The sequence below is a fragment of the Cellulomonas gelida genome (assembly GCF_006538725.1).
Lineage (GTDB): Bacteria > Actinomycetota > Actinomycetes > Actinomycetales > Cellulomonadaceae > Cellulomonas > Cellulomonas gelida.
In genome coordinates this window covers 1-55,354 of record NZ_BJLQ01000001.1, presented here as the reverse complement: position 1 = coordinate 55,354, position 55,354 = coordinate 1, and the positions used below count along the sequence as shown (strand labels likewise).

Annotated in this window: 56 protein-coding genes, 1 tRNA gene and 1 riboswitch (1 of these 58 cut by a window edge); of the genes, 23 read left to right on the top strand and 34 right to left on the bottom strand. The window is 73.2% G+C overall.

Annotated features, from left to right (window positions below; genetic code table 11):
- From ligD (CGE01nite_RS00285) to CGE01nite_RS00270, 4 genes are all read left to right on the top strand, one after another.
- On the top strand, nt 1-802 hold the 3' portion of the coding sequence (gene ligD / locus CGE01nite_RS00285; protein ID WP_082156177.1) for a non-homologous end-joining DNA ligase. Its footprint begins 122 nt before the window's first position; only the last 802 of its 924 coding nucleotides appear in the window; the start codon falls outside the window, past its left edge; it ends in the stop codon at nt 800-802.
- Nucleotides 799-1,713 (top strand): non-homologous end-joining DNA ligase, encoded by a 915-nt coding sequence (gene ligD / locus CGE01nite_RS00280; RefSeq protein WP_141368297.1) that lies wholly within the window; start codon nt 799-801, stop codon nt 1,711-1,713. The genes ligD (CGE01nite_RS00285) and ligD (CGE01nite_RS00280) overlap by 4 nt, the downstream gene beginning before the upstream one ends.
- A 168-nt stretch (nt 1,714-1,881) precedes the next feature.
- Nucleotides 1,882-2,466: a Dps family protein gene (locus CGE01nite_RS00275; RefSeq protein ID WP_048341764.1), complete on the top strand. Its 585-nt coding sequence runs from the start codon at nt 1,882-1,884 to the stop codon at nt 2,464-2,466.
- Between the two features lie 56 nt (nt 2,467-2,522).
- Nucleotides 2,523-3,701, top strand: a complete 1,179-nt coding sequence (locus CGE01nite_RS00270; RefSeq protein ID WP_053071516.1) for an App1 family protein phosphatidate phosphatase — start codon at nt 2,523-2,525, stop codon at nt 3,699-3,701.
- Nucleotides 3,702-3,756: 55 nt separating this feature from the next.
- Here CGE01nite_RS00270 and CGE01nite_RS00265 read toward each other — a convergent pair whose 3' ends face one another.
- Nucleotides 3,757-3,963: a hypothetical protein gene (locus CGE01nite_RS00265; protein ID WP_048341765.1), complete on the bottom strand. Its 207-nt coding sequence runs from the start codon at nt 3,961-3,963 to the stop codon at nt 3,757-3,759.
- Between the two features lie 176 nt (nt 3,964-4,139).
- Between CGE01nite_RS00265 and mqo the strand changes: the two genes are divergently transcribed.
- Together mqo and CGE01nite_RS00255 are read left to right on the top strand one after the other, a co-directional pair.
- Nucleotides 4,140-5,642 carry a malate dehydrogenase (quinone) gene (mqo, locus tag CGE01nite_RS00260; RefSeq protein WP_255318460.1) on the top strand — a complete coding sequence of 501 codons (1,503 nt, stop codon included), beginning with the start codon at nt 4,140-4,142 and terminating at the stop codon, nt 5,640-5,642.
- On the top strand, nt 5,639-5,935 hold the full coding sequence (locus tag CGE01nite_RS00255) for a hypothetical protein (protein ID WP_082156167.1): 297 nt from the start codon (nt 5,639-5,641) through the stop codon (nt 5,933-5,935). The genes mqo and CGE01nite_RS00255 overlap by 4 nt, the downstream gene beginning before the upstream one ends.
- Before the next feature lie 24 nt (nt 5,936-5,959).
- Here the strand turns inward: CGE01nite_RS00255 and CGE01nite_RS00250 are convergent, their stop codons facing one another.
- The 3 genes from CGE01nite_RS00250 to CGE01nite_RS00240 are packed head-to-tail and all read right to left on the bottom strand — an operon-like array spanning nt 5,960 to nt 7,500.
- Complete coding sequence (locus CGE01nite_RS00250) at nt 5,960-6,316, bottom strand: DUF2277 domain-containing protein (RefSeq protein ID WP_141368295.1); 357 nt, start codon at nt 6,314-6,316, stop codon at nt 5,960-5,962.
- Between the two features lie 9 nt (nt 6,317-6,325).
- Nucleotides 6,326-7,018: a methylated-DNA--[protein]-cysteine S-methyltransferase gene (locus tag CGE01nite_RS00245; RefSeq protein WP_141368293.1), complete on the bottom strand. Its 693-nt coding sequence runs from the start codon at nt 7,016-7,018 to the stop codon at nt 6,326-6,328.
- The gene (locus CGE01nite_RS00240) at nt 7,015-7,500 is read right to left on the bottom strand and encodes an RNA polymerase sigma factor (RefSeq protein ID WP_048341767.1); all 486 of its coding nucleotides are present in this window, start codon (nt 7,498-7,500) and stop codon (nt 7,015-7,017) included. The genes CGE01nite_RS00245 and CGE01nite_RS00240 overlap by 4 nt, the downstream gene beginning before the upstream one ends.
- Nucleotides 7,501-7,613: 113 nt before the next feature.
- Between CGE01nite_RS00240 and CGE01nite_RS00235 the strand changes: the two genes are divergently transcribed.
- The 4 genes from CGE01nite_RS00235 to CGE01nite_RS00220 all read left to right on the top strand — a co-directional run bounded on the left by CGE01nite_RS00235 (nt 7,614) and on the right by CGE01nite_RS00220 (nt 11,730).
- On the top strand, nt 7,614-8,612 hold the full coding sequence (locus CGE01nite_RS00235) for a pirin family protein (protein WP_141368291.1): 999 nt from the start codon (nt 7,614-7,616) through the stop codon (nt 8,610-8,612).
- Between the two features lie 35 nt (nt 8,613-8,647).
- Complete coding sequence (locus CGE01nite_RS00230; RefSeq protein WP_048341768.1) at nt 8,648-9,133, top strand: YbaK/EbsC family protein; 486 nt, start codon at nt 8,648-8,650, stop codon at nt 9,131-9,133.
- Between the two features lie 111 nt (nt 9,134-9,244).
- On the top strand, nt 9,245-10,039 hold the full coding sequence (locus CGE01nite_RS00225; protein ID WP_053071514.1) for a universal stress protein: 795 nt from the start codon (nt 9,245-9,247) through the stop codon (nt 10,037-10,039).
- A 107-nt stretch (nt 10,040-10,146) separates the two neighbouring features.
- On the top strand, nt 10,147-11,730 hold the full coding sequence (locus CGE01nite_RS00220) for an esterase/lipase family protein (protein ID WP_141368289.1): 1,584 nt from the start codon (nt 10,147-10,149) through the stop codon (nt 11,728-11,730).
- An 857-nt stretch (nt 11,731-12,587) separates the two neighbouring features.
- Here CGE01nite_RS00220 and CGE01nite_RS00215 read toward each other — a convergent pair.
- Nucleotides 12,588-12,992, bottom strand: a complete 405-nt coding sequence (locus CGE01nite_RS00215; RefSeq protein WP_141368287.1) for a hypothetical protein — start codon at nt 12,990-12,992, stop codon at nt 12,588-12,590.
- A gap of 354 nt (nt 12,993-13,346) precedes the next feature.
- A riboswitch (guanidine-III (ykkC-III) riboswitch) is annotated at nt 13,347-13,412 on the top strand.
- A 9-nt stretch (nt 13,413-13,421) separates the two neighbouring features.
- On the opposite strand from CGE01nite_RS00215, the gene CGE01nite_RS00210 reads away from it, so the two are divergent.
- Nucleotides 13,422-13,736, top strand: a complete 315-nt coding sequence (locus CGE01nite_RS00210) for a DMT family transporter (protein WP_048341833.1) — start codon at nt 13,422-13,424, stop codon at nt 13,734-13,736.
- 25 nt (nt 13,737-13,761) lie between these two features.
- Here the strand turns inward: CGE01nite_RS00210 and CGE01nite_RS00205 are convergent, their stop codons facing one another.
- The gene (locus CGE01nite_RS00205; protein WP_229747518.1) at nt 13,762-14,118 is read right to left on the bottom strand and encodes a hypothetical protein; all 357 of its coding nucleotides are present in this window, start codon (nt 14,116-14,118) and stop codon (nt 13,762-13,764) included.
- Between the two features lie 114 nt (nt 14,119-14,232).
- On the opposite strand from CGE01nite_RS00205, the gene CGE01nite_RS00200 reads away from it, so the two are divergent.
- Nucleotides 14,233-14,853 (top strand): TetR/AcrR family transcriptional regulator, encoded by a 621-nt coding sequence (locus tag CGE01nite_RS00200; RefSeq protein ID WP_141368285.1) that lies wholly within the window; start codon nt 14,233-14,235, stop codon nt 14,851-14,853.
- 21 nt (nt 14,854-14,874) lie between these two features.
- Here the strand turns inward: CGE01nite_RS00200 and CGE01nite_RS00195 are convergent, their stop codons facing one another.
- Both CGE01nite_RS00195 and CGE01nite_RS00190 read right to left on the bottom strand, forming a co-directional pair.
- On the bottom strand, nt 14,875-17,133 hold the full coding sequence (locus CGE01nite_RS00195; RefSeq protein ID WP_141368283.1) for an aryl-beta-d-glycosidase: 2,259 nt from the start codon (nt 17,131-17,133) through the stop codon (nt 14,875-14,877).
- Between the two features lie 70 nt (nt 17,134-17,203).
- Nucleotides 17,204-17,884 carry a MarR family winged helix-turn-helix transcriptional regulator gene (locus CGE01nite_RS00190; protein ID WP_082156169.1) on the bottom strand — a complete coding sequence of 227 codons (681 nt, stop codon included), beginning with the start codon at nt 17,882-17,884 and terminating at the stop codon, nt 17,204-17,206.
- A 113-nt stretch (nt 17,885-17,997) separates the two neighbouring features.
- Here CGE01nite_RS00190 and CGE01nite_RS00185 point away from each other — a divergent pair, with 113 nt between their 5' ends.
- The 3 genes from CGE01nite_RS00185 to CGE01nite_RS00175 all read left to right on the top strand — a co-directional run bounded on the left by CGE01nite_RS00185 (nt 17,998) and on the right by CGE01nite_RS00175 (nt 20,052).
- On the top strand, nt 17,998-18,576 hold the full coding sequence (locus CGE01nite_RS00185; protein ID WP_141368281.1) for an NADPH-dependent F420 reductase: 579 nt from the start codon (nt 17,998-18,000) through the stop codon (nt 18,574-18,576).
- Nucleotides 18,577-18,641: 65 nt separating this feature from the next.
- On the top strand, nt 18,642-19,577 hold the full coding sequence (locus tag CGE01nite_RS00180; RefSeq protein ID WP_141368279.1) for a VOC family protein: 936 nt from the start codon (nt 18,642-18,644) through the stop codon (nt 19,575-19,577).
- A 97-nt stretch (nt 19,578-19,674) separates the two neighbouring features.
- Complete coding sequence (locus tag CGE01nite_RS00175; protein ID WP_141368277.1) at nt 19,675-20,052, top strand: TraR/DksA family transcriptional regulator; 378 nt, start codon at nt 19,675-19,677, stop codon at nt 20,050-20,052.
- A gap of 30 nt (nt 20,053-20,082) precedes the next feature.
- Here CGE01nite_RS00175 and CGE01nite_RS00170 read toward each other — a convergent pair whose 3' ends face one another.
- Nucleotides 20,083-20,487 (bottom strand): type II toxin-antitoxin system VapC family toxin, encoded by a 405-nt coding sequence (locus tag CGE01nite_RS00170; RefSeq protein WP_048341837.1) that lies wholly within the window; start codon nt 20,485-20,487, stop codon nt 20,083-20,085.
- Between the two features lie 58 nt (nt 20,488-20,545).
- Nucleotides 20,546-21,673 (bottom strand): peptidoglycan-binding domain-containing protein, encoded by a 1,128-nt coding sequence (locus tag CGE01nite_RS00165; RefSeq protein WP_229747517.1) that lies wholly within the window; start codon nt 21,671-21,673, stop codon nt 20,546-20,548.
- A gap of 267 nt (nt 21,674-21,940) precedes the next feature.
- On the opposite strand from CGE01nite_RS00165, the gene CGE01nite_RS00160 reads away from it, so the two are divergent.
- Nucleotides 21,941-23,344: an SLC13 family permease gene (locus tag CGE01nite_RS00160; protein ID WP_197080747.1), complete on the top strand. Its 1,404-nt coding sequence runs from the start codon at nt 21,941-21,943 to the stop codon at nt 23,342-23,344.
- Between the two features lie 24 nt (nt 23,345-23,368).
- Here the strand turns inward: CGE01nite_RS00160 and CGE01nite_RS00155 are convergent, their stop codons facing one another.
- The 4 genes from CGE01nite_RS00155 to CGE01nite_RS00140 form a co-directional block, all read right to left on the bottom strand.
- Nucleotides 23,369-24,736, bottom strand: a complete 1,368-nt coding sequence (locus CGE01nite_RS00155) for a permease prefix domain 1-containing protein (protein WP_141368273.1) — start codon at nt 24,734-24,736, stop codon at nt 23,369-23,371.
- Complete coding sequence (locus CGE01nite_RS00150; RefSeq protein ID WP_048341777.1) at nt 24,733-25,092, bottom strand: PadR family transcriptional regulator; 360 nt, start codon at nt 25,090-25,092, stop codon at nt 24,733-24,735. The genes CGE01nite_RS00155 and CGE01nite_RS00150 overlap by 4 nt, the downstream gene beginning before the upstream one ends.
- A gap of 69 nt (nt 25,093-25,161) precedes the next feature.
- The gene (locus CGE01nite_RS00145) at nt 25,162-25,749 is read right to left on the bottom strand and encodes a DUF488 domain-containing protein (protein ID WP_229747516.1); all 588 of its coding nucleotides are present in this window, start codon (nt 25,747-25,749) and stop codon (nt 25,162-25,164) included.
- 220 nt (nt 25,750-25,969) lie between these two features.
- Nucleotides 25,970-27,070 (bottom strand): alpha/beta hydrolase, encoded by a 1,101-nt coding sequence (locus CGE01nite_RS00140; RefSeq protein WP_141368271.1) that lies wholly within the window; start codon nt 27,068-27,070, stop codon nt 25,970-25,972.
- Between the two features lie 166 nt (nt 27,071-27,236).
- Here CGE01nite_RS00140 and CGE01nite_RS00135 point away from each other — a divergent pair.
- Nucleotides 27,237-27,310: transfer RNA gene (locus CGE01nite_RS00135), tRNA-Pro, on the top strand.
- A gap of 27 nt (nt 27,311-27,337) precedes the next feature.
- Here the strand turns inward: CGE01nite_RS00135 and CGE01nite_RS00130 are convergent.
- The 11 genes from CGE01nite_RS00130 to CGE01nite_RS00080 all read right to left on the bottom strand — a co-directional run bounded on the left by CGE01nite_RS00130 (nt 27,338) and on the right by CGE01nite_RS00080 (nt 37,946).
- Nucleotides 27,338-28,435, bottom strand: coding sequence for a hypothetical protein (locus tag CGE01nite_RS00130; protein ID WP_229747515.1), 1,098 nt, complete (start codon nt 28,433-28,435; stop codon nt 27,338-27,340).
- Nucleotides 28,432-29,907, bottom strand: a complete 1,476-nt coding sequence (gene der, locus CGE01nite_RS00125) for a ribosome biogenesis GTPase Der (protein WP_048341840.1) — start codon at nt 29,905-29,907, stop codon at nt 28,432-28,434. Before der ends, CGE01nite_RS00130 begins: the two co-directional genes overlap by 4 nt.
- Nucleotides 29,908-30,019: 112 nt before the next feature.
- Nucleotides 30,020-30,700 carry a lysophospholipid acyltransferase family protein gene (locus CGE01nite_RS00120; protein ID WP_048341779.1) on the bottom strand — a complete coding sequence of 227 codons (681 nt, stop codon included), beginning with the start codon at nt 30,698-30,700 and terminating at the stop codon, nt 30,020-30,022.
- On the bottom strand, nt 30,697-31,419 hold the full coding sequence (gene cmk / locus CGE01nite_RS00115) for a (d)CMP kinase (protein WP_141368269.1): 723 nt from the start codon (nt 31,417-31,419) through the stop codon (nt 30,697-30,699). Before cmk ends, CGE01nite_RS00120 begins: the two co-directional genes overlap by 4 nt.
- A complete protein-coding gene (locus CGE01nite_RS00110) occupies nt 31,401-32,510 on the bottom strand; it encodes a prephenate dehydrogenase (RefSeq protein ID WP_141368267.1) in 1,110 nt (369 codons plus the stop codon). The genes cmk and CGE01nite_RS00110 overlap by 19 nt, the downstream gene beginning before the upstream one ends.
- Nucleotides 32,507-33,475: a pseudouridine synthase gene (locus tag CGE01nite_RS00105; RefSeq protein WP_048341782.1), complete on the bottom strand. Its 969-nt coding sequence runs from the start codon at nt 33,473-33,475 to the stop codon at nt 32,507-32,509. The genes CGE01nite_RS00110 and CGE01nite_RS00105 overlap by 4 nt, the downstream gene beginning before the upstream one ends.
- Nucleotides 33,472-34,206 carry an SMC-Scp complex subunit ScpB gene (gene scpB / locus CGE01nite_RS00100; protein ID WP_141368265.1) on the bottom strand — a complete coding sequence of 245 codons (735 nt, stop codon included), beginning with the start codon at nt 34,204-34,206 and terminating at the stop codon, nt 33,472-33,474. The genes CGE01nite_RS00105 and scpB overlap by 4 nt, the downstream gene beginning before the upstream one ends.
- The gene (locus tag CGE01nite_RS00095; RefSeq protein WP_048341783.1) at nt 34,203-35,177 is read right to left on the bottom strand and encodes a segregation and condensation protein A; all 975 of its coding nucleotides are present in this window, start codon (nt 35,175-35,177) and stop codon (nt 34,203-34,205) included. Before CGE01nite_RS00095 ends, scpB begins: the two co-directional genes overlap by 4 nt.
- Nucleotides 35,161-36,024, bottom strand: coding sequence for a ParA family protein (locus tag CGE01nite_RS00090; protein ID WP_048341784.1), 864 nt, complete (start codon nt 36,022-36,024; stop codon nt 35,161-35,163). The genes CGE01nite_RS00095 and CGE01nite_RS00090 overlap by 17 nt, the downstream gene beginning before the upstream one ends.
- 37 nt (nt 36,025-36,061) lie before the next feature.
- A complete protein-coding gene (locus tag CGE01nite_RS00085; RefSeq protein ID WP_369796464.1) occupies nt 36,062-37,024 on the bottom strand; it encodes a site-specific tyrosine recombinase XerD in 963 nt (320 codons plus the stop codon).
- 16 nt (nt 37,025-37,040) lie between these two features.
- Nucleotides 37,041-37,946 (bottom strand): heme o synthase, encoded by a 906-nt coding sequence (locus tag CGE01nite_RS00080; RefSeq protein WP_048341843.1) that lies wholly within the window; start codon nt 37,944-37,946, stop codon nt 37,041-37,043.
- A 655-nt stretch (nt 37,947-38,601) separates the two neighbouring features.
- On the opposite strand from CGE01nite_RS00080, the gene tkt reads away from it, so the two are divergent.
- The 6 genes from tkt (at nt 38,602) to CGE01nite_RS00050 (ending at nt 45,963) form a co-directional block, all read left to right on the top strand.
- Nucleotides 38,602-40,770: a transketolase gene (tkt, locus tag CGE01nite_RS00075; protein WP_141368263.1), complete on the top strand. Its 2,169-nt coding sequence runs from the start codon at nt 38,602-38,604 to the stop codon at nt 40,768-40,770.
- A gap of 124 nt (nt 40,771-40,894) precedes the next feature.
- On the top strand, nt 40,895-42,025 hold the full coding sequence (gene tal, locus CGE01nite_RS00070; RefSeq protein WP_048341786.1) for a transaldolase: 1,131 nt from the start codon (nt 40,895-40,897) through the stop codon (nt 42,023-42,025).
- The gene (gene zwf, locus CGE01nite_RS00065) at nt 42,022-43,563 is read left to right on the top strand and encodes a glucose-6-phosphate dehydrogenase (protein WP_141368261.1); all 1,542 of its coding nucleotides are present in this window, start codon (nt 42,022-42,024) and stop codon (nt 43,561-43,563) included. Before tal ends, zwf begins: the two co-directional genes overlap by 4 nt.
- On the top strand, nt 43,560-44,483 hold the full coding sequence (locus CGE01nite_RS00060) for a glucose-6-phosphate dehydrogenase assembly protein OpcA (RefSeq protein WP_048341788.1): 924 nt from the start codon (nt 43,560-43,562) through the stop codon (nt 44,481-44,483). Before zwf ends, CGE01nite_RS00060 begins: the two co-directional genes overlap by 4 nt.
- Nucleotides 44,480-45,259, top strand: a complete 780-nt coding sequence (gene pgl / locus CGE01nite_RS00055) for a 6-phosphogluconolactonase (RefSeq protein ID WP_141368259.1) — start codon at nt 44,480-44,482, stop codon at nt 45,257-45,259. The genes CGE01nite_RS00060 and pgl overlap by 4 nt, the downstream gene beginning before the upstream one ends.
- Before the next feature lie 23 nt (nt 45,260-45,282).
- Nucleotides 45,283-45,963 (top strand): O-methyltransferase, encoded by a 681-nt coding sequence (locus tag CGE01nite_RS00050; RefSeq protein WP_307722622.1) that lies wholly within the window; start codon nt 45,283-45,285, stop codon nt 45,961-45,963.
- 96 nt (nt 45,964-46,059) lie between these two features.
- Here CGE01nite_RS00050 and CGE01nite_RS00045 read toward each other — a convergent pair whose 3' ends face one another.
- The 9 genes from CGE01nite_RS00045 to uvrC form a co-directional block, all read right to left on the bottom strand.
- Entirely contained in the window at nt 46,060-46,407 is a 348-nt protein-coding gene (locus CGE01nite_RS00045; protein ID WP_048341791.1) for an RNA polymerase-binding protein RbpA, read from the bottom strand.
- An 11-nt stretch (nt 46,408-46,418) separates the two neighbouring features.
- Nucleotides 46,419-46,664: a preprotein translocase subunit SecG gene (secG, locus tag CGE01nite_RS00040; RefSeq protein WP_048341844.1), complete on the bottom strand. Its 246-nt coding sequence runs from the start codon at nt 46,662-46,664 to the stop codon at nt 46,419-46,421.
- A gap of 155 nt (nt 46,665-46,819) precedes the next feature.
- Nucleotides 46,820-47,614 carry a triose-phosphate isomerase gene (tpiA, locus tag CGE01nite_RS00035; protein WP_048341792.1) on the bottom strand — a complete coding sequence of 265 codons (795 nt, stop codon included), beginning with the start codon at nt 47,612-47,614 and terminating at the stop codon, nt 46,820-46,822.
- Between the two features lie 3 nt (nt 47,615-47,617).
- The gene (locus tag CGE01nite_RS00030) at nt 47,618-48,817 is read right to left on the bottom strand and encodes a phosphoglycerate kinase (RefSeq protein WP_141368257.1); all 1,200 of its coding nucleotides are present in this window, start codon (nt 48,815-48,817) and stop codon (nt 47,618-47,620) included.
- 117 nt (nt 48,818-48,934) lie between these two features.
- A complete protein-coding gene (gene gap / locus CGE01nite_RS00025; RefSeq protein WP_048341794.1) occupies nt 48,935-49,939 on the bottom strand; it encodes a type I glyceraldehyde-3-phosphate dehydrogenase in 1,005 nt (334 codons plus the stop codon).
- Between the two features lie 306 nt (nt 49,940-50,245).
- Entirely contained in the window at nt 50,246-51,226 is a 981-nt protein-coding gene (gene whiA, locus CGE01nite_RS00020) for a DNA-binding protein WhiA (protein ID WP_048341795.1), read from the bottom strand.
- Between the two features lie 46 nt (nt 51,227-51,272).
- Nucleotides 51,273-52,310 carry a gluconeogenesis factor YvcK family protein gene (locus CGE01nite_RS00015; protein WP_141368255.1) on the bottom strand — a complete coding sequence of 346 codons (1,038 nt, stop codon included), beginning with the start codon at nt 52,308-52,310 and terminating at the stop codon, nt 51,273-51,275.
- Between the two features lie 26 nt (nt 52,311-52,336).
- Nucleotides 52,337-53,281, bottom strand: a complete 945-nt coding sequence (gene rapZ, locus CGE01nite_RS00010; RefSeq protein ID WP_141368253.1) for an RNase adapter RapZ — start codon at nt 53,279-53,281, stop codon at nt 52,337-52,339.
- Entirely contained in the window at nt 53,278-55,344 is a 2,067-nt protein-coding gene (uvrC, locus tag CGE01nite_RS00005; protein WP_141368251.1) for an excinuclease ABC subunit UvrC, read from the bottom strand. Before uvrC ends, rapZ begins: the two co-directional genes overlap by 4 nt.
- Nucleotides 55,345-55,354: the final 10 nt, after the last annotated feature.

Sequence of the window (55,354 nt, the reverse complement as noted above, 5' to 3'; positions counted from 1 at the left end):
CCGGGCCGAGCGGGAGATCACCCCCGCCTACCCCGAGCTGGCCGGGCTGGCGGCGCTGGACGACGTGCTGCTCGACGGCGAGGTGGTCGCGCTCGACCAGGGCGTGCCCTCGTTCGCGGCGATCGCCGAGCGGATGCACGTGCGTGACCCGCGCCGCGCGGCCGAGCTCGCACGGTCGCGCCCCGTGACCTTCCTCGCGTTCGACGCGCTGCGGGTGGCCGGCGTCGACCTGACCGCGCGGCCGTACGACGAGCGGCGCGCGGCGCTCGACGCGCTGACGCTGCCCGAGCACGTGTCGTCCTCGCCCGTGTACGACGACGGGGAGGAGCTGTGGGCCGTGACCCGCGAGCACGGGCTCGAGGGGGTCGTCGCGAAGCGGCGTGGCTCGACCTACCGCCCGGGCGTGCGCTCGCCCGACTGGGTCAAGGTCGCGCACCGGCGCACGCGGGCCGCTCTCGTCGGCGGCTGGCGCGACGAGACGAACGGCACGGGGCGCCTGGGGGCGGTGCTCCTGGGCGCGCCGGACGCGCAGGGCGCGCTGCGCTACCTGGGTCGCGCCGGCAGCGGGCTGACGGGCGTGTCGGCCCGCGCCGTGCAGGAGGTCCTGACCTCGGTCGCGCTGCCCACGAGCCCGTTCGCCGACGAGGTCCCCGCACCGGACGCGCGCGGGACGCACTGGTGCGAGCCGACCCTCGTCGTGCAGGTCCGGTACCTGACGCGATCGCCGCAGGGCCGGTTGCGCCAGCCGGTCGTCCGCGGTGTGCGCGACGACACCACCCCCGACCCGTGGGAGGCGCCATGAGCCCCGAGAAGCAGACCGTCGACGTGGGCGGCGTGGCGGTGCGCGTCTCGCACCTGGACAAGGTGCTGTACCCGTCCACGGGCACGACGAAGGCCGAGCTCATCGACTACGTCGTACGCGTCGCGCCGGCGCTGCTGCGCCAGCTCCAGGACCGCCCGGTCACGAGGATCAGGTTCCCCGACGGCGTGGACGGCCAGCCGTTCTTCGAGAAGAACGTGCCGCGGGGCGCGCCGGCCTGGCTGCGGCACCGCGTGCTCCCGGCAGCGCCGGGCAACGACGACGAGGGCACGGAGCTCGACCTGCCGTTCCTCGACGACCTCGCGGGCCTCGTGTGGGCGACCAACGCGGGCGCGCTCGAGCTGCACACACCGCAGTGGTCGGTCTCACGGCGCGGGGTGGTGCGCGGCGCGGACCGCCTCGTCGTCGACCTCGACCCGGGGACGGGTGCGGGCCTGGCCGAGTGCGCACTGGTGGCCCACCTCGTCGCGCGACGGCTCGCGGCGGACGGTCTGCGCCAGACCGTGCCGGTGACGTCGGGCAGCAAGGGGATGCAGCTCTACGCGCCGCTGCCCCGGCGCCGTCCCGCGGTCGAGGTGCGGCAGTACGCCCGGGACCTCGCGCACGCTCTCGCCCAGGAGCACCCGCGGCTCGTGGTCGCGGTCATGCGCAAGGACGTCCGCGCCGGCAAGGTTCTGCTCGACTGGTCGCAGAACCACCCCGCGAAGACGACGATCACGCCCTACTCGCTGCGCGGACGGCACGAGCCCCGGGTCGCGGCGCCCCGGTGGTGGGAGGAGATCGGGCCGGACCTGGAGCAGCTCTCCCCCGACGACGTCGCGCGGCGCCTCGACGAACGCGGCGACCCGTTCACGGACGGTGCGGGCGATCCGGCCGCCGACTTGGCAGGATGACCTCGCGGCCCGCAGGTCAGGGGTCGTGTGATGGTCGTGTGTGAGCTCGGTCCGGGGTCCATGCATCCGCTGCCCCAGCGTTGGCGCACCGCGCGGGCGTGAGGCAGCGTGGACACCCCGGCACGGACCGGGACGGACGTCCACTGGTGACGACACGAGGAGATCGACATGGCACGCAAGGACCTGCCGAAGTACACCGTCCCATCGCTCACCGCTGAAGAAGGTGCCCAGGTCGCCGCGGTCCTCCAGGAGCGGCTCGACTCGCTCAACGACCTCGCGCTGACGCTCAAGCACATCCACTGGAACGTCGTCGGACCGCACTTCATCGCGGTGCACGAGATGATCGACCCGCAGGTCGACGCGGTGCGCGCGATGGTCGACGCCATCGCGGAGCGCATCGCGACGCTCGGCGTGGCGCCCGTGGGCACCCCGGGCGCGCTGGTGAAGAACCGCACGTGGGACGACTACAGCATCGGCCGCGCGTCCACCGACGAGCACCTCGGTGCGCTCGACGAGGTGTACATCGGCGTCATCACCGCGCACCGCAAGGCCGCCGACGACGTCGAGGACCTGGACACCGTCACGAACGACCTGCTGGTGGGCCACCTGCACGAGCTGGAGCTGTTCCACTGGTTCGTGCGCGCCCACCTGGAGTCCTCGGGCGGCGCCCTGAGCACCGCTTCCGCCAGCACGGAGAAGCAGGCTGCCCGCGCGGCCTCCGGTGCGGCACGCAAGGCGTCGGCGGCCAGGTGAGCACAGGCACGACCGGCGGCGGGCGTCGCAGCGAGGCGGAGCACGAGTCCGGGGCCATGGCGCCGGACCGGCCCTTCGTCCCCGACCCGACGCCCGACGCCCGGGAGCAGGACGACCTGCGGGCGGTCCGGCCCGGCGCGCAGCGACCCGGGTCGACCAACCCGGCGTCGCGGCTGCACCCCGCCGCCCGGCTCGAGGACGCGTTCGACCGACGCGTCGCGGCCGTGCTGCGTCGCCGCGGCTGGACGCTGCGGCTCGAGCCGTACGCGGGCTACGGCGCGCCGGGGTGGGTGCGGGTGTTCGCCCGCACCCTCCTGGCCGCGCCCGTGGTCCAAGAACGCGACCTGCCGGGTGCGGGCGCTGCGGCGCAGGCGGGTGCGAGCACCGCACCGGCCGTGCGTGGTTGGCGCTCGTTCGCGACCGCGCAGGTCGCGGGCGCGCACGTCGAGGTCCGGGTCGGCGACCGCACGCACGTGGTGACGACCGACCGCGGCGGCTACCTCGACGTGCGGCTCGAGAGCGACCTGGCGCCCGGGTGGCACGACGTCGAGCTGCGCGCGGCCGACGGCGCGTTCGCGGTCGCCCCCGTGCACGTCGTCGGGCCGGAGGTCCGCTCCGGGATCGTCAGCGACATCGACGACACCGTCGTGGTGACCCGCCTGCCGCGCATCTTCGTCGCGGCGTGGAACACGCTCGTCAGGCACGAGAACGCGCGCGAGCCCGTGCCCGGCATGGCGGGCCTGTACGCGCGGCTCATCGCCGGCCGGCCCGAGATCCCGGTGGTGTACCTCTCGACGGGCGCCTGGAACGCGGCCCCGGCGGTGGGCCGGTTCCTGCGTCGGTTCGGCTACCCGCGCGGCCCGATGCTCCTGACGGACTGGGGTCCGACGAACACCGGGTGGTTCCGCAGCGGCCGCGCGCACAAGCTCGGCCAGCTCCGTCGGCTCACCGAGGACTTCCCGCAGATCGCCTGGGTGCTCGTGGGCGACGACGGTCAGCACGACCCGCAGATCTTCGCGGCAGCCGCGGCCAACAGCCCGCAGCACGTGCGCGCCGTCCTCATCCGCCAGCTCACGTTCACGGAGCACGTGCTCGCGCACGGGCTGCCCGCTCCCGCGCAGGAGTCGGTGCGCGCCGAGCAGCGCGCCGCGCACGAGGGCATCCCCGTCCTGCAGGGCGCGGACGGCTACGCGCTGCTGCGCGCCGTGCAGGCGGCGGGCGTCACGCTCGACTGACCGGGTCGCGCGCGGGATCCGTCGTCGGGCGCGGGACCGTCAGGGGCCGGGTGCGTCAGAGCCTGTCGGGGTCGTCCCACTCGTCGTTGCTCGAGATGGGCTCGTCGTCGGCCACCAGCTCGGTCGCGGTGAGCGAGCGCGGCGCCCGGGCTGCGTCCCCGCCGGAGCGGGCGTCGGCGGCGGCGAGCAGGGCGTCGTCGGGCGTCCGCTCGGCGATGCGTTCCGCCGATGGGTCGGACACCAGGTCTCGGTCGCGCGTCATGGGTCTCGTTCTACCCTCCCGGCTCGCCGCGCGCACGCCCCCCGTGGCAACGCACCAGGCCGACGAGCGCCCCCGCTCGCGTCGAACGCCCGGCGACAGAGACCAAAGTCACAGTGTCGGCAACGTCACAAGTGCCTCGTGATGGAGATTCTCGACGTCAACTTACGATCTCTGACGTGCCTTCAGTGGACCGGAACCTTCAGGCCGGAACCGACGTGGACGTGCTCCTCATCGGCGGCGGCGTCATGAGCGCGACGCTCGCGAGCCTCCTCAGCACGCTCGAGCCGACGTGGCGCATCGAGATCCACGAGCGCCGCGACGGGCTCGCCCAGGAGAGCTCGAACCCCTGGAACAACGCCGGCACCGGCCACGCCGCCCTGTGCGAGCTCAACTACACGCCGCAGCGGGCCGACGGCTCGGTCGACATCACCAAGGCCGTGACGATCAACGAGCAGTTCGAGCTCTCGCGCGAGCTGTGGCACCACCTCGCGGGCCAGGGCCGACTGACCGGGGGCACCGGGTTCGTCTCCCCCACGCCGCACATGACCTTCGTGCGAGGCGCCGAGGGCGTCGAGTACCTGCGCCGCCGCTACGAGGCGCTGAGCCGGCACCCGCTGTTCTCCGACCTCGAGTTCAGCACCGACCCCGAGCAGATCCGCGCCTGGGCGCCGCTGCTCGTCGAGGACCGCGACACCGACGAGCCGATCGCGGCGACGCGCGCGGCCGCCGGCACGGACGTCGACTTCGGCGCCCTCACGCACTCGATGATCCATGACGTCGTGCGTCGCGGCGCCGCGCTGCACCTCGAGTCCGAGGTCACGCGGCTGCGTCGCCGCAAGGACGGCACGTGGCGCGTGACGGTCCGCGACCGCCGCTGGAACGGCCACACGCGCTCCCGCACGCTCACCGCACGGTTCGTCTTCATCGGCGCGGGCGGCGGCGCGCTCGGCCTGCTGCAGAAGTCCGGCATCCCGGAGGCCAAGGGCTACGGCGGCTTCCCGATCAGCGGACAGTTCCTGCGCACGACGAACCCCGCGGTGGTGCGTGAGCACCACGCCAAGGTCTACGGCCGCGCCGAGATCGGTGCCCCGCCGATGTCGGTCCCGCACCTCGACATGCGCGTGGTCGACGGCGAGACCGCGCTCATGTTCGGTCCGTACGCGGGCTGGAGCATGAAGTTCCTCAAGCACGGCTCGTGGCTCGACCTCGTCAGGTCCATCCGCCCGGGCAACGTCGTGCCGATGATTGCCGTCGGCGTGCGCAACCTCGACCTGCTCAGGTACCTCATCAGCGAGGTCACGGCGTCGCGCACCGCGCGCTTGCGCACCCTGCGGCAGTTCGTGCCGACCGCGCGCGAGCGCGACTGGGAGCTGATCACCGCGGGTCAGCGCGTGCAGGTCATCAAGAAGGGCAAGGGCGGCGGGGTGCTCGAGTTCGGCACCGAGCTCGTCACGTCGGCCGACGGCTCGATCGCGGGCCTGCTCGGCGCCTCCCCGGGCGCGTCGACGGCGGTCGCCACGATGGTCGACCTGCTCGAACGGTGCTTCGCCGACCGCGTCGAGCAGTGGCGTCCTGCGCTGCGCCAGATGATGCCGAGCCTCGGCGGGGGTACGTGGGACGAGTCGTTCGAGCTCGACCGCTTGGTCGACGAGGCGTTCTCGGCCGATCATTCAGCGTGACATCTGACGAGCACAGCGCGCCCGAGGCGGTCAGCGCCCAGATGCGGCGCGCGAAGGTACAGGCCTTCACCGACCACACCACCGTCGGCGTGGTGCACAGCGACCCCGACGGGCGCGTGACGATCGCGTGCGCGTGCGGCATGCGCCTGACGAACGGCCCGACGTGGTCGCTCGACGAGCACATCCGCCTGCACCGTGCCGAGGCACGCTTTCTGGCGCTCGCGGCGGTCGCCCCTGACGGCATCCCGCGCCTGGTCTCCTGGCCGCTCTCCGCCGGCTCCGACGAGGACTGACCCCGCCGGACCCCGGGCGCGCGATCAGTCGTCCGCGGTGACCATGCGCCCGTGCTCGTCGTGCGCGTGCGCGTGACCGAGCTCGTGGGCGCGCTCGTGCGCCTCGCGCTCCGCCATGCGGGCCGCGATCCTCGCCTGTACCTCGGGGCGCCGCAGCGGCGGCACCGTCGTCGGGACGACGCGGCGCTCGGGCAGGTCCGCGAGCACGGCGGCGGTCGCGGCGACCACGGCCCGCACGGCGGCCTCGAACGGCTCACGCGTCGCGGGTGACAACGTGCGCACCCCGGTCACCTTGCGTACGTACTGGACGGCGGCGGCCTCGATCTCGGCGTCGCTCGCGGGCGGCTCGAGGCCGCGCAACGTGGTGATGTTCCGGCACATGCCTCGACGCTACGCCGGTCGTCCGGCCCGGTCTGCCCCGTCGTGGGCCGGGCCGGCCTCGAGCGCCAGGAGCGCCGCCTTCGCCGCAGCACCGCCCGCGTACTGGCCGGGTGTGCCGTCCGAGCGCACGACGCGGTGGCACGGCAGCACGATCGGCACGGGGTTGAGCGCGCACGCCGTGCCGACCGCCCGCACGGCGCGCGGGCTGCCCGCCGCCGCCGCGACCTGCGCGTAGCTCGCCGTGCGGCCGTAGCCGATGTCCGTCAGGTGCTCCACGACCGCACGCCGGAACCCGCGCGCGAGGCGGAGGTCCAGCGCCAGGTCGAACCGGTGGCGTCGACCCGTGAGGTACTCGTCGACCTCGCGCGCCACCTCGTCCAGGCGGCGTGGCGCGGCCAGCACGCGCGGGCTCACGCGGACGGCGAGGTCGGCCAGCACCGCCTCGTGGTCCTGGACCTCGAACGCGATGCGGACGAGCCCGACCGGCGTCGCCGCCAGCAGCAGCGTGCCGAGCGGGCCGTCGAGCGTCCGGTACGCGACGTCCAGCAGGTCGGCGTGCTCCGCCCGCTCGGCGAGCAGGGCCCGCAGTCGGCCGAGCGTGTCGTCGGGCACGGGCGCGAAGGCCTCGGCCAGCGCGGGGTCCGTCCCGATCCCGACGCCGGTGCCGGTGCCCACGGTGGCGCCGTTGTCGTTCCTCGTCATGACAACCCTCCCTCGTCGGCGGCCCAGCGCGCGGACGATCGCCGCAGCGCGGAGACTCCGTCGGCCGCAGCCCGCCGCGCCGCGACGGCTGTGCCGCCCATCACCTCGGCCACATCGGCGTACGGAAGGCCGCCCAGGTGGTGCAGCGCGACGGCGTGGCGCTGCCGGTCCGGGAGCTGCGCGAGCGCACCCCAGAGGTCGAGGTCGCGCGCGCCGTCCCCGACCGCGACCTGCGGCAGCTCGCCGACGGGGACCGCCCGGCGACGCGTCGCGCGCCAGGAGTCGATCGCCTTGCGGTGCGCGATCGTCACCAGCCACGCCTCGACGTTCGCGCCCTCGTCCAGTGCGGGCCACGCACGCAGCGCTGCCACGAACGTCTCCGCCCAGGCGTCGTCCGCGTCGTGCGGGCCGACGACCGCACGACAGACCCGCAGCACGGTCGCGCCGTGCTCGCGGACCACGTCGTCGAACGGTCGCTGCATCCTCACAGTGTGCAGACGCCGCACGTCCCGCAGACGTGAGGTCCACGTCGACCGTCCCCGCACGAGGTGCGGGGGTGGGGTGATCAGGCGCGCGGGGTGCCACAGTGGGGGTCATGACCAACCTGGAGACGCGCCCCACTCCCGAGCTGTGCGTCGGCCACGGCAGGAGCGGCCCGCTCCTGGAGCGCCACGAGGCGCGCGACGTGCCACTGGGCGGCATCCGGAACATGAACGTCCGGCGGACCCTGCCGCAACGCGCTCTTCCGACGGTCGGCGCGTGGTGCTTCCTCGACGAGTTCGGCCCGCAGGACGTGCAGATGCGCGTGCTCCCCCACCCCCACACGGGGCTGCAGACGGTCACCTGGCCGATCGAGGGCGAGATCCACCACCGGGACAGCGTCGGCTCGGACGTGCTCGTGCGGCCCGGTCAGCTCAACCTCATGACCGCCGGCCGGGGCGTCGCCCACTCCGAGCTCTCGATCGGCCAGAGCCCCCGGGTGCACGCCGTGCAGCTGTGGGTCGCGCTGCCCGACGGCCCCGCGACCGGGGCTCCCGCGTTCCAGCAGGTGGTCGACCTGCCGGTCTGGACCGCGCCCGGCGTCGCGGCGACGGTGATGGTCGGGCAGATCGACGGGGTCCGATCGCCTGCGGTCGTGCACACCCCGCTCGTCGGCGCCGACGTCGCGCTCGAGGCCGGTGCAGCGGTCGACCTGCCGCTCGACGCCACGTTCGAGCACGCGGTGCTCGTCCTGCGCGGCGCGGCGCGGGTCGCGGGCGAGCCGTGCGGGCCGGGGCCGCTGCTCTTCCTGGGTGACGGCCGCCCGGACGTCAGGCTCGAGTCCGACGACGGTGCGCGCGTCCTCGTGATCGGCGGCGAGCCGTTCGCGCACGACCTCGTCATGTGGTGGAACTTCGTCGGCCGCGACCACGCGCAGGTCGCCGAGGCTCGCGCGGACTGGGAGTCGCCGTCGCGGGCCAAGCGGTTCGGCGTGGTCGCAGGTCACGGCGACGAGCGGATCCCCGCGCCCGACCTCCCCCACGTGCGGCTCAAGCCTCGCCGGCGCCCCTCGGAGCCGTCCGCCGCGCCGCCGACACCACGAGAGGACGGGTGACACGTCGTACGCACGACGTGCGGCAGGATGACGCCGTGACGTCGACACCTTCGCTGCCCGCCCGGTCCCAGGTCGTCGCCCGGGCGCTCGAGGACGCCGGGGTGGTGGGCGACGTCGTCGAGCTGCCCGACTCGGCGCGCACGGCCGCGGAGGCCGCTGCGGCGCTCGGTTGCCTCGTCGGGCAGATCGCGAACAGCCTGGTGTTCTGGGCGGACGGGCGCGCCCTGCTGGTGCTGACGAGCGGTCGGCACCGGGTCGACACCGCGGCGCTCGCGCGGCGGCTCGGACGCTCGTCGCTCGAGCGCGCCACGCCCGAGCAGGTGCGGTCCGCCACGGGTCAGGCGATCGGCGGCGTCGCTCCGCTCGGTCACCCCGCGCCGCTGGAGACCGTCGTCGACGAGTCGCTCGCGCAGTACGCGCAGATCTGGGCCGCGGGCGGGACGCCGCACACGGTGTTCCCGACGACGTTCGAGGAGCTCGTGCGGGTCACGGGCGGCGCGGTGCACCCGGTCACGAGCTGACCCGGCGCCCCCGACCCGCGTCCGGCCTGCGGGACCTTCGTGCCGCTCGACGGCCTCTCGCGCGGGTCATGCTGGTGGTGTCAGGACGGGCGATCAGGACGAGGTGACGCGATGCGGACCGACGGACCCGTGGTCGTCGCACTCGACGGCAGCGACCGCAGCGCCGCGACACTGCGCTGGGGCGTCGACGCAGCCGTGACGCGGCGTGCGCGGCTCGTCGTGGCGCACGTGGTGGCACCCACCGTCGGCCCGTGGACGTGGGCGGGTGCGCCTGCCGTCGCGCCCGACGTCGCGTCGGCCGCCGACGACCTGCGGGTGGTGTGCCGCGAGGTCTCGCGCGCGCACCCTGACCTCGACGTGGCCGCCGTGCTGCTCCAGGGATCGACGGTGCCGACGCTCACGGAGTACAGCCGGGACGCGCAGCTGCTCGTCGCCGGGACGAGCACCGACCAGTCGCCGGCGCTCACGGTTAGCACGGCGCTGTCGTGGCGTGCTCGCTGCCCGGTGGCCCTGGTCCGCGGCGACCTCGGCCGAAGCGGTGCCGTCGTCGTGGGGGTCGACGAGACGCCGGGCTCGTGGTTCGCGGCGGGACTCGCCGCCCGCGAGGCGCTGCGCCGTTCGGCGCCGCTGCACGTGCTGCACGCCCGCCGCGCCGGCCACGGCACCGACGGGCGGGCGACCGCCCTGGACGTCGCCGCCGACCTCGCCGAGACGTATCCCTCGATCACGGTCCGCACGATCCTCGCCGACGGCGACCCCGTGCGGGCACTGGTCGACGCGTCGCGGGCCGCCGGGCTCGTCGTCGTCGGCGCCCGTCGCCTGCGCGGGCGGCGCCACCTCGTCGGCAGGCGTGTCGCGCGCCTCGCCGCCTGTCCCGTGCTCGTGGTGCGCGACGACGTGGTCTGAGCGACCCCCACCGGACGTCCGGGATCTGCGCTTCATCCTGGTATCACGTGGGTCTGCACGACATCCTTCGAGGTGACGCCGAACGGCGTCCCGACGAGGAGGCGGCGATGAGCTACCCCGGGGACGGGCGGCTGCCCGTCATCTACGTGCGCGGTTACGCGGGCGGCCCCTCAGGGATCGACAAGGCGGTCGACGACCCGTTCTACGGCTTCAACGAGGGGTCCGTCCAGGCTCGCGTCGACGGGGACAACCGGCCGCTGTTCCACCAGTTCGAGAGCCCTCTGCTGCGCCTGATGATCGACCACGAGTACCAGCTGCTGGTGCAGGGCGACCAGGAGGCGTACCTGCGGCGTCAGCAGCACGGCACCGTGCCCGCGGCGACGATCTGGGTGCACCGCTTCTACGACGAGTTCGCACCCCACCTGACGCAGGACCCCGCGACGTTCAGCATCGAACGCGCGGCACAGAGCCTGTTCGACCTCGTCAGGCTCGTGCGCGAGCAGACCGGCGCGCCGCGCGTGTTCCTCGTCGCGCACTCGATGGGCGGGCTCGTCGTGCGCAGCATGCTGCAGCGCGTCATCCCCGACGCGGAGCGGGTCGGCGGGTCGCTCGACGCCGCAGCGGCGTTCGTCGACCGCGTGTTCACGTACGCGACGCCGCACGGCGGCATCGAGTTCGCGGTCGGCTTCGGGCTGCTCGAGAAGGTGCGCGACACGCTCGGGATCCAGGGCGCGGACATGTTCGGTCCGCGGCGGATGCGCGAGTTCCTCACGCCCACCGGCGTCGCCCTGACCGACGAGTTCTCCGCGACCCGCCTCCCGGCGGGTGGCTTCCCCTCCGAACGGTTCTTCTGCCTCGTCGGCACCAACTCGACGGACTACGCCGCCGCGCTCGGCTTGTCCTCGCGCGCGGTCGGGCCGCGCAGCGACGGTCTGGTGCAGATCGAGAACGCGTTCCTCGAGGGTGCGCCGTGCTCGTACGTGCACCGCAGCCACTCGGGCCGGTTCGGCATCGTCAACTCCGAGGAGGGCTACCAGAACCTACGCCGGTTCCTCTTCGGCGACCTCCAGGTCTCGGCCGACCTCACCGGCCTGAACCCGTGGGGCAGCCCGGACGACGAGACCGTGTGGCAGCTCGAGACGCAGATGTCGATCCGCGGCCTGCCCGTGGTGCTGCACGAGCGCAGCACCGCGCACCTGTGCCCGATCCAGATCGAGCGCCCTGCCGGCGGGACGGACGTACGGCCGGTGCCCATCGTCCGCACCTACCTGTCGTCGAAGGCAACGCGTCCCCCCGACCCGAACAACGACGCGGCTCCGATGGAGACGATGCGGCACGTCCTGCGCCTGCGCCTGCTGTCGCTGCGCGCCAAGGGTGGCCTGCTGTCCTTCCTCGACCACCTCGAGCAGGCCGAGGACTGGGCCGACGTGCTCGTGGTCGACATCCAGCTGAGCGAGGGCGCCCCACCTCGCACCTGGGCCCGCTGGGGCTCGGAGCTCAAGGTCCCGCTGCGCGACTGGACTCCCGACCCTGCCACGGACGCACCCCTGAAGGACGAGGAGGTGGCCGAGGGCATCTGGCGGGCATGCGTGCGCCTGCCGGAGAACGCCCGGCGGCTGCTCGGCGACGCCGCGGCCGTGACCATCGAGGTCCAGGGCCGCTCGACCCTGCCTGCCGGCGTACCCCACTGATGATCGCTCCGCTCCTTCGCGCGGGCCGCTCGCTAGTTGTCGACCACGCTGGTGCCGCGCATGTCGATGCCGCTGTCTGCTCCGCGGTTGGTTCGGTATGCATCTGCGGAGCCCGCCCTGCAGGGAGCATCCAGATGTCCGCCCGTACGACGTCCCGCCCCCACGCGCCCATGATCCGCGCTTCCACCAGCTCGTCGTCGTGCAGCACCTTGGCTGCTCCGGCTGCTTCTTCGAGGGTCAGGGTGTGCCCGTCGATCCATGCGTCGTCGCTGCGTAGGAACTGGTGGATGTTCCCACCGCCGGTGTTGTCCGCCCAGACGAGAAGGCGCTGTTGCGAGCCCGGCTTGGTCCAGCACGGTGAGTGCGTTCGCCCCGGCGGAGGCGTCGTACAGCGCTTCCAGGCAGGTGAGGTCTCGGCGGCTCGGGGTCATACTCGGACGTTAGCGGAGGGTGGCGGGCTGTCCCCGTTGTGCACCTGCGGCGCAGCTCGGCCAACGCAGCATTCACATCGTCGGGCTACCACTGCTCGCCGACGACATCCGTGACGCATCGCGTTCGCGCACGCTCCGCCGAGTCGACCCCGGCTGCTACGAGACGACCGACGGTTCCGTCCGGGTCGTGCGCGTCGCCAACCGAGACCCCGAGGCCCCGGAACGCGTCGGCGCGCTCTGGTCCTGGATAGCGACCCGCGTCACCAAGCGCGAAGCCCTCGCCCACCTGAACTACCGGTCGCCCGCTGCCACGAGCCCGCACTCACGCTGGCTCGTCCCGTGACGGCACACGCCCGGTGCTCGCGGACAGGCCCGCGGGGCGGGCCCGAGTGACGTAGAGGCCGTTCGAGCCGTCCGGTGGCGGGCTCACCTGCACGGCGGTCCGTGCCCTTCGACGCCGACCTGGGTGGTGTTCTGCGCGACCCGTTCGGACCCGTCTTCGGTGTACGTGATCTTCAGCGCTTTGACGTGCGCGTCGTCCAGCGACGTGATCCGCATGCTCTGGATGATCTGCCAGGTCTCACCTGGCGCGATGACGACGTCTTCTACGTCGACCCGACGGTCCCACGCGAGCTGTGACGTGGCGTCGTCGTCCGCTGGTGGGATCGCGCCACCGACGGCGTACCAGTTGCCGCTGCTGTTCTCGAGGATCGCGTACGCGGGCCCGACGTCGAATCCTGCAACGTCTACCGGCTCAACCGCTGTGATGGTGATGTCGTGCGACCCGGTGTTGGTTGCGAACGCTGACCCGAGCGCCCGCGGCCCGTCCATGACAGGGGCGGAGCACACGGTGAACTCCCCGTCGCCTCCTACTCGTGCAGCAGCCCCGAACGCTACCGCTGACAGGTGTGCAATGGGCAGACGCATACCAGTTCCCCCTGTGTGCTGGTCTGTGTGACGACGACGAAGTAGACCGCAACCCGCACCCCAGATGACCAGTTTGTCCACAACTGACACTCGCCGGGACGCGCGTCCCGTCACCGCTCCGCCCCTGATCGAGCACGACCGCACACCCGCCCACACGAAGACCACAGGCCGGCCGCCCTACACCGACGAGCAACGACCGACTGGGGCGACGAGCGCACCGACGCGCCGCCGGCACCGCGCTCGTGTGAGACCCTGATCGCAGAGCCCGACGCCGGGCTCCCGGACGAGGGTGCCGTACCCGGACAGCGACAAGACGGCCACATGGAGCACATGATGGCCTGGCTCGTCCTCATCCTGTCCGGAGTCCTCGAGGCCGTCTGGGCGACCGCACTCGGTCGCTCGGAGGGCCTGCACCGCCTCGTGCCTTCCCTCGTGTTCGTGGTCGCGCTCGCGGCCAGCATGGGCGGGCTCGGGTATGCGATGCGCACGCTGCCCGTCGGGACGGCCTACGCCGTGTGGGTCGGGGTGGGTGCGTCCCTGACCGTCGGCTGGGCGATGCTGAGCGGCGCCGAGCCGGTGAGCGCCGTGCGTCTGCTGCTGGTCCTCGGCATCGTCGCGTGCGTCGTCGGGCTCAAGCTCGTCCACTGACCGCCCAACCGACGAGCCGACCGCGTCAGGCCGTCGCCGCGCGTGGGACCTGCCGGGGAGCCTGAGGCGGGCCGACGAACCAGCTCACAGACCGCGCCACGTCGCCCGCGCGCAACCACTCGTGCCGCTCGGACCGCGGGTCGCCGGGCTCGTCCCGCCACGCGACCATGACGTGCTCCGCCGTCCAGCGGACTGCGCGAGCCGGCCGCCACTCCTCGGTGCCGTCGAGCCAGACCACACGGACGATCACGGGGATGTCCCCCTGCGGCCGCACGGGGATCCGCGCGGGCGCCTCACGGTTCGCGACCTCGCGGCGCGGTGCGCGCGGCGCCGAGCGCGGTCCCAGGGTCTCCGGCCGGCCCGCCGGCGTGCTCTCGTCCACGCCCTCACTGTACTCGCACACGTGTTCGAGTCGCTCCCCCGGACGAGCGACGTCCGTGCGACAGGAGGCGGCCCATGGTCGGCGGGGCGCCACCTCGGTGCGATCCTTGGGGCCATGACCCTCCAGGACGGTGGCCCCGCCGACCCGCGCCGCGGCTACGCGCGAGGCCGCGCCACGCGCGAGGACATCCTGGAGACCGCGCTCGTGCTGTTCGGAGAGGTCGGGTACCACACCGCGTCTCTGCGCGAGATCGCGGCACGCGTCGGCATCTCGCACCCGGGTCTCCTGCACCACTTCCCGAGCAAGGCCGCCCTGCTGGAGGCGGTGCTGCAGCGTCGGGACGACGTCGACGACGCCGCGATGCAGGTCGACCTCGCGCAGGGGGTCGACTACCTCGAGGCGCTCGTGCGGGTCGTCGAGCGCAACGCGGCACGTCCCGGGATCGTGGAGCTCTTCGCGACGCTCTCGGCCGAGGCGACGGCGCCGACCCACCCCGCGCACGCGTACTTCGAGCGTCGCTACGCCGAGGTGCTCACGACCACGACGGCTGTGTTCGAGCAGCACCGGGCGGCCGGGACCCTGCGCGCCGGGGTCGACCCGGCCTCGGCGGCGCGTCGGCTCGTCGCCGTCATGGACGGTCTGCAGGTGCAGTGGCTCCTGGGTGCCGACTCCCCCGCCGACCGCGTGGACATGGCCGCCGAGGTGCGCGCGGAGTACCTGGCGTTCCTCGCCTGACCCGAGCGCTCCGGACGGCGCTCAGGCGTTCGCGCGCGCGACGAGCGCGGCGAGCCCCTCGAGGTCGACGGGCGCGAACCCGAAGTCGACGATCGCGCGCGCCGGCATCTGCAGCATCATCGCGAGCGTCGTCGCATCCAGCTCGTCCAACCCCGGCTCGCCCGGCGGCGGCTCGAGCAGCGGCGCGAGGAGCACCGACCCGACCGGGTGCTCGAGCCACTCGGCGATCGTGGACATCTCGGTGAGCTCGCCCCACAGCGGCTCACCCTCGACCTCGACCTCGACGGCGCCCCGCACGTCGCGCGACGACGCCCCGACCTCGACGACGAACGACCCGCCCTCGACGACCCACCGCCGCTGCCCGGCGTGCCAGTACGCCAGGTCGCGCGCCGCGAGCTCGAAGGTGAGCGTCCGCGACCGGCCGGGCTCGAGGGCCACCTTGGCGAACGCCTTGAGCTCACGCACGGGACGCACCACGCTCGCCTGCGGGTCGCGCACGTAGACCTGGACGACCTCCGCGCCGGCGCGGTCGCCGAGGTTCGTGACACGCACCCGCACACCGACCGTGACGTCCGGCCCCACGCCCGAGACCTCCGCTGCGATCTCGTCGTAGCCGAACGTGGTGTAGCCCAGCCCGTGCCCGAACGGGTAAGCGACCTCGAGCAGCCGCGTGTCGTACCACCGGTAGCCGACCAGGATCCCCTCGCCGTACCGGACGTGTCCGTGCTCGCCGGGGAAGCTCCCGAACGCGGGGGTGTCCTCGAGGCGCAGCGGGATCGTCTCGGTGAGCCGACCGGAGGGTTCCGCCGCTCCGGTCAGCAGGTCCGCCACCGCCGAACCGCCGGCCTGGCCCGCGAGCCACGTCTCGAGGATCGCGGCCGCGTCGTCGCGCCACGGCATGTCGACGGCCGATCCGTTCGCGAGCACGACGACGACGCGCGGGGTGACCGCGGCGAGCGCGTGCAGCAGCGCGACCTGGTTGTCCGGGAGCCCGAGCCGGGGCCGGTCGTAGCCCTCGGACTCGTCCTGCGCGGGCAGACCGAGGAAGGCGACGACCGTGGACGCGCTCCGGGCAGCCGTGACGGCCGCGTCGAGCAGTGCCGGGTCGTCGCCCTCGTCCTCGAGCGTGAACCCCGGCTGGAACGCCACGTCCCCCAGGCGGTCGCGCAGGGACGTCAGCGCGTCGTCGAGCCGGGTCGGGTTCACGAGCGACGACCCCGCACCTTGGTACCGCGGCCTCCGGGCGAGCTCGCCGACGACCAGCACGTCGCCGCCCGTGAGCGGCAGCAGCGCGGCGCCGTCGACGGAGTCGTTCTTGAGCAGCACCGAGCCCGCAGCGGCGGCCTCGCGGGCGAGCGCGTGGTGCGCGTCGACGTCGACGTCGACCGGCTCGGCGAGCGCCGGGAGGGAGCGCGCCACCAGGCGGAGCACGCGGCGCACCGCCTGGTCGAGCACGTCGGGTGCGAGCCGACCCTCGCGCACGGCGTCCGCGACCTCCTCGTCGGGACGCGGACCGGACGCCGGCATCTGCAGGTCGAGCCCTGCGGCGAGCGACGCGACGCGGTCGTGCACGGCACCCCAGTCCGAGACGACGAGGCCCTCGAAGCCCCACTCGTCGCGCAGCACGTGCGTGAGGAGCCAGTCGTGCTCGGACGCGAACGTGCCGTTGACCTTGTTGTAGGCGCACATCACGGTCCAGGGCTGAGACTGCGTGACCACGCGCTCGAACGCCGGAAGGTAGATCTCGCGCAGCGTGCGCTCGTCGACGTCGGCCGAGACGCGCATGCGGTCGGTCTCCTGGTTGTTGGCCGCGTAGTGCTTGAGCGACGTTCCGACGCCCTGCGACTGGATGCCGTCGACGAGGGCCGCGCCGATCTCGCCCGAGACGACAGGGTCCTCGGAGACGTACTCGAAGTTGCGACCGCACAACGGGGTGCGCTTGATGTTGACGCCCGGGCCGAGCAGGACCGCGACCTCGTGGGCCCGCGTCTCGCGGCCGAGCGCCTGGCCGACGCGTCGGACGAGGTCGACGTCCCAGGACGAGCCGAGTGCCGCCGCGGTCGGGAAGCACGTGGCGGGCGCTGCCTCGCCGAGGCCGAGGTGATCCGAGGACGCCACTTGCTTGCGGACCCCGTGGGGGCCGTCGGTGACCATGATCTGCGGCACGGCGAGGCGGTCGACGCCCTTCAGGTGCCAGAAGTCCGCGCCCGACGTCAGCGACGCCTTCTCCTCGAGCGTGAGCTCGGCCAGGACTCGTTCGACGTCGAACACCTCGGTCATCCCCGGGCCTCCTCCAGCGGCAGCGTCCCTCGACCCTAGCCGCATCCCTACCACGCGGTAGGGATATGCGTCAGGACACGGGGTCGGCGGCACACTCCGCGCGTGCGGGCTCCGGAGCCGGGTCCGCGGCGCACTCGGCGCTCCCCGGGCCGGTCGCCGGGTCGGCGGCGCACGTGGAGCCCTCGGGACCGGGGACAGGGTCGGCGGCGCAGTCCGACGACGCGGTCACGGCGAGCCGCCCGTCCGGGTCGAGCCGCCGCAGGATCGCGAGCATCAGGTCGGCGAGGCTCGCGACTCCCTCGTCGTCCAGCCCGTCCAGGATCATCGTGCGCACCGCGTCGGCGTACAGCGGTCGGGCGGCGAGGTAGGCGTGCTCCCCCGCGGCGGTGAGGACCGCGTTCGTCGCACGCGCGTCCTGCTCGCACGGCGCGCGGTCGACGAGGCCCTTGCGCTCGAGCCCGGTCACCACGCGGGACAACCGCGGCAGCGTCGCGTTCGTCCGGCCGGCGAGGGCTGACAGGCGCATGCGGTACGCCTCCGCCTCGTGCAGCGCCTCGAGCAGGCTGAACTCGAAGGACGTCAGGCCGACCGGTCCGAGCTGCTTGTCGAGCGCGGTGGGCAGGAGCTCGAGGAGCGCGTGCAGACGCGCGACGGCGACCCGCTCGTGCCGGAGCAGGTCGGCGCTCCCCTCCGCCTGGCGCTCGGGGTGCACGTCGGAACGCTCGGCGCGGCGCAGGTCGGCGATGCTCATGCAGCCAGCGTACCAACAACTTGCACCTACAACCATCGTGGTCTACTGTCTCAGTTGTAGATACAACCAACCGGCGTCCGTGATCCGGGGCCGAGCAGAGAAGGAGCATGACGGTGACCACGTTCTCCATCATCGGGACCGGCAACATGGGCAAGTCGATCGGCGGCGTCCTCGCCGACGGCGGCAGCTCCGTCACGTACGTCACCCACGACGAGGTCGGCACCACGCCGCTCACCGGCGACGTCGTCGTCCTCGCGGTGCCCTACCCTGCCGTCGACTCCCTCCTGGACGCCTACGGCGACCAGCTCGCGGGCAAGGTGGTCGTCGACATCACCAACCCTCTGAACTTCGAGACGTTCGACTCGCTCGTCGTGCCCGCCGGCTCGTCGGCCGCGGCGCAGATCCAGGCCAAGCTGCCCTCGAGCACCGTGCTCAAGGCCTTCAACACCAACTTCGCCGCGACGCTCGCCGCCAAGACCCTCGGCGGTGTGCCGACGACCGTGCTCGTCGCGGGTGACGGCGACGCGGCCAAGGCCTCCCTGGTCGACGCGCTCGTCGCGGGCGGCGTGCAGGCCATCGACGCCGGCTCGCTCGCGCGGGCCCACGAGCTCGAGGCGATCGGCTTCCTGCAGCTCACGCTCGCCGTGGGCGAGAAGCTGCCGTGGACCGGCGGCTTCGCCGTCGCCCGCTGACCCCTCCCCACCCGTCCGGCCGGGCCCCACGGCCCGGCCGGCCCCGTCACCAGGAGTCCCGCACCATGACCACGCCCCTCGACCAGCCCGCCGCCACGAGCGACGACTCGGTCATCAACCCCGACACGTCGATGGACGCGGTCACGCTGCACGTCGGTGACCTCGAGCGGATGTCGACCTACTACTCCGACGCGCTCGCGATGGAGCCCATCGAGGAGCGCAGCCGCGGGCGCCAGGTGCACCGGGTGCTGGGCCGCGGGACCACGCCGATGATGCGGCTCGTGCACACGCCGGACCTGCCGGGTGTCGACCCGCAGGCGTCGGGGCTGTTCCACACCGCATTCCTCTTCGACGACCAGGCGAGCCTCGCCGCGACGGTCTACCGCGCCGCACAGGACCCGCTGAGCCGGTTCGTCGGCTCGAGCGACCACTCGGTCAGCGAGGCGTTCTACTTCACGGACCCCGAGGGCAACGGGATCGAGCTGTACACCGACCGGGACCGCAGCCTGTGGCTGCACGCGCGCGGCCAGATCATCATGGACACGACGTTCCTCGACCCGAACGACTTCCTGCGTCGTCACCTGACGCAGGAAGCGCTCGACGCCGGGCCGGAGCTCGCCGGTCGGGTCGGGCACGTGCACCTGCAGGTCGGCGACATCGCCCGCGCAGAGTCCTTCTACGTCGACGCGCTCGGCTTCGAGGCGACCATGAAGGAGTACCCGGGTGCGCTCTTCGCCTCGGCGGGCGGGTACCACCACCACGTCGCGATGAACGTCTGGAACAGCCGGGGTGCGGGGCCACGGGCGTCGACGCTCGGCCTCGGCGACGTCGCGGTGACGGTGCCGGGCCGGGACGACCTCGACGCGCTCGCGGCGCGCCTGCGCTCGCGTGGCGTCGCCTTCGCCGACGACGGTCGCTCGATCACCGCGCACGACCCGTGGGACACGCAGGTCACGGTCTCGCTGCCCGGCTCGACGACCGAGGACGTCCTCGCGCGCTGAGCCCGTCCGCTGCCTCGATCGTCCCGGGCGCGTTCGTCGGCGGCGGGCGTCAGAGCGATGCCTGCGCCGGGCACATGCCCGTGCGAAGGTGGCGGGCATGGACCAGGGTGTCGAGGACGTGCGGGCCCGGTTGCTCGCGCTCCGCGCCGAAGCCGTCGAGCGAGCGGCCGGGCTCGGCGCGGCCAAGTCCGACCTCGTCGCGGCGTCCTGGGGCACCAACATCGACGACGAGCACGACCCTGAGGGCCAGACCATCGCGTTCGAACGCGCCCAGGTCGACGCACTCGCCACGGATGCGCGCCTCCGGCTCGCGGAGGTCGACGCGGCGCTCGACCGTCTCGCCGCGGGCACGTACGGCACCTGCGCCGTCGGCGGAGAGCCCATCGACCCCGCCCGGCTGCTGGCACGTCCGACCGCGACGACGTGCGTCGAGCACGCGCAGCCGCCGTCCACCACGCGACGCAGGGACCGCTGAGCCGCCGCGTCGTCTGGTCCGCTCGGCCGGTCAGGGCGAGGCGACGAGCGCGTCGAGCCCGACCACCGGGACGACCGACTCGGCGGCTCGTACGAGCTCGGGGTCGGTGGTCACGAGCGCGTCGGCCTGCAGTCGGGCGACCGCGAGGTACTCGGCGCGGTACGTCTGCGCCCACCCGAGCCGCGCCGCGATCTGCCACGCGGTCGCACGCGACACCCGGTCACCGAGGAGCCGGATGCGCAGGCTCGCGATCCCTTCCAGCAGCCGTCGCCCCTCCGGTTCGGTCAGGACGCCCCGCCGGACCTCGTCGTAGAGCAGCGCCAGGGCGTCCGAACGCAGGAGGTTCGGTCCGACGAGCTGGTGCTCGGGTGCGACGGTCAGCGCGTCGCGGACGACCGTGATCGCCACGGCCGCGTCGATCGCGTAGCGGGTCATGCCACGCAGCGTGCCACGGACGTCCGACTCACGACGATCGTCGGCCCGACGGGCGAGCTCAGCCCGTCGGTTCGTCGCCCGGCACACCGACCGTCGGCGCCGCAGTCGGCGCCTGCTCCTGAGCGCGCACGATCCGGTCCTGGAACGCGGAGACCGTCGCCGCGTCGACGACTCCCGTCACCGGCACGCCCAGGTCCTCCTGGGCGCTGCCGAGCGCGGCTGTCAGGGCATCGGACCACTGACCGTCCACCGGCCCGTCCCAGTACCCCGCGAGCATGAGCGTCTGCTGGAGGGCGGCCGTGCTGACCATCGTCTGCTCGGCGTCGGCGCTCCCGAGCGAGTCGACCGTCGCCTGGAGCGCAGCGGCCGTCGCCTTGTCCACCGTGCCGGTCTGTGGGAGACCGTTCGCCGCCTGGAGCGACTCGACGGCCGCGACGGTCGCGGGCCCGTAGACCCCGTCCACGTCCTGCGTGTAGTACCCGGTGGTCGCGAGCGCCTCCTGCAGCGCCGTCGTGTAGGCGCCGGCCGCAGCGAGCGCGTCGGCCTGGACGTCCTCGGGGAGGCACCCCGACTGCACCAGGAGCTCGAGCCAGGCGGTCTCGAGAGCCACCGCCGCCGCGTTGAACTGCTCCGCCGCGTCAGTCATGGGTGTCTCGTCCGTGATCCCCGCCTGCATCTGCGCGAACTCGTCCTCTGCCTGCTCCACGCGGGCGACCGTCGCCTGCGGGACTGCCGTCGGTGCGGTGGTCGCAGGCGCGCTCGGAGTCGGTGGCGGCGTGCTGGAGGCCGTCGCCAGCGCACTCGCGAGCGCGTCCCACGCGTCGGCCAGCTCCGCCTGGGCCACACCGACAGCCTCGCGCGCATCGACCGCCGCCCTCCCGGCGTCGACCGCCGCGGCGGAGGGCTCGGCCAGGTCCCGACCCGCGTCAGTGACGTCCCCGACCGTCGGCACCGTGTCGTGCAGGACGTCGCCGTACCGGTCGAGCGCGGCGACGTAGTCGGCGCTGGCCGAGCAGAACGCGTCGGCGGTGTCCGTGGCGGCCGCCTCGGCGTCCGCCAGCGCCCGCTCCTTCGCCCGGACCTCCTGCTCGGCCCGGGCGACCGGCGACTGCGCGCTGCAGCCCCAGACGCCCGCCACGGCGGAGGCGACGACGACGGCGACGACAAGTCCGCGGACAGCACTCACGCGGCGATCGTCCGACGTCCGCCTCGTCGCCGGCCCCACCCGGTGCGGGTAGGACGCACGAAGGTCCCACGGCCGGGCTGGTCCGCGAGGCTAGCGTCGAGCAGCAAGACGCACCCGCCTGCGACGACGAGGGAGTCTGGCATCAGCACCGCGAGCATTCCGGCACCTGCGCACCGACCCGCTGATCGGGAGCGCGGGCGCGGCGTCCCGCGTGCCGAGCGGCTGCGCCGTCCGAGCCGGTCGACCCTCGGCCTCGTCCTCGGGCCCGTGCTCGCCGCACTCACGGCCTGGGTGGTGCCGGACATGGCGCCCGAGGCCGCCGGTGCCCCGCAGTACGCCGGAGCCGTGACCGCGGCGACGCTCGTGCTCATGGGCGTGTGGTGGATGACCGAGGCGCTGCCGCTGCCCGTCACGGCCCTGCTGCCACTCGTCGTCCTGCCCGTCTCCGGCGTCGCGACCATGCACGACGTGGCGGCGCCCTACGCGAACAAGGTCATCTTCCTGTTCCTCGGCGGGTTCGTCCTCGCGATCGCGCTGCAGCGCTGGGACGTGCACCTGCGCATCGCGCTCACGGTCGTGCGCCTCGTCGGCACCGCGCCGCGCCGGCTCGTGCTGGGCATGATGACCGCGACCGCGCTGCTGAGCATGTGGGTCTCCAACACCGCCACCGCGGTGATGATGCTGCCGATCGGCATCTCGGTGCTCGCGATGCTGGGACGCGGACGGGGCGGCGTCGACCCTCGCCTGTCGTCCGCGCTCATGCTCGGCATCGCGTACGCAGCGACGATCGGCTCGTTCGGCACGATCATCGCGAGCCCGCCCAACGCGCTGCTGGTCGGCTACCTCTCGGAGACCTACGGCGTCGAGATCGGGTTCGGGCAGTGGATGGCCGTCGGGCTGCCGCTGTCGATCGTGTTCCTGCTGCTCGCCTGGCTCGTGCTCACGCGCGTCGTGTTCAGGTTCGACCCGGCGCCCCTGTGCGAGGACGACGAGGTCGTGCGCACCGAGCTACGGCGGCTCGGACCCATGGGCCCCCCGCAGCATCGGGTCATCGCGGTGTTCGCGCTCGCTGCCGTCTCGTGGATCGCGCTGCCCTTCGTCTGGCCCGGCACGCCCGTGACCGACGAGGTCGTGGCCGTCGTCGTCGCGATCCTGCTGTTCCTGCTGCCCTCGGGCTCGGACTGCGGCGGGCGCATGCTCGACTGGTCGGACACCCGCGAGCTCCCGTGGGGCATCCTGCTGCTGTTCGGCGGCGGGCTCGCACTCGCCTCGCAGATCACCGCCTCGGGCCTGTCGGTGTGGATCGGCGAGCGCGCGCACGGCCTCGACGGGCTGCCGACCGTGCTCGTGGTCGCGGCGGTGTGCGCGCTGACCGTGCTGCTCACCGAGTTCATGTCGAACACCGCGACGGCGGCCACGCTCCTGCCGATCATGAGCGGCGTCGGCGTCGCGCTCGGCTACGGCCCGCTGCTCCTCGCCGCGCCCGTCGCGCTCGCCGCGGGGTGCACGTTCATGATGCCCGCGGCCACGCCGCCGAATGCGATCGCGTACTCGTCGGGCTACGTGCGCGTCCCGGACATGCTGCGCGCGGGCTTCCCGCTCAGCGTCTCCTCGATCGTGCTCGTGACGCTGACCGTCACGACCCTCGCCCGCTGGGTGCTCGGTGCCTGAGATCGCAGCCGCCGCGCCAGCCGTTCACGCGTAGGAGAACGCGGGCGGGAAGACCAGCACGACGACTGCAGCCCACACGGCGTAGACCACCAGGTAGCGGGTCTGCCAGCGTTCCACCGCGTCGAACGTGCCGTGGGCACGCAGGAACCGCCACAGCAGCCAGCCGGTGCCCACGAGGTGCACGAGCAGCACCACGTTGAGCCCGAGTGCCGCGGCCTTGTTCGCGGTCCAGCCCGCGTCGGCGATCCGGGACGCCATCGCCGTCAGTGCGACGACGTCGACGGCGAGGGCCGTCACGACGAGGCCGAGCTGCAGCCAGTCGAACGGCCCGCCCGCCGTGATGGGGTCGCGCGCGCTGATCGCGTAGAGCAGCAGCGCGACCACGAGCAGCAGGATCCCGTCCATCAGGACGAGCAGGCTCCGGTCCACCGCGGTGAGCGGACCGCCCGCCAGCAGCGCGACGAGTGCCGCGACGAGCAGGCCGAGCGTGAGCGGTGTGAAGACGCGGGTGAGGACGGGCGCCATGTTCTCCACGACGCTCTGCTTCGCCTCGACGAGCCAGGCCGCCACCAGGAACGCCCCGGGCACCGCGAACGACAGGAGCCAGCTCTGGACGAACGGCTCGGCGTCGATGCCGACGACGTCGAACGTGGCGAGCAGCAGCCCCGTCAACAGTCCTCCACCGAGCGCGAGGAGCGTGAAGTAGACGACGAGCTCGCCCGTGAAGCGCACGAAGTCCATGCGACGCGCGTGCTCACGCCACGCGCCGCCTGTGTAAGCGACGCCGAGCAGCAGCCACAGGAGCACCGGCAGGTGCGTCGCGGCCAGCACCGCGGTCGTCGACAGCCCGACGCCGGGCTCGTCGGCGAAGAACGGGAACAGGTTCACCACCACTGCCAGAGCGGCGGCCATCACGGCCAACGCGCCGGCGGCCCGCGCGGGCAGACGGCGCGACCAGGCGAAGTAGGCCGCGAGAAAGGGCAGCACGGCGAACGCCACGTTGAGCGCGAAGCGTCCTTCGTCCTCGAGTACGAGCAGCCACCGCACCGCGATCCCCGCGCCCACGGCGAGGGCGATCAGCACGCCCAGGTCGCGCCAGTGCCCGTCGGCCCGCGACGGCCGAGACGGCGGGAGGACGAGCTGCTTCCAGAGTCGCTCAGAGTGCGCGCGGGCGAACTCACGCGAGACGTCGTCGAGGTTGCCCATCCGCCGCACCGCCACGAGGAACGCCTCGTCGTCGTCCAGGCCTGCGGCCCGCAGGTCGGCGATCCGGCCCCTCAGGTTGTCCTCGAGCTCGGCGGCGTCGCCGGTCGTGATCGCCTCGCGCCGCAGCACCCACGCGCGCCACTGGTCGATCTGGTGCTCGACGCCCGGCCGCCCGTCCTCGGTCACGCCCAGGCTCCCGCCGCGCCCGGTCCGCGGACCGTGCTGAGCACCTGGTGCAGCGCGTCCGTGACAACCGCCCACTGTGCCTGCCGCTCCTCCAGGACCTGCCGCCCGGACGGGGTCAGCGCGTAGTGCTTGCGCTTGCGCCCGGCGTCGGAGACGCCCCACCGGGCGCTGACCCAGCCGTTGCGCTCGAGGCGGTGGAGCAACGGGTAGAGCATCCCGTCGGTCCACTGCATGCGGCCTTGGGACAGCTCGGCGACCCTCTTGAGGATCGCGTAGCCGTGCAGGTCGCCCTCCGCGAGGATGCCCAGGACCAGCGGGGTGGCGGACGCCGCGACCAGGTCCTTGTCGATACGCACGTCGCTCCCCTATACCTTGATCTCCTAGGGGTGCTTACCCTAGCACCGCTAGGTACGGTGCAGCGGGGTCTACCGGTTCGGCGACGGCTCTCGGGTCGCGGTAGGACGGTCGTCGTCGCGGCTCCGGTCGTAGACGAGCCCGCGGGCGGTCACGCGCGCGCCCGCCGCCGGAAGGTGCGCGGTGAGGCGCCCGTCATGACCGAGGTGCTGCACCGGCACGTCGTGCAGCAGGACGCACACGTCACTGATGAGCCGACGGTGGCACCGCCACCAGAGGCTCTCGCTGCACATCACCGCGGTCCGGCTGGCGGCCGCGCCCGCCAGCAGCTCGTCGATCGCGTGGCCGAAGTCCACGGTCCGCGCGTGGGCCGCGTACGCGCGGAACGCCTCGACCTGCCACCAGGGATCGACAGCAGCCTCGGCCGGGTCGGACCGTCGCCGCCCGCCGAGCCGGGGCTCCCAGCGGTAGGCGACGCCCGCGGCGGGAAGCCACCGCTCGAACTCGTCGCGCGCCACGTGGGGATGCCGTCGGCTACCGGGAAAGCGCCGGACGTCGACCACCTGCTCGACTCCCGCCCCGTGGAGCACGTCGACGATCGCGGCCTGCGACAGGGTCCCGTGCCCGAAGGTCATCAGCAGCGCGCGGTCCTCTGACACCCGACGAGTCTGCCACCGCATCGCCGGAGGCGTGCTCGTGCGGAGGACCGCGAGAAGACAGCGACGCCGGCTTCGCACAGCAGGATGCCGTGGAGTCCGAGACCGGCCCGGCCGACCTCCGCACGAAGGTGACGCTCCGCTCGGCGCTCGAGCAGCCGAAGCGCGGGCGCGCCCGCGTCGCCCGGGCAGCACGCCCACGGTTGGCCACGTGCCGATCGGGTCACCGAGATGCGTGCGGGTCGGCCAGCGCCGCGTCGAGGAAGTCGATCACTCGCGACTCCCACTCCTGCGGAGCGGCCGCCAGCCCGCCCGTGTGATCCGCTCCGCGCACCACCCATACCTGGACGGAGTCGGGCGCCGACGCCTGGAGAGCCGCTGCCGCGTGCTGCTCGTCGGGCACGCGACCGGCCGCGATCAGCAGGACCGGTCTGGGTGCGACCTCGCGCACCGCGTCGCCGAGCGGCGCCGGCCGACGAGGCTCGGACATGAGATCCGCGAGCGAGGTCTGAGCGGCGTGCACCGTCCGCGTCAGGGTGCCGCGCCACCCGTACGCGGACGACAGCCAGCGCAGGTCGTCCGCGCTGCGTCCCGTGGCGCCCTCCGCGACGACCGCGCGGATGTCCTGCGTGAGTGCTGCTGCGCCGATCGCCTCCTCGCCACCCATCGACAGGCCGAGCACGGCGATGCGCGCCGCGTCGACGTCCGGGCGCGAGGCGAGCCAGGCCGCGGCGCGTGGCACGTCGAGGTCCCCGTACCAGCCCCACCGCATCGCGCGTCCGGAGCTCGCACCGTGCCCACGGGCGTCGAGCATCAGGACGCCGAGCCCGTGCCGTGCCATGACCGCGGCGTGCTCGAGGACTGCGGACCGGCTGGACCCCGACCCGTGCAGGACGATCACGGCCGCGCGGCCGGCCGAAGGGACGTACCAACCGGCGAGCGCCTCGTCGCCCGTCGTCGCGATCGTCACGTCCTCGTACGCCAACCCGACCTCCGACGGGGTCGCTGTGCCGGGCGGCGGAGCCGGGGCGGTCGTCACGATGACGGGGACCGCGATCACGTAGACGCCGAGCGCTACTGCGATCACCGTCAGGGGCGCGGTCACGAGCCGCCACCAGCGGGGCACGGCCCGGGTCAGCTGGACGACGCCGACGACGACGAGCGCCACGCCGCCGACGAGCGCGCCGAGCCCGAGGACCGCGGCCACGCCGACGTCTCCGCTCTGCACCCGGGGCGGGCCGACCCCGGCTCCCACGCCGGCCGCCACCGCGCCGAACGTGACGGCGAGCGCGCCCCGCACGGCCGACCGCCGACGCCCCTCCATGGTGCCAGCGCAGCGCGCCGCCTCCGCGCGCACCAGGGCCCAAAGACCCGGCGGGTCAGACGTACAGCCGCGACAAGGAGCGCTCCACGGAGGTGACACGGCTGGGACGGGCGACGAGGCACCCGCGCCCGTACGGTAGGCTGTCGCAGGCTTCTCCGGGAGCCATCGGGCTGTGGCGCAGCTTGGTAGCGCACTTGACTGGGGGTCAAGGGGTCGCAGGTTCAAATCCTGTCAGCCCGACAACATCAGGCCTGGTGAGACACCGTCTCACCAGGCCTGAGTCGTCCCGTCGGCCGCCTCGGCTGGAGGCGCGCCCCGCTCGCGCAGGACGTCGAGCTCGGCGGCGACGAGCCCGAGCAGGACCACGTCGAGCGCGAGGCCCGCGTAGCCCGCCCACTCCTCGATGCGCAGGAGAGCGACCTGCGTGACCAGCAGGCTCACGAGCACGCCCCGGCGGAACCACGTGAAGGCGTGTTCGCGGTCGTCGGTCAGGAGCCCGACGACGCACGCGGCCGTGGTGGCCGCGCCGCCGACGAGCAACGCCCCGACGATCCACCCGGACGTCCCGCCGTCGCGCGCGAGCCACAGGCCGCGTGCCACGCCGAGCAGCGCCGTGCCCGCGATGGTCACGACCGCGACGCGGGGCACCCAGGCCGCGCGCACGAGACGACGCGACACGGCGACCACGGTGTGCGAGACCCAGGCGATCGGGTCGGGCAGCTCGCTGCCGTCGGGGCGGACCGTCGCCACCAGTGCGGCAGCCTCGTCGCGCCCGGGCACGCCGTCTGCCGCCGCCAGCAGGTCGTGCGCGTGCGCACGCACGCGGGGCGAGAACCCGCCCGCGACACCGGCGACGGCTTGGTCGACCGCGGCAGCGAGCTTCTCGGGCGGGACCGCGCTGCGGAGGCCCGACAGCGCCTCGCCGATCAGGGCGAGCGCGACGACCGCGACGTACACGAGCATCGCGGTCGGGCCGTAGAAGTAGTCGTAGTCCTCGGTGACGAACTTGCCGATCTCGTCGACGAACAGGCCGAAGCCCACTCCCCCGACCAGCACGACGACCGGCCGCACGACGGGACCGATGAACGAGAGCGCGAGCAGGACCGCCACGGCGAGCAGCAACCCGCCCCACAGCACGTGGGACACGTGCAGGCCCGGCCCCCCGACCTGCGGGAAGCCCGTGGCGGCCAGGGCGCCACGGGTCACCAGCACGGTCAGCACGGTGACGACGAGGAAGCCCGTCACGTGCCGGGACGCGTGCGGGTCACGTGGCAGCCCCCAGCGCAGGAGCAGGCCGCGCAGGCCGCGGGCCGACCAGGGAACGCTCGAGGGCGAGTCCCCGGTCGCGCGGCCGGCGGCGGTCACCGCTTCCGCTTCTCCCGCACGCGCACGGAGATCGTGATGGGCGTGCCCTCGAAGCCGAAGGTCTCGCGCAGGCGCCGCTCGACGTACCGGCGGTAGCCGGGGTCGAGGAAGCCGGTCGTGAACAGGACGAACCGCGGCGGGCGGGTCGAGGCCTGCGTCGCGAACAGGATGCGCGGCTGCTTGCCGCCGCGCACGGGGTGCGGGTGCGCGGCCACGAGCTCGCCGAGGAACGCGTTGAGGCGGCCCGTGGGGATGCGCGTGTCCCAGGACTCGAGCGACTTCTCGAGCGCCGGGACCAGCCGCTCGGCGTGCCAGCCGGTCTTCGCGGACATGTTGACCCGCGGCGCCCACGTGACCTGGACGAGCTCCTTCTCGATCTCGCGCTCGAGGTACGGGCGGCGGTCCTCGTCCATGAGGTCCCACTTGTTGTAGGCGATGACCAGCGCGCGGCCGGCGTCGATGACCTGCTGGATGACGCGCGTGTCCTGCTCCGTCATCGGCGTCGACGCGTCGAGCAGCACGACCGCGACCTCGGACTTCTCGATCGCCGCCTGCGTGCGCAGGCTCGCGTAGAAGTCGGCGCCCGACGTCTGGTGGACCCGACGGCGGATGCCCGCGGTGTCGACGAACACCCACGGGATGCCCTTGAGGTGGATCAGCTCGTCGACCGGGTCGCGCGTGGTGCCGGCGATCTCGTCGACGACGACGCGCTCGGAACCCGCGACCTTGTTCAGCAGCGAGGACTTCCCCACGTTCGGCCGGCCGACGAGCGCCACGCGGCGCGGCCCCTGCGGGCGCAGCACGCCGTGCTCGGAGACCTCCGGGAGCGCGTCGAGCACGGCGTCGAGCAGGTCACCGGTGCCACGGCCGTGCAGCGCCGAGACGGGGTACGGCTCGCCCAGGCCGAGCGCCCACAACGCGGCGGCGTCCGCCTCGCCGGCGGGGCCGTCCACCTTGTTGGCGCACAGCACCACGGGCTTGCCCGACTTGCGCAGCAGTCGCACGACCTGCTCGTCGGTGTCCGTGGACCCCACGGTCGCGTCGACGACGAACACGACGGCGTCGGCCAGCGCGATCGCGACCTCCGCCTGCTCGGCCACGCGCGCCTCGATCCCGGCGACGTCGACCTCCCAGCCGCCCGTGTCGACGAGCGTGAACCGGCGGCCCGACCACTCCGACGGGTAGCTCACGCGGTCACGGGTCACGCCGGGCTTGTCCTCGACGACCGCCTCGCGGCGGCCCAGGATCCGGTTGACGAGCGTCGACTTGCCGACGTTCGGCCGGCCGACGACCGCGAGCACGGGAAGCGGCGCCTCGGGCTCGGCGTCCTCGTCGTCGCCGCCCTCGCCGTGCAGCAGCGCGAGGTCCTCGTCCTCCAGCTCGTACTCGGCGAGACCGGCCCGCAGGGCGCGCTCGCGCTCGGCGTCCCCGGCCTCGTCGGGCAGGACGAAGTCGACCTCAGGCTCACTCATGTCACCCATTGTCCCCGACGATGGGCCCGACGCCTCACACGCACGCGCGGACGGGGCTGGGCGCGGTGCCCAGGAGCGGGACCGCGGGCTCAGCGCACTGCGTAGGAGGCGTTCAGGCGACGTTGAGCGGGTCGTCCGTCGGCAGCGGGACGCCCACCGCCGTGACCGTCGCGGCGACGTGCAGCGCGAGTGCGTCGCGCAGCCGGTCGTTGGCCTCAGCCATCGCCTGGCGGCCGGGCACGCCCGGCGCACGCTCGACGAGCACCGGCTCGCCGAACGAGACGACGAGGCGCTGCCGCAGCCGCGGCACGTGGTTCACCCCTTGCCCCGTGCGCCGAGTCCCGAGCACCGCGACCGGCACCACGGGCGCGTGCCCGTTCAGCGCGAGCCAGGTGATCCCCGCGCGCGAGTCGGACGCGTCGCCGCGCCCACGGCTGCCCTCGGGGAAGATGCCGACGACTCCCCCGCGCTTGAGGACCTCGAGCGCGGCGCCCAGCGCGGTGCGCGGGTTGTCCCGGTCCACCGGGATCTGGTCGAGCCTGCGCAGCAGGCCGCCGAGACGGCCGTCGAACATCTCCTGCTTGATGAGCATGTGCGCGGGACGGGGCGCCGCACCGACCAGCACCGGCCCGTCGATGACGCCCGTGTGGTTCGCCGCGAGCAGCACCGGGCCCTCGGTGGGGACGTGGTGCGCGCCGTGGACCTCCGTGGCCCAGACCACGTGGGCCAGCAGCCGCCCGAGCACGTGACCCGCGCGGGCCCCCCGCGTGGGTCGCTCCCACTGCGGGTTCACGCGTCGCGTCCAGTCACCTGGGCGACGATCGCGAGGACCGCCTCGACGGTCTCCTCGAAGTCCAGGTCCGAGGAGTCGAGCGTCACCACGCCGTCGGCCGCGACGTGGAACTGCGCGACCGTCGAGTCGTCCGCGTCGCGTCGCAGCACCTGGTCGTGCGTGGCCGCGACCGCGGCCTCGTCGTCCGAGCCGTGCACGTCACGCGCGCGGCGCGCGAGCCGCGCCTCTTGCGAGGCGGTCAGCAGGATCCGCACGTCCGCGTCCGGTGCGACGACCGTGGTGATGTCCCTGCCCTCGGCCACGATCCCGCGACCGTGCGAGAAGGACGTCGCGACCGACTGCGTGGCGATCGCCGCGCGCTGCCGCCGCCGCAGCTCGTCCCTGACCGCGAGGTTCGTCGCGACGGCGCTCACCGCGGCCGAGATCGCCGTCTCGCGGATCGCGTCGGCGATGTCTGTCCCCGCGACGACGACGTGCGGCGCGTCGGGGTCGACCCCCTGGTCCAGCGGGAGCTCGCGCACGCATCGCGCGACCGCCGCCTGGTCGTCCAGCGGCACGCCCGTGTGCAGGCACCACCACGTGGCCGCGCGGTACATCGCGCCCGTGTCCAGGTACGCCAGGCCGAGGCGCCGGGCGGCCTCGCGCGACACGCTCGACTTGCCCGATCCCGACGGTCCGTCCACCGCCACGACGAGCGCGCTCACACGACCAGCCTCCATCCACGTTCGACCAGCTCGGCCTCCAGCCGGGCCGCACTGCCGGGCAGCACCGAGATCGCCGCCATGCCGACCTGCCGGCCGGCCGCGTGCTCGAGCCGCAGGTCCTCCAGGTTGACGCCGGCCTCGCCGACCTCGGTGAGCAGGCGCGCGAGCTCGCCCGGGGAGTCCGGCACCAGCACCGTGACCTCCTCGTACGCGCGCTGCGCGCCGCCGTGCTTGCCGGGGATGCGGGCGACGCCCTCGTTGCCCGCAGCGATCGCGCGCGCGAGGGTCACGAGCACCCCGGTCGCGATCGTCTCGGGCCCCTCGGCCTCGTCGGCCGATGCCAGCGCGCCGATGACCTCGTCGAGGTCGCCGCGCAGCGACTCGAGCAGCGGCCGGACCGCCGCCGAGTTGGCGGCGAGGATCGACGTCCACAGCTCCGGGTCGGACGCGGCGATGCGCGTGACGTCCCGCAGCCCCTGTCCCGCGAGCCCGAGCGCGGTGTCGTCCACGCCGACCAGCCGCGCGGCCATGAGCGAGGAGACGACCTGCGGGACGTGCGAGACCGCGGCGACCGCCGCGTCGTGCGCGTCCGCGTCCATCGTGACGGGGACCGCGCCCAGGTCGACCGCCAGGGCGCGGACGGCCAGCACGGCGTCCGCCGAGGACTCGTCGGCCTCCGCGATCACCCACGGACGTCCGAGGAACAGGTCGGGCACCGCGGCCGACGGCCCGGAACGCTCGCGGCCCGCCATCGGGTGCGAGCCGACGTACCGGCCGAGCGCCGCGCCCGAGGCGCGCAGCTCGGCCAGGACATGACCCTTGACCGACGCGACGTCCGTCACGACGGCACCCGGGTGCGCCTCGAGCTGCGCGCGCACCACCCCGGCCGTCACGTCGGGCGGCGCCGCGACGACGACCAGCGCGGGCTCGTCGTCGTCCGCGGTCGCCGGACGCCCGGCACCCACGTCGCGCGCGAGCGCCACCGCGGTGCGCGACGGGTCCTGCAGGCGGACGTCGACACCCTCGGCGGTCAGGCGCAGGCCCACCGACGCACCGATCAGCCCCACCCCGACCACGAGGACGGGGCCCGCGGTCGCCGCTGTCACATGCCCGCCTGCGACATCAGGGAGCCGATCTCGACCTGGGACAGCACGCGCGTCCGGCCCTGCTTGAGGTCGCCCAGGCGGATCGGGCCGATGCGCGTGCGCACGAGCTTGGTGACCGGGTGGCCGACCTCCTCGAGCATGCGCCGCACGATGCGGTTGCGGCCCTCGTGCAGCGTGAGCTCGACGAGGCTCAGGTGTGACAGCGACTGGACGATCGTCACCTTGTCCGCCTTGGCCGGACCGTCCTCGAGCTCGATGCCGCGCTGCAGGCGCTGGGCGGTCGCGGGCGTGAGGCGGCCCTGCACCTCGGCGAGGTAGGTCTTCGGCACGCCGTTCGACGGGTGCGACAGGTGGTTCGCCAGCTCGCCGTCGCTGGTGAGGAGCAGCAAGCCCTCGGTGTCCGCGTCGAGGCGGCCGACGTGGAAGAGCCGCTCGGTGCGGTCGCTCACGTACTGCGCGACCGACGGCCGGCCCTGCTCGTCGTGCATCGTCGAGACGACGCCCTTCGGCTTGTTGAGTGCGATCGTCACGTGCGACGAGTCGAGCTGCACGCGCATGCCGTCGACGAGCACGACCGACTTCTTCGGGTCGACGCGCACCCCCAGCTCGACGACGACCTGCCCGTCGACCTCGACGCGACCCGACGCGATCAGCGTCTCGCACGCGCGCCGCGAGCCCAGGCCGGCCGAGGCGAGCAGCTTCTGCAGCCGGATGCCCTCGGGGTCGTGCACGTCGACGGTCGGCTCGGACGGCGCACGTCGCGGTGTCGTCGGACGGCTGGACGTCGGGCGCGACGACCGGCCCTTCACCGGACCCCGCGCCGCGCCGGACTGGCCGCGGTGCGGCTTCTTGCCCTCGCCACCGGCGGCACCGCCGCGGCCGGACGCGCCGCCGCGGGGTGCACCGTCGCGAGATGCGGGACGTCCGTTGCGGTCCGCGTCACCGCGGCGCTGCTGGGGGCTCATGCTGGTCCTCCGATCGTGGCACCGGGTTCGTCGACACCCTCGAGGGCGTCGATCTCCGGCAGGTAAGGCGCGAGCGGGGGCAGCTCGTCCAGGCTGGACAGGCCCATCCGCTCCAAGAAGTATCCCGTGGTCCCGTACAGCAGCGCACCGCTGGTCGGCTCGGTGCCCACCTCGGCGACCAAGCCGCGCGCCGTGAGCGTGCGCATCACGCCGTCGACGTTGACCCCGCGCACCGCCGAGACCTGACCACGCGTGACCGGCTGCCGGTACGTGACGACCGCGAGCGTCTCGAGCGCGGCCTGCGTGAGCCTTGCGGTCTGGCCGTCCAGCACGAACCGGCCGACGACGTCGGCGTACGGCGCAGCCGAGTAGATGCGCCAGCCCTCGCCCGCGCGCCGCAGCTCGTACCCGCGCGGGCGGCCACCGTGCTCGCCGCGGTAGTCCGCGGCCAGCTCCTCGAGCAGCTCCTCGACGCGCGTGGTCGGGAGCGCCAGGACGGCTGCGAGCCGGACGGCCGGCACCGGCTCGTCGGCGACCATGAGCACGGCCTCGAGCGCCCCCAGGGCGCCGCCCGGCAGCTCGTCCACGTCGAAGGCGAGCTCGTCGGGCACGGCCGGACCGGCGGCTGCGGCCTCGCCCTCGGCCGGAACGGGGTCGGTCGAGGCGCCCGCCTCGAGCGGGTCGGCGTCCGGCGCCTGCGCGGCGTCCGCGATCGACGGGTCGTCACTCATGCGTCCTCCTCGGACGTGTCCCGCACGTCGGGTCCTGCGGTCGGCTCGTCGTCGCTCGCCGCGTCCGGGCTCGGGTCAGCGGTCGTGTCGAGCTGGTCGAAGTCGTCTGACACCGTGACATCGCCCTCGGCGGCGCCAGTCCAGCGCACCGTGAGCTCGCCCAAGGGCGTGACCTGGTCGAAGCCCACCGCACCCTCGCGGAACAGCTCCAGCACGGCGAGGAAGCGCGCGACCACGACGATCGTCGAGCCCGCGTCCGCGACGAGGGTGCGGAACGAGACCGCCCCGTGGTGCCGCAGGCGGTCGACGAGCACCGCGGCCTGCTCGCGCACGGAGACGGCCGGTGCGTGCAGGTGGCTGATGTCCACGCCGGGCGGCGGGGCCTTGGGCGACAGCGCCTTCGCCGCCAGCGCCGCGAGCTGGTCCGGCCCGACCTGCATCACGAGCTCGGGGAGCAGCGCGGCCACGTGCGGCTCGAGCGCGACCGTCCGCGGGAACCGTCGGCCCTCGGTGGCCCAGCGGTGCGCCAGGTGTGCCGCGACCTGCTTGTAGGCGCGGTACTGCAGCAGCCGGGCGAAGAGCAGGTCGCGTGCCTCCAGCAGGTCGAGGTCCTCGGCGTCCTCGACGTCGGCCGACGGCAGCAGACGCGCGGCCTTGAGGTCGAGCAGCGTCGCGGCGACGACGAGGAACTCCGACGCGCGGTTGAGGTCCCACTGCTTCTCGGCGTCGCGCAGGTACGCGATGAACTCGTCGGTGACCTGCGCGAGCGCGACCTCGGTGATGTCGAGCTTGTGCTTGGCGATCAGGCCGAGCAGGAGGTCGAAAGGACCCGTGAAGTTGTCGAGGTGCACCTCGAAGCCTGCCGTGCCGACGGGCGACGCGGCCTGCTCGCCCGCGGGGGGCTGGACTGCCTCGTCAGGGGTGCTCGTCGCCGCGTCGCCTCCGGGCGCGACGTCAGGCGGCGTCGCCACGGGAGACGAGCTCGCGCGCGAGCTGGCGGTAGGCGTGCGCGCCCGTGTGCGTGGGCGCGTAGGTCGTGATCGGCTCGGCGGCGACCGTCGCGTCCGGGAACTTCACGGTGCGCCCGATGACGGTGTGCAGCAGCGTGTCGCCGAACGCCTCGTGCACACGCGCGACCACCTCACGCGCGTGCAGCGTGCGCGAGTCGTACATGGTGGCCAGGATCCCGTCGACCTCGAGGCGCGGGTTGAGCCGGTCGCGCACCTTCTCGATCGTCTCGATCAGCAGCGCGACGCCGCGCAGCGCGAAGAACTCGCACTCGAGCGGGATCAGCACGCCGTGCGCCGCCGTGAGCGCGTTCACGGTCAGCAGTCCCAGCGAGGGCTGGCAGTCGATGAGGACCACGTCGTAGTCGTCCAGCACCGGGCGCAGCGCGCGCGACAGCACCGACTCACGCGCGACCTCGCCGACGAGCTGCACCTCCGCGGCCGACAGGTCGATGTTCGCGGGCAGCAGGTCGAGCCCGGGGGTGCTCGTGTGCCGCAGGACGTCCGCGACCTGCGCGTCGCGCTCCATGAGCAGGTTGTAGACCGTGAGGTCGAGCTCGTGCGGGCTGATGCCCAGGCCGACCGAGGCCGCCCCCTGGGGGTCGAAGTCGACGATGAGGACCTTGCGCCCGTACTCGGCGAGCGCGGCCGCCAGGTTGATGGTGGTCGTCGTCTTGCCGACGCCACCCTTCTGGTTGCACATCGCGATGACACGCGCTGGGCCGTGCGAGGCCAAGGGCTCCGGCTCCGGGAACCCCGGGAGCGCCCGCCCGACGGCGTCGAGTTCCTGCGTCGTGTCGCTGCTCACCACGTCGCACAACCTACCGGAGCAGACCGGCCCGACACGATCACCTCGCGCGTGGATGGCTGAGCTGGTAGACCTCGCGCAGCGTGTCCGGCGTCACGAGCGTGTAGATCTGCGTCGTCGTCACCGACGCGTGCCCCAGCAGCTCCTGCACCACGCGCACGTCCGCGCCCCCGGCCAGCAGGTGCGTCGCGAACGAGTGACGCAGCGTGTGCGGCGACAGGTGGGCCCCGTTCCCCGTCGCTCCGCCGAGTCCGGCTCGCTCGGCGGCCGTGCGCAGCGCGGCCCACGCGCTCTGTCGCGAGAGCCGCGCGCCGCGCGTGTTGAGGAACACCGCGGGGGTCCCGCGTCCGCTCGCGGCGAGCGCCGGACGACCCCGCACGAGGTAGGCCTCGAGCGCCTCGATCGCGAACGAGCCCACCGGGACGACACGTTCCTTGCCGCCCTTGCCGAGCAGCCGCACCGCCGCGCGGCCGGGGGTGACGTCCACGTCGTCGACGTCGAGCCCGACCGCCTCGGAGATGCGCGCGCCCGTGGCGTAGAGCAGCTCGAGCAGCGCACGGTCGCGCAGCGGCGCGGGTCCGTCGCCGAGCCCGGCGGCGTCGATCAGCCGGCCCACCTCGTCGACCGAGATCGCCTTCGGGAGCCGACGCGGGGGCGCCGGGGGGCGCACGGCGTCCGCGGCGTCGTGGCTGGTGACGCCGTCGAGGACCCAGAACCGGTGCCAGCCACGCACCGCCACCACGGCTCGCGCGGCCGACGACGCCGAGAGCACGCTCCCGCCGTCGGCACCTGTCCGCACCGTGAGGAGGTAGTCCTCCACGTCCTGCGGGAGCACGTCGTCGGGCCGCTGCCGTCCGCGCGACCCGAGGTACGCGGCGTAGCGACCGAGGTCGCGGCGGTAGGCGGCGATGGTGTTGCGGGACAGCCCCCGCTCGACCGTGAGGTGCGCGAGGTAGTCCTCGAGCGCGCGCGCGAGCGGAGTGCCGGAGACCACCTGCGTCACCGTGCGACCGCCGAGGTCACAGAGGCAGGAACACGTCGACGGAGACGGCGACGGACAGGAGCGTGAGGTAGGTGATCGACGCGTGGAACACGCTCATGGCCCGCAGCTTGCCGCGCGCCGGGTCCTCCGCGCGGCGCAGCAGGCGCACGCACAGCACCAGGAACCACACCCCGAGCCCCGTGGCGACGACCGCGTACACCCAGGTCATGCCGGCCGCGGGGACGAGCAGCAGCGAGCACGCGATCATCGCGAGCGTGTAGCCGATCATCTCGCGAGCGACCTTGGTGTCCTTGGCGACCACCGGCAGCATCGGCACGCCCGCGGCTGCGTAGTCACGGCGGAACTTCATCGACAACGGCCAGTAGTGCGGTGGCGTCCAGAAGAACACGACGCCGAACAGCAGCACGGCGGGCCAGCCCACGCCGCCGGTCACCGCGGACCAGCCGATCAGGACCGGCATGCACCCCGCGGCGCCGCCCCACACGATGTTCTGCGGCGTGCGGCGCTTGAGGATCATCGTGTAGCCGACGACGTAGATGAGGATCGCGCCCGCGCACAGCAGCGACGAGACCGGGTTCACCAGGAACCACAGCCACGTCAGGCTCACGACGCCGAGCACGAGGCCGAACGTCAGCGCCGCGCGCGGGCCGATCTCGCCGGTGGCCGTCGGCCGCTTGCGCGTCCGGTTCATGACCCGGTCGATGTCGCGGTCGATGTAGCAGTTGAGGACGTTCGCCGAGCCCGCGGCCGTCGCGCCGCCGACGAGCGTCGCGAGCACCAGGCCGAGGCTCGGCCAGCCCTCCTGCGCGAGGATCATCGTCGGGATCGTCGTGACGAGCAGGAGCTCGATGACGCGGGGCTTGGTCAGCGTCACGTACCGCCCGACCGTGGCACGGGCCTGCGCGACGCGCCCGGCGGGCAGCGCGGGCGACGCAGCACCTCGTGGCGCGAGCCCGTGCGCGGTCAGCGCTGAACGCTGGTCCTGGTCGTCCCGGGCCGTGTCGTCGCGGGCCGTGTCGTCATGGACGGTGTCGTCGTGCGCCCTGTCCTGCGGACCCTCAGCCCGCGCGACCGCGGCGTCGCGACGACCGCCGGACCGGGCGACGTCGTCGTCAGCCGACCTGCCGTCGACGGACGAGGGGCTGGTGAGGCGCACGCGAGGCGGTTCCGTTCGTGTGGTCGGCCGGCCGGCGGTGGTGCCGATCGGAGGGCTGACGTCGACGGCCATGCTACGCCGCGCGCGGGACGAAAGGCCCGCCAGCGCGCCCGGCGGGACCTGTGAGATCGGTCGCGCGCCGCACATCGTCCGGCGTGGCCCCGTGAGAGTGGCCGGAGGCTGGTCACCGTCGCTCGACCTCTGCACGTGCGCTATAGGCTCGAGCGGCAACCGGCGTCCGTTCGCGCGCGACGTCGTCCGAGTGCCGCCCGACCCCGGACGGCGCCCTGACCAGACGAGCGCGTGCGCACCAGCCATGGACGGCCGTGCGCTCGCGAGAACCCTCGCGGGGCCGTGCAGCGATGCACGCCATGCAAGTCGGAACACGTCACCCGGCTCCCCCGGGTGGGAATGAGGTGCGGTGAACGCGAAGGCTCCCCTGGCCCAGTCGGTCGGCTGGACAGACCTGGACGTGAAGGCTGTCGACACGGTGCGCATCCTGGCGGCGGACTCGGTCGAGAAGGTCGGCAACGGTCATCCGGGGACGGCGATCAGCCTCGCCCCCGTGGCCTACCTCCTGTACCAGAACGTGCTCCGGCACGACCCGCGGGACACCCACTGGCTGGGTCGCGACCGCTTCGTGCTGTCGGCCGGGCACTCCTGCCTGACCCAGTACATCCAGCTGTACCTCGGCGGCTTCGGCCTCGAGCTCGAGGACCTGCAGGCGCTGCGCACGTGGGGCTCGAAGACCCCCGGGCACCCCGAGTACAAGCACACGGCGGGCGTGGAGATCACGACCGGCCCGCTCGGTCAGGGCCTTGCGTCCGCCGTCGGGTTCGCGATGGCCCAGCGCCGCGAGCGGCACCTGCTCGACCCTGAGGCCCCCGCGGGCACGAGCCCGTTCGACCACTACACCTACGTGATCGCCTCCGACGGCGACCTGCAGGAGGGCGTGACGAGCGAGGCCTCGTCCATCGCCGGCACGCAGGAGCTCGGCAACCTCATCGTCCTGTGGGACGACAACCACATCTCGATCGAGGGCGACACGCAGATCGCCTTCACCGAGGACGTGCTCGCGCGCTACGAGGCGTACGGCTGGCACGTCCAGTTCGTCGACTGGACGGCCGGTGGCGAGTACCGCGAGGACGTCGACGCGCTGCAGGCGGCGATCGACGCGGCCAAGGCCGTCACGGACAAGCCGTCCTTCATCGGCATCCGGACGCTCATCGCGTGGCCCACCCCGGGCAAGACCGACGACCACTCGTCGCACGGCTCGAAGCTCGGCACGGACTCGATCCGCGGCCTCAAGGAGCTGCTCGGCTTCGACCCGGACCAGACGTTCGAGGTCGCCCCCGAGGTGCTCGCCCACACGCGCGGGCTGGCGGACCGTGCCGCGACCGCGCGCGCCGCCTGGCAGGAGTCGTTCGACGCCTGGAAGGCGGCCCACCCGGACCGCGCCGCGCTCCTCGACCGGCTCGTCGCCCAGGAGCTGCCCGCCGGCTGGGAGGACTCCCTGCCGGTGTTCCCCGCGGGCAAGGCGGTCGCCACGCGCGCTGCTTCCGGTGAGGTGCTCTCGGCGATCGCCGACGAGCTGCCCGAGCTCTGGGGCGGCTCGGCCGACCTGGCCGGCTCGAACAACACCACGATGAAGGGCCAGCCGTCGTTCCTCCCGGCTCACCGCTCGACCCACGAGTTCGCGGGCGACGAGGGTGGCCGCACGCTGCACTTCGGCATCCGCGAGCACGGCATGGGCGCGATCCTGTCGGGCATCACGCTGCACGGCCTGACCCGCGCGTACGGCGGCACGTTCCTGCAGTTCGCCGACTACATGCGCGGCTCGGTCCGTCTGGCCTCCCTCATGGGCGTGCCGTCCATCTACGTGTGGACGCACGACTCGATCGGCCTCGGCGAGGACGGACCGACGCACCAGCCGGTCGAGCACCTCACCGCGCTGCGGGCCATCCCGGGCCTGTCGGTCGTCCGCCCGGCGGACGCCAACGAGACCGCGCAGGCGTGGAAGGCGATCCTCGAGCACCGCGACGGGCCGGTCGGCCTGATCCTCACGCGCCAGAACGTCCCGACGTTCCCGCGCGGCGAGGACGGCTTCGCGGGCGCCGAGGGCGTGGCGAAGGGTGCCTACGTGCTGCTCGAGGCGAGCACGGGCACGCCCGAGGTGATCCTCATCGGCACGGGCTCGGAGGTGCAGCTCGCCGTCGAGGCGCGCGAGACCCTCGAGGCCGCAGGCGTCCCGACGCGCGTCGTCTCGGCGCCGTCGCTCGAGTGGTTCGCGGCTCAGGACGAGGCGTACCGCGAGTCGGTGCTCCCGTCGTCGGTCCGGGCCCGTGTGTCGGTCGAGGCGGGCATCGCCCTGTCGTGGCACAAGATCGTCGGCGACGCCGGCCGGTCCATCTCGCTCGAGCACTTCGGTGCCTCGGCGGACTACCAGGTGCTCTACCGCGAGTTCGGCATCACCGCCGAGGCGGTCGTGGCGGCCGCGCACGAGTCGGTCGCCGCCGCGCGAGGCGACGCCGCGCCGTCGTCGTCGCAGGCCGCTCCGACGGCCACCGGTACCGGCGACCAGCAGGGCTGATCCGCTCAGGACGCGGGGCGCCACCTCCAGCAGGCGTCCCGCGTCCTCGCGGGTCAGGATGACGATGAGGTCGCGCGGCACGGTCGTGCCTGCGCGCAGCACGTTCATGAGGGAAGGAACCACCATGGCACCGAGCGGACCCCTCGCACGGCTCACGGAGGCGGGAGTGGCCGTCTGGCTCGACGACCTGTCACGTGAGCGGCTGCGTTCCGGGAGCCTCGCCGCGCTCGTGGAGCGCGGCGTGGTGGGAGTGACCACCAACCCGACGATCTTCGCCGCGGCGATCAGCCAGGGCGACGCCTACGACGAGCAGCTGCGCGACCTGGCCGCGCGCGGCGCGGACGTCGACCAGGCGGTCTTCACGATCACGACCGACGACGTGCGGGCGGCCGCCGACGTCCTGCGCCCGGTCTACGACCGCACCGACGGGCAGGACGGCCGGGTCTCGATCGAGGTCGACCCGCGCCTCGCCCACGAGACCGAGGCGACGATCTCGTCCGCCAAGGCGCTGTGGGCGACCGTGGACCGGCCCAACGTCTTCATCAAGATCCCGGCGACGCTCGAGGGGCTTCCCGCGATCACCGCGGTGCTCGCCGAGGGCATCAGCGTCAACGTCACGCTGATCTTCTCGCTCGAGCGCTACGCGGCCGTGCTCGACGCGTTCCTGGCGGGCCTCGAGCAGGCGCGCGCCAACGGTCACGACCTCGCTCCCGTCGCGTCGGTCGCGTCGTTCTTCGTCTCGCGCGTCGACACCGCGATCGACCCGCGGCTCGACGCGCTCGGGACGCCCGAGGCCGCCGAGCTGCGCGGCAAGGCCGCGATCGCCAACGCGCGTCTCGCCTACGGCGTGTACGAGGAGGTCGTCGCCGGCGAGCGCTGGCAGGCGCTGGCCGCCGCCGGTGCGCACCCGCAGCGCCCGCTGTGGGCGTCGACCGGCGTCAAGGACCCGACCTACCCGGACACGCTGTACGTCGACGAGCTCGTCGTCGCGGGCGTGGTGAACACGATGCCGGAGAAGACCCTCGACGCAGTGGCCGACCACGGCGGCGACGGGCACGACACCGTCACTGGGACCCAGGTCGCGTCCGCCACGCTGCTGGACCGGCTCGTCGCGCTCGGGATCGACGCGGAAGACGTCGCGCAGGAGCTCGAGGTCGAGGGCGTCGAGAAGTTCGCGGCGAGCTGGGACCAGCTGCTCGCCAAGGTCGCCGAGGGCCTGGGCGTGGCGGCCGAGCGTTCGGCGGAGGCCCAGTGAGCCTCGCCAAGGTCGCGAGCGGGGTCAACCCGCTGCGCGACCCCCGGGACCGTCGACTCCCCCGCATCGCGGGGCCGTGCGGGCTCGTGATCTTCGGCGTGACCGGCGACCTCGCACGCAAGAAGCTCATGCCCGCCGTGTACGACCTCACCAACCGCGGCCTGCTGCCGCCCGGCTTCGCGCTCACGGGGTTCGCGCGCCGCGACTGGGAGACGCAGGACTTCGCCCAGATCGTGCACGACTCCGTGAAGGAGAACGCCCGGACGCCGTTCCGGGAGGCCACCTGGCGTCAGCTCTCCGAGGGCATCCGGTTCGTCCAGGGCACGTTCGACGACGACGACGCCTTCGACCGCCTGCGGGACACGGTCGAGGAGCTCGACGTCTCACGCGGCACGGGCGGCAACCACGCGTTCTACCTGTCCGTGCCCCCCTCGTCGTTCCCCGTCGTGTGCGAGCAGCTCTCGCGCTCCGGGCTCTCCCAGCCGCAGGAGGGCCGCTGGCGCCGCGTCGTCATCGAGAAGCCGTTCGGACACGACCTGGCCAGCGCGCGTGAGCTCCAGAGCATCGTCTCGAGCGTGTTCCGGCCCGACGACATCTTCCGGATCGACCACTACCTGGGCAAGGAGACGGTGCAGAACCTGCTGGCGCTGCGCTTCGCCAACCAGCTGTTCGAGCCGATCTGGAACGCGAACTACGTCGACCACGTCCAGATCACCATGGCCGAGGACATCGGCATCGGCGGACGTGCCGGGTACTACGACGGCATCGGCGCGGCGCGCGACGTCATCCAGAACCACCTGCTGCAGCTCCTCGCGCTCACCGCGATGGAGGAGCCGGTGTCGTTCGACGCCGCGGCGCTGCGCGCCGAGAAGGAGAAGGTCCTGTCGGCCGTGCGCGTGCCGCGCGACATCGGCCGGCACACCGCCCGCGGCCAGTACACGGCGGGCTGGCAGGGCGGTGAGCAGGTCGTCGGCTTCCTTGAGGAGGAGGGCTTCAACCCCCACTCGACCACCGAGACGTACGCCGCGATCCGCGTCGACATCGACACGCGTCGCTGGGCCGGCGTGCCGTTCTACCTGCGCACCGGCAAGCGTCTCGGCAAGCGGGTCACCGAGATCGCGGTGGTGTTCAAGAAGGCGCCCCACCTGCCGTTCGAGTCGACGGCCACCGAAGAGCTGGGCAAGAACGCCCTGGTCATCCGCGTGCAGCCCGACGAGGGCGTGACGCTGCGGTTCGGCGCCAAGGTGCCGGGCACGCAGATGGAGGTCCGTGACGTCACGATGGACTTCGGCTACGGCCACGCGTTCACCGAGGCGTCGCCCGAGGCGTACGAACGGCTGATCCTCGACGTGCTGCTCGGCGACCCGCCGCTCTTCCCGCAGAACACCGAGGTCGAGCTCTCCTGGGAGATCCTCGACCCGATCATCGAGTACTGGGCCAAGCGGGGAAAGCCCGACGAGTACCGCGCGGGCACGTGGGGCCCGCGCTCGGCCGACGACATGATGGCCCGCGACGGGCGCGCCTGGAGGCTGCCGTGATCATCGAGATGCCGGGGACGACGACGCGGGCGGTCGCCAAGCGGCTGCTCACCGAACGCGACGAGGGCGGTGCCGTCGCCCTCGGGCGCGTGCTGACGCTCATCGTCGACACCGGGGACCACGACCCCGAGCACGCGATCGCGGCCGCCAACGACGCGAGCCGCGAGCACCCGTGCCGGGTGATCCTCATCACGTCGCAGCCGAGTGCCAAGCCCAGCGGTGAGGGCCTCGACGCCCAGATCCGGCTCGGCGGTGACGCGGGTGCGAGCGAGGTCATCATCCTGCGCCCGCTCGGGGAGCTCACGGAGCACCTCGACACGCTCGTCATGCCGCTCCTGCTGCCCGACGCCCCGATCGTCGCCTGGTGGCCGTACGAGCCGCCCGCCGTGCCGTCCGAGCACCCGCTCGGCCGGATGGCGCAGCGCCGCATCACCGACTCCGTCCGCTCGTCGGACCCGGGCGCGTGGCTGCGACGGCTCGCGGAGTCGTACCAGGAGGGCGACACGGACCTCGCGTGGACCCGGGCCACGCTGTGGCGCGGCCTGATCGCGGCGACCCTCGAGCAGCCCCCGTACGAGCCGGTGCGTCGAGCGGTGGTCTCCGGGCAGGCCACGCACACGTCCGTCGACATGGTCGCGGCGTGGCTCGCGCAGGCGCTGCGCTGCCCCGTCGAGGTGGAGCGCATCCCGGACGCGCCCGCCATCGTCCAGGTCAAGCTCGAGCGGTCGTCGGGCGACATCGTGCTGGGGCGTCCCGACGGGAAGACCGCCGCGCTGCACCAGCCTGGGCAGCCGGAGCACCGCATCGCCCTGCCGATCCGGCACCTGCGCGAGTGCCTCGCCGAGGAGCTGCGACGCCTCGACCCCGACGAGGTCTACGGCGAGGTGCTCACCAAGGGCCTTGCCAGGATCCCGGCATGACCGGGCGCGTCGTGCGCGACGTCGTCGTCCACCCGGACGCGACGCTGCTCGCCGAGGCCACCGCCGCACGACTGCTCGTCACGCTGGTCGACCTGCAGTCGCACCGCGCTCCCCTGCACGTCGTGCTCACCGGCGGGACCGTGGGGATCACGACGCTCGCCGCGGTGACGGCCTCGCCGGTACGGGACGCCGTGGACTGGTCGCAGGTCCACCTGTGGTGGGGCGACGAGCGGTTCCTGCCCGACGGCGATCCCGACCGCAACGAGACCCAGGCGCGCGAGGCGCTGGTGACGGCGCTCGGCGACGCGCTCCCGGCGGACAACGTGCACCCGGTGCCCGCGCTCGACGCCGACGTCCCGACGCCCGAGGACGCGGCGGCCGCGTACGCCGACGTGCTGGCCCGCCACGCCGACGACGGCGACCAGGTGCCGCGCTTCGACGTGCTGCTGCTGGGGATGGGCCCGGACGGCCACGTCGCGTCGCTGTTCCCGGAGCACGAGGCGCTGCAGGCCGCGGGAGTCGCCACGGTCGCGGTGCATGGCTCCCCCAAGCCGCCGCCGCTGCGCGTCTCCCTCACGTTCGACGCGATCCACGCGGCGCGCGAGGTGTGGGTGGTCGCAGCCGGGGCCGAGAAGGCCGCCGCCGTCGCGTCCGCGCTGGCGGCGGCTCCCGTCGCGACGACACCCGCCGCCGGGGCGATCGGGACCGAGCGCACGCTGTGGCTCCTCGACGCCGCGGCCTCCGGCGACCTGCCCGCAGGCGGTGCCACCGCCTGACCGACCTCCGAGAGGATGCAGCCGTGACGGACCTGACCGACCCGGAGGCACTCTGGTCGCAGGTGGACGCCTACTTCGGCGTCCTCGCGCCCGAGGACGTTCACCTCGTCGCGACCCGCGCCCGTGCGCACGCCGCCGGCCTGCCGGACATCGCGGTCGCGCCCAACCAGGGCAAGTTCCTGCAGCTGCTCGCGAGCGTCGTCGGTGCGCGGCGGATCCTCGAGATCGGCACCCTCGGCGGATACAGCACGCTGTGGCTCGCACGGGCCCTGCCGTCCAGTGGGCGCCTGGTCACGCTCGAGCTCGATCCGGCCCACGCCGCGGCCGCGCGCGAGTCGCTCGCGGAGGCGGGTGTCAGCGACCGCGTGGACGTCGTCGTGGGTCCGGCCTCCGAGTCGCTCGCGACCCTGGCCCGCGCGGGAGTCGACGCTTTCGACCTGGTGTTCATCGACGCGGACAAGCAGCAGCTCGCGCTGTACGTCGACCTGTCGCTCGCACTGGCACGCCCGGGCACGCTCGTCGTCGTCGACAACGTGGTGCGTGCGGGCGCAGTCGTCGATGCTGCGCACCCCGACGACCGCGTCCAGGGCGTGCGGCACATGGTCGACCTGCTGACGGACCATCCGCGGCTCGACGGGACCGTGATCCAGACGGTCGGGGTCAAGGGGTACGACGGGTTCGCGCTGCTGCGCGTCACCTCCTGACCCCGTGTGCACGCCTCTCCCCCGTGACCTCGGCCCGGACACGACGAAGGGCCCCCGCGGTGACGCAGGGACCCTTCGGTCGAGCTTGAGCTGAGATCAGCGGCCGCGACGCGCGCGCAGCGCCGCCAGTGCCTCGTCCAGGATCGCCGCGCCGTCCTCGTCGGACCGGCGCTCCTTCACGTACGCGAGGTGCGTCTTGTACGGCTCGTTGCGCACGGGAGCAGGAGGGTTCTCCTGGTCCTGACCCGCGGGGAACCCGCACCGGGGGCAGTCCCACGTCGTGGGTGCCTCCTCGGCCGCCTCCTCGGCGAAGCTCGGGCGCGTCTCGTGGCCGTTCGCGCACCAGTAGGAGATCCAGATCCGCGGAGCGGCGTCGCCGCGCTCCGCCTCGCCCATCGGGCCTGCGCCGACTCGGGAGCCCCGGATCGCGTTACCGCTCGCCATGGTCGCCTGCCTCAGCCGTCGTAGCGCTCGATCAGACCGAGCACCACGATCACGCCGGCCCACGCGAGCGCGACACCGACGGTGATCCGGTTGAGGTTCCGCTCGGCGACGCCGGAGCTGCCGGCACTCGACGTGATGCCACCGCCGAACATGTCGGACAGGCCGCCGCCCTTGCCCTTGTGGAGGAGCACCAGCGGCACCAGGAGCGCACTGGTCAGCACCAGGAGCACCTGCATCGAGATCTTCAGGGCGGTCACGTCGGTGTCGTTCCTCACTAGCGAGCGGGGCCGCCCGCGCAACGACGCGCGGGCCGGGTACAGGGTAGGCGACGAATCGCACCGGAAGCCACATCGACGCCCCGGTGAGAGCCCTGCGTGAGACAGGGCCCGCACCGGGGCGTCGGTGGCGGAGGTCAGAGCCCGACTGCGTGCGCCTGATAGCGCACGATCTTGGCGAACTCCTCGGGGTCGAGGCTCGCGCCACCGACCAGGGCGCCGTCCACGTCCGGCTTCGCCATGATCGAGGCGACGTTGGACGACTTCACGGACCCGCCGTACAGCACGCGGACCGCGTCGGCGGTCGGCTGGTCGTACAGCTCGGCGATGCGCACGCGGATCGCCTCGCACAGCTCCTGGGCGTCCTCCGGCGTGGCGGTCTCGCCCGTGCCGATCGCCCAGACCGGCTCGTACGCCACGACGACGTCGCGGACCTGCTCGGCCGTGAGGCCGGCGAGCCCGCCGTCGAGCTGCGCCAGCGTGACCGGGACCTGCTCACCGGCCTTGCGGACCTCGAGCTTCTCACCGACGCACAGGATGGGCTTCAGGCCCGCCCCGAGCGCGCTCTTCACCTTGGCGTTCACGAGCTCGTCGGACTCCGCGTGGTACTCGCGGCGCTCCGAGTGGCCGATGACCGCGTACGTGACACCGAGCTTGGTCAGGAACGCCGGAGCGATCTCGCCCGTGTACGCGCCGGACTCGTGCGCCGAGACGTCCTGCGCGCCGTACACGATCTCGAGCTTGTCCGCGTCGACCAGCGTCTGCACGCTGCGCAGGTCGGTGAACGGCGGGATGACCGCGACCTCGACCGTGGCGTAGTCGTGCTTGCCGTCCTTGAGCGTCCACGCGAGCTTCTGGAGCGTCTGGATCGCCTGCTGGTGGTCCAGGTTCATCTTCCAGTTGCCCGCCATCAGCGGGGTGCGCTGGGCCATGTGTCAGTCCTCCAGGACAGCGATGCCGGGGAGGGTCTTGCCCTCCAGGAACTCGAGGCTCGCGCCGCCACCGGTCGAGATGTGGCCGAACTTCGCCTCGTCGAAACCGAGCGTGCGCACGGCCGCGGCCGAGTCGCCGCCGCCGACGATCGTGAAGCCACCGTGGGCTCCGGCGTCGATCAGCGCCTGCGCGACGGCCTTGGTGCCGCCCGCGAACGCCTCGAACTCGAACACGCCCGCGGGACCGTTCCAGACGACCGTCTTCGCGTCGACGATCTTCGAGGCGAAGAGCTTCTCCGACTCGGGACCGATGTCGAGGCCGATCTGACCGTCCGGGATCGCGTCCGCAGGCACGACCGAGGCGGGCGAGTCCGCCTTGAACTCGGCGGCGACGCGGATGTCGACCGGCAGGACGATCTCGACGCCGGCCTCCTCGGCCTGCGTCAGGTAGCCCTTGACCGTCTCGACCTGGTCCTGCTCGAGCAGCGAGTTGCCGACCGAGTAGCCCTTGGCCGCGAGGAAGGTGAAGAGCATCCCGCCACCGATGATCAGGCGGTCCGCCTTGGTCAGCAGGTTCGAGATGACGCCGAGCTTGTCGGAGACCTTCGAGCCGCCGAGAACCACGACGTACGGGCGCTGCGGGTGCTCGGTCGCCTTCTTCAGCGACTCGACCTCGTTCAGCACGAGCTTGCCGACCGCGTGGGGCAGCTTGAGCGCGACGTCGTAGACCGACGCCTGCTTGCGGTGCACGACGCCGAAGCCGTCCGACACGAACGCGTCGGCGAGGGCGGCGAGGTCGTCGGCGAGCGCGCCGCGCTCGGCGTCGTCCTTGCTCGTCTCGCGCGGGTCGAAGCGGATGTTCTCCAGCAGGGCGATCTCGCCGTCCTGGAGGGCAGCGACGGTCGCCTGCGCGGACTCGCCGACGGTGTCCTTCGCGAGCGTCACGGGCTTGCCGAGCAGCTCGGACAGCCGCGTCGCGACGGGCGCGAGCGAGTACTTGTCCTCGGGGGCGCCCTTCGGGCGGCCGAGGTGGGCGGTGACGACGACGCGGGCACCGGCGTCGAGCAGCGCGGTGAGCGTCGGGAGAGCCGCGCGCACGCGGCCGTCGTCGGTGATCGTCGTGCCGTCGAGCGGCACGTTGAAGTCGGAGCGGACGAGCACGCGCTTGCCGCGCAGGTCGCCGAGGTCCTCGATGGTCTTCATGAATCCTTCTCCGGGGGCGGACAGGTGGCCGGAACGACAGCGTCCGCGTGCGCCGGGGCCGGTGGCCAGGGCGCACGCGGACGCATGACGTGCTTTACCGAGTGATCGGTGCGATCGTCAGAGACGCTCGCCCACGTACGTGGTGAGCGCGACGAGGCTGTTCGAGTAGCCCCACTCGTTGTCGTACCAGGAGACGACCTTGACCTGGTCGCCGATGACCTTCGTCAGCTTCGAGTCGAAGATGCTCTGGTGCGGGTCGGTGACGATGTCGCTCGAGACGATCTCGTCCTCGACGTAGGACAGGACGCCCTTGAGGGGGCCCTCGGCAGCGGCCTTGACCGCGGCGTTGACCTCGTCGACCGTGACCTCACGCGAAGCCGTGAAGGTCAGGTCCGTCGCCGAGCCGGTGATCGTCGGCACGCGGAGCGCGAAGCCGTCGAGCTTGCCCTTGAGCTCCGGGAGCACGAGCGCCACGGCCTTGGCCGCACCGGTCGACGTCGGGACGATGTTCTGCGCGGCGGCGCGGGCGCGACGCAGGTCGCGGTGCGGGCCGTCCTGCAGGTTCTGGTCACCCGTGTAGGCGTGGATCGTGGTCATGAGACCACGCTCGATGCCGATCGCGTCGTTGAGCGCCTTGGCCAGCGGGGCCAGGCAGTTCGTCGTGCAGGACGCGTTCGAGATGATGTGCTGCGTCGCCGCGTCGTACTGCTCGTGGTTGACGCCGACGACGAACGTGCCGTCCTCGTTCTTGGCGGGCGCCGAGATGATGACCTTCTTGGCGCCGGCGTCGATGTGCGCCTTCGCCTTGGTCGCGTCGGTGAAGAAGCCCGTCGACTCGATGACGATGTCCGCGCCGAGCTCGGCCCACGGCAGGTTCGCCGGGTCGCGCTCCTCGAGGGCACGGATCTTCTTGCCGTCGACGATGATGTTGTCGTCGTCGAAGTCCACGCTCAGCGGGAAACGGCCCAGGACCGTGTCGTACTTGAGCAGGTGCGCGAGCGTCTTGTTGTCCGTGAGGTCGTTGACCCCGACGATCTCGATGTCCGCGCCCGACGCCACGATGGCCCGGTAGAAGTTCCGACCGATACGACCGAAGCCGTTGATGCCGACCTTGATGGTCACGTGCCCTCCTCGGCAGCGCCGACGGGGTCGGCGCACAATTGGTGGTGGGTTCCCGCACGCCGATGTGCGTCCCTCACGCCAGCGGGTGCCTCGCTGACCTCGTCATGCCGGCCCGGTTCAGACCAGACCCGCACATGCCCAGCGCGTGACACCCGTGTGACGATCGGATGTCCCGAGCCTATACCCCTTTGCCTCTGCGACCCGCTTCGAAGGTCCCAGGCCGGACATGCGTCCACGTGGTGGGATGCCGCGCCGACGTGCGGGTTCTCCGCACGAACACGCGGATCCGGACGAGCCCGGACCGCGCTACAGATCGAGCAGGTCGGGCGAGAGGCCCGCCTCGGTGTCCGGGATCCCGAGCTCGCTCGCGCGCTTGTCGGCAGTCGCCAGCAGGCGGCGGATCCGGCCCGCCACGGCGTCCTTCGTCAGCGGCGGGTCGGCCAGCTTGCCGAGCTCCTCGAGCGAGGCGTCCTTGTGCGCGAGCCGGAGCTGGCCGGCCTCGCGCAGGTGGTCCGGCAGGTCGTCGCCGAGGATCTCGAACGCACGGTCGACACGTGCGCCCGCGGCCACCGCCGCACGCGCGGACCGGCGCAGGTTCGCGTCGTCGAAGTTCGCGAGGCGGTTCGCGGTCCCCCGGACCTCGCGCCGCACACGCCGCTCCTCCCAGACGAGCATGGCCTCGTGCGCGCCGAGCCGCGTGAGCATCGCGCCGATCGCGTCGCCGTCCCGGATCACGACGCGGTCGACGCCGCGCACCTCACGCGCCTTGGCAGGGATCCCCATCCGGCGTGCCGCGCCGACGAGCGCGAGCGCCGCCTCCGGTCCCGGGCACGTGATCTCGAGCGACGACGAGCGCCCCGGCTCGGTCAGCGAGCCGTGCGCGAGGAACGCACCGCGCCACGCGGCCTCCGCCTCGGCGATCCCGCCGGCCACCACCTGCGGCGGCAAACCCCGCACCGGGCGACCGCGGTTGTCGAGCAGCCCCGTCTGACGCGCGAGCGACTCGCCGTCCTTGACCACGCGCACCACGTAGTGGCTCCCCCGGCGCAGCCCGCCGCCGGAGACCACGATGATCTCGCTCTCGTGCCCGTAGACCTCGGCGACCGCCTGGCGCAGCCGCCGCGCGGCGATCGCCGTGTCGAGCTCGGCCTCGATGACGATCCTGCCGGAGATGATGTGCAGCCCACCGGCGAACCTCAAGGTCGCAGCCACCTCTGCCTTGCGGCAGGAGGTCTTGTCGATCTGGAGTCGGGCGAGCTCGTCCTTCACCTGTGCCGTCAACGCCATGGGCGTCATCCTGCCATTCGCGGCGGGCCCCGGTGGCCGGTTGGGCTCAGCGACCGCCGCGGCCCGCACGCGGTCCGACGTCGCCCAGGACACCCTCGACGACGTCGCGCAGCGCCGCTGCCAGCCGCAGCGGGTCGTGGCGCGCCGTCCCGTCGGAGCGGCCGACCTGGCGCAGGAGGAGACGGGCATCACGTGCAGCGCAGTGCGCCGCGAGCCGCTCCGTGTCCTCGACGGCGATCGGGTCGGCGACGACGGCGTACACCTCCAGCTCGGGCGCGTGGTCGTGCAGCACGGCGAGGTAGTCCTCGGCGTGCATGCCCGCGGTCTCGCCCTGCTCCTCGGGCGACAGGTTCAGCACGACGACGACGCGCGCGGACCCACGTGCGAGCGCGGCCCGCAGCTCGGGGATCAGCAGGTGCGGGAGCACGGACGTGTACCAGGAGCCGGGCCCGAGCACGACCCAGTCGGCCTGCTCGATCGCCGCCACCGCGTGCGGGCAGGCGGGCGGGTCGGACGGCACGAGCCGCACGTGCGAGATCGGGTCGGTCGTGCGCGCGACCGCGCTCTGCCCCCGCACGGTCACGCGCCGGCCGTCGCCGCGGCGGACGTCGGCCTCGATCAGCAGCGGCACCTCGGTCATGGGCAGCACGCGCCCGCGCGCACCGAGCAGGCGCCCGACCCAGTCGAGCCCCGCGACAGGGTCGCCGAGCAGCTCCCACAACGTGACGATCAGGAGGTTGCCGAGCGCGTGCTGGTCGAGCGGTCCCGACGTGTGGAACCGGTGCTGCAGCACGTCACGCCAGGTGCGGCCCCAGTCCGAGTCGTCGCACAGCGCGGCCAGTGCCATGCGCAGGTCACCCGGCGGCAGCACGGACAGCTCGTCGCGCAGCCGGCCCGACGAGCCGCCGTCGTCCGCGACCGTGACCACGGCCGTGATCTGGTCCGTCATGAGCCGCAGCGCCGACAGGGTGGCTGACAGCCCGTGCCCGCCACCGATCGCGACGACCGACGGACCCCGTCGCACGCCGCGCGGCAAGGCGTCCGGGACCGGCCCGACACCCCCTGCGGGCGTCGGCGCCCACATCGACGGCGGCTCCGTGCTCGCGGGGATCACTCCTTGCCGAGGTCGCGGGCCGCGACGGTGACACGGTGACCCGCGTCGCGCAGCCGCGCGGCGATGGCCTCGCTGATGGCCACCGAGCGGTGCTTGCCGCCCGTGCAGCCGACCGCGATCGTCACGTACCGCTTCTCCTCGCTCAGGTACCCGGCCAGCACGGGCTCGAGCGCGTCGACGTACCGCACGACGAACGTCGCGGCGCCCGGCAGGCCGAGCACGTAGTCCCGCACCGGTGCGTCGCGGCCGGTGAGGTGACGCAGCTCCGTCACCCAGTACGGGTTCGCCAGGAAGCGCACGTCGACCACGTGGTCGGCGTCGAGCGGGATGCCGTACTTGAAGCCGAACGACGTCACGTTGACGCGCAGGTGCTCGTCGGCGTCGCCCGCGACGAGCGAGCGCACCTGGCGGGCGAGGTCGTGGACGTTGAGGTCGGAGGTGTCGATGACGTTGTCGGCACGCTCACGGATGTCCGAGAGCACCTGGCGCTCCTCGACGATGCCGTCCAGCAGCGTGCCGTCACCCTGCAGCGGGTGAGGCCGACGCACCTGCTCGTAACGCCGCACGAGCACCTCGTCGGACGCGTCCAGGAACAGGATCCGGTACTCCACGCCGGCGGCCCGCAGCCCGCCGAGCACCCGCGCGAGGTCCGCGAAGAAGCCGTGGCCCCGCACGTCGATCACCGCAGCGACACGGGTGGCACGCGCGTCGGGCGGGCCGCTGGTCAGCATGCCGACCAGGTGGGTGAGCATCTGCGCGGGCAGGTTGTCGACGACGTACCAGTCGAGGTCCTCCAGGACGGCCGCGGCGCGCGTGCGACCCGCCCCGGACATGCCCGTGATGATCAGGACCTGCGGCTGGTGCAGGCGGGGGTGCTCCGTCGCCGCGTCGATCGCTGGGATGCCGGCGGGAACCGTGGTGGGGGAGGGCTCGTCGGTCATGTCCCCAGCATGCCAGCGGACTGCGCGACGGCGTCGGGTGCGGGGTCGACCGGCGGGTCGTCGTGGGCCGGTGCGGGCTCGGCGACCTCGCTCGGCTCAACGGACGCCGCGTCGGCGGGGAGCAGGGCGGCCACGACCGCTGCCGCGGTGCGCTCCCCCATCCCCGGCACCGTCGCGATCTCCTCGACGCTCGCCGCTCGCAGCCGCTTGACCGAGCCGAAGTGCCGCAGCAGCGCCTTCTGCCGCGCCGGGCCCAGCCCGGGGACGTCGTCGAGCACCGAGGCCGTCATCCCCTTGCTGCGGCGCTTGCGGTGCGCGTTGATCGCGAAACGGTGCGCCTCGTCGCGGACGCGCTGCAGCAGGTACAGACCCTCCGAGCTCCGCTGCAGGATGACCGGGTAGTCGTCTCCCGGCAGCCAGACCTCCTCGAGCCGCTTCGCGAGCCCGCACAGCGCGACGTCGTCGATCCCGAGCTCGGCCAGCGCCGCGGCCGCGGCGGCGACCTGCGGCGGCCCGCCGTCCACGACGACGAGGTTGGGCGGGTAGGCGAACCGGCGTGGCTTGCCCGTGCTCTCGTCGATCGGGCCGGACACCAGTGGCTCGTCGTCGTCGGCTCCGTCGCCGAGCTCGACGTCGCTCGCCTCGGAGCGCTCGGCGAGGTAGCGCCGGAACCTGCGGGTGATCACCTCGTGCATCGCAGCCGTGTCGTCGGCGGCGCCCTCGCCGCGCGGACCCCGGACGCTGAACAGGCGGTACTCGCTCTTGCGCGCCAGCCCGTCCTCGAACACGACCATCGACGCGGACTGGAACGTGCCCTGGTTGTGCGACACGTCGTAGCACTCGATCCGCAGCGGGGCGCTGGGCAGGCCGAGGGCCTCCTGGATCTCGCGCAGCGCCTGGCTGCGCGACGTCAGGTCACCGGCGCGACGCGTGCGGTGCAGCACGAGCGCGTGCTCAGCGTTCTTGAGGACCGTCTGCGCCAGCTCGCGCTTGTCCCCGCGCTGCGGCACCCGGACCCGGACGCGCGAACCGCGGATCCCGGACAGCCAGGACTCCACCTGCTCGACGTCGGTCGGGAGCACCGGGACGAGCACCTCGCGCGGCACGGCGCTCCCGTCGGAGTCCTCCTCGGTCCCGTAGACCTGCTGCAGCAGGTGCTCGACGAGCTCCGCGTCGGTGAGGTTCTCGATCTTCTCCACGACCCAGCCCCGCTGCCCACGGATCCGACCGTCGCGGACGTGGAAGACCTGGACCGCGGCCTCGAGCTCGTCACCGGCCAGACCGAAGACGTCCGCGTCCGTCCCGTCGGGGAGCACGACGGCGTTGCGCTCGGTGGCTCGTCGCAGCGTCGCGATGTCGTCCCGCAGGCGCGCGGCCTGCTCGTAGTCGAGCTCGGCCGCAGCCTCCTGCATCCGACGCGTGAGCCGGCGCTCGAACCGTGACGTGTCCCCCGCCATGAAGTCGCAGAACTCCTCGGCGAGGCGGTGGTGGTCCTCGGGCGAGATCCGGCCGACGCACGGCGCCGAGCACTTGTCGATGTACCCGAGCAGGCACGGGCGCCCTTGCTGCGCGGCACGCTTGAACACCCCCGCCGAGCACGTGCGCACGGGGAACACCCGCAGCAGCAGGTCGACCGTCTCCCGGATGGCCCAGGCGTGCGCGTACGGACCGAAGTACCGGGTGCCCTTGCGCTTCGCGCCGCGCATGACCTGGACGCGCGGGAACTGCTCGGCCAGTGTCACGGCCAGGTACGGGTACGACTTGTCGTCGCGGTACTTGACGTTGAACCGCGGGTCGAACTCCTTGATCCACGAGTACTCGAGCGCGAGGGCCTCGACCTCGGTGCCGACCACGGTCCATTGCACGGAGGACGCGGTGGTGACCATCGTCTGCGTGCGCGGGTGCAGCCCGGCGACGTCCTGGAAGTACGACGACAGTCGCGACCGCAGGCTCTTCGCCTTGCCGACGTAGATCACGCGGCCGTCGGCGTCCCGGAACCGGTACACGCCCGGCGCGTCCGGGATCTCGCCCGGGGCGGGTCGGTACGTCGCGGGATCGGCCATGCTCCGAGCC

Excerpts from the sequence above, each read along its gene's own strand:
- pgl (WP_141368259.1), top strand. The coding sequence starts at position 44,480 with ATGACCGGGCGCGTCGTGCGCGACGTCGTCGTCCACCCGGACGCGACG.
- CGE01nite_RS00265 (WP_048341765.1), bottom strand. The coding sequence starts at position 3,963 with ATGACGCGCGACCGAGACCTGGTGTCCGACCCATCGGCGGAACGCATC.
- CGE01nite_RS00235 (WP_141368291.1), top strand. The coding sequence starts at position 7,614 with ATGACCAACCTGGAGACGCGCCCCACTCCCGAGCTGTGCGTCGGCCAC.
- CGE01nite_RS00105 (WP_048341782.1), bottom strand. The coding sequence starts at position 33,475 with ATGAGCCCCCAGCAGCGCCGCGGTGACGCGGACCGCAACGGACGTCCC.
- CGE01nite_RS00195 (WP_141368283.1), bottom strand. The coding sequence starts at position 17,133 with ATGACCGAGGTGTTCGACGTCGAACGAGTCCTGGCCGAGCTCACGCTC.
- CGE01nite_RS00200 (WP_141368285.1), top strand. The coding sequence starts at position 14,233 with ATGACCCTCCAGGACGGTGGCCCCGCCGACCCGCGCCGCGGCTACGCG.
- CGE01nite_RS00045 (WP_048341791.1), bottom strand. The coding sequence starts at position 46,407 with ATGGCGAGCGGTAACGCGATCCGGGGCTCCCGAGTCGGCGCAGGCCCG.
- scpB (WP_141368265.1), bottom strand. The coding sequence starts at position 34,206 with ATGAGTGACGACCCGTCGATCGCGGACGCCGCGCAGGCGCCGGACGCC.
- CGE01nite_RS00210 (WP_048341833.1), top strand. The coding sequence starts at position 13,422 with ATGGCCTGGCTCGTCCTCATCCTGTCCGGAGTCCTCGAGGCCGTCTGG.
- CGE01nite_RS00140 (WP_141368271.1), bottom strand. The coding sequence starts at position 27,070 with ATGGAGGGGCGTCGGCGGTCGGCCGTGCGGGGCGCGCTCGCCGTCACG.
- CGE01nite_RS00215 (WP_141368287.1), bottom strand. The coding sequence starts at position 12,992 with ATGGACGGGCCGCGGGCGCTCGGGTCAGCGTTCGCAACCAACACCGGG.
- CGE01nite_RS00225 (WP_053071514.1), top strand. The coding sequence starts at position 9,245 with ATGCGGACCGACGGACCCGTGGTCGTCGCACTCGACGGCAGCGACCGC.
- CGE01nite_RS00240 (WP_048341767.1), bottom strand. The coding sequence starts at position 7,500 with ATGCAGCGACCGTTCGACGACGTGGTCCGCGAGCACGGCGCGACCGTG.
- whiA (WP_048341795.1), bottom strand. The coding sequence starts at position 51,226 with ATGGCGTTGACGGCACAGGTGAAGGACGAGCTCGCCCGACTCCAGATC.
- CGE01nite_RS00030 (WP_141368257.1), bottom strand. The coding sequence starts at position 48,817 with ATGAAGACCATCGAGGACCTCGGCGACCTGCGCGGCAAGCGCGTGCTC.
- CGE01nite_RS00175 (WP_141368277.1), top strand. The coding sequence starts at position 19,675 with ATGGACCAGGGTGTCGAGGACGTGCGGGCCCGGTTGCTCGCGCTCCGC.
- rapZ (WP_141368253.1), bottom strand. The coding sequence starts at position 53,281 with ATGACCGACGAGCCCTCCCCCACCACGGTTCCCGCCGGCATCCCAGCG.
- CGE01nite_RS00270 (WP_053071516.1), top strand. The coding sequence starts at position 2,523 with ATGGCGCCGGACCGGCCCTTCGTCCCCGACCCGACGCCCGACGCCCGG.
- CGE01nite_RS00170 (WP_048341837.1), bottom strand. The coding sequence starts at position 20,487 with ATGACCCGCTACGCGATCGACGCGGCCGTGGCGATCACGGTCGTCCGC.
- ligD (WP_141368297.1), top strand. The coding sequence starts at position 799 with ATGAGCCCCGAGAAGCAGACCGTCGACGTGGGCGGCGTGGCGGTGCGC.
- CGE01nite_RS00190 (WP_082156169.1), bottom strand. The coding sequence starts at position 17,884 with ATGAGCATCGCCGACCTGCGCCGCGCCGAGCGTTCCGACGTGCACCCC.
- CGE01nite_RS00245 (WP_141368293.1), bottom strand. The coding sequence starts at position 7,018 with ATGACGAGGAACGACAACGGCGCCACCGTGGGCACCGGCACCGGCGTC.
- CGE01nite_RS00220 (WP_141368289.1), top strand. The coding sequence starts at position 10,147 with ATGAGCTACCCCGGGGACGGGCGGCTGCCCGTCATCTACGTGCGCGGT.
- CGE01nite_RS00015 (WP_141368255.1), bottom strand. The coding sequence starts at position 52,310 with ATGTGGGCGCCGACGCCCGCAGGGGGTGTCGGGCCGGTCCCGGACGCC.
- tal (WP_048341786.1), top strand. The coding sequence starts at position 40,895 with ATGGCACCGAGCGGACCCCTCGCACGGCTCACGGAGGCGGGAGTGGCC.
- cmk (WP_141368269.1), bottom strand. The coding sequence starts at position 31,419 with ATGGAGGCTGGTCGTGTGAGCGCGCTCGTCGTGGCGGTGGACGGACCG.
- tpiA (WP_048341792.1), bottom strand. The coding sequence starts at position 47,614 with ATGGCCCAGCGCACCCCGCTGATGGCGGGCAACTGGAAGATGAACCTG.
- CGE01nite_RS00275 (WP_048341764.1), top strand. The coding sequence starts at position 1,882 with ATGGCACGCAAGGACCTGCCGAAGTACACCGTCCCATCGCTCACCGCT.
- CGE01nite_RS00180 (WP_141368279.1), top strand. The coding sequence starts at position 18,642 with ATGACCACGCCCCTCGACCAGCCCGCCGCCACGAGCGACGACTCGGTC.
- CGE01nite_RS00250 (WP_141368295.1), bottom strand. The coding sequence starts at position 6,316 with ATGTGCCGGAACATCACCACGTTGCGCGGCCTCGAGCCGCCCGCGAGC.
- der (WP_048341840.1), bottom strand. The coding sequence starts at position 29,907 with ATGAGTGAGCCTGAGGTCGACTTCGTCCTGCCCGACGAGGCCGGGGAC.
- uvrC (WP_141368251.1), bottom strand. The coding sequence starts at position 55,344 with ATGGCCGATCCCGCGACGTACCGACCCGCCCCGGGCGAGATCCCGGAC.